Origin of the sequence: Pseudomonas tumuqii (assembly GCF_013184545.1) — a bacterium.
Lineage (GTDB): Bacteria > Pseudomonadota > Gammaproteobacteria > Pseudomonadales > Pseudomonadaceae > Aquipseudomonas > Aquipseudomonas tumuqii.
In genome coordinates this window covers 227588-283951 of record NZ_JAAOJA010000002.1, presented here as the reverse complement: position 1 = coordinate 283951, position 56364 = coordinate 227588, and the positions used below count along the sequence as shown (strand labels likewise).

At 64.2% G+C, this 56364-nt stretch carries 53 protein-coding genes and 4 tRNA genes (2 of these 57 only partly in view); 18 read left to right on the top strand and 39 right to left on the bottom strand.

Annotated elements, in window-relative coordinates; translation table 11 throughout:
- Window positions 1-262, bottom strand: partial view of a tRNA dihydrouridine synthase gene (locus G9C89_RS05220; RefSeq protein WP_172145690.1) — the beginning only. The gene continues 722 nt to the left of window position 1, outside the view; 262 of the gene's 984 nt are visible here — the first part of the coding sequence; it begins with the start codon at window positions 260-262; the stop codon falls past the left edge of the window.
- A gap of 150 nt (window positions 263-412) precedes the next feature.
- On the opposite strand from G9C89_RS05220, the gene G9C89_RS05215 reads away from it, so the two are divergent.
- A complete protein-coding gene (locus G9C89_RS05215) occupies window positions 413-802 on the top strand; it encodes a hypothetical protein (RefSeq protein WP_172145687.1) in 390 nt (129 codons plus the stop codon).
- A gap of 22 nt (window positions 803-824) precedes the next feature.
- Here the strand turns inward: G9C89_RS05215 and G9C89_RS05210 are convergent, their stop codons facing one another.
- Window positions 825-1274 carry an acyl-CoA thioesterase gene (locus G9C89_RS05210; protein ID WP_172145684.1) on the bottom strand — a complete coding sequence of 150 codons (450 nt, stop codon included), beginning with the start codon at window positions 1272-1274 and terminating at the stop codon, window positions 825-827.
- 375 nt (window positions 1275-1649) lie between these two features.
- Between G9C89_RS05210 and G9C89_RS05205 the strand changes: the two genes are divergently transcribed.
- The gene (locus G9C89_RS05205; RefSeq protein ID WP_256674111.1) at window positions 1650-3509 is read left to right on the top strand and encodes a sensor domain-containing diguanylate cyclase; all 1860 of its coding nucleotides are present in this window, start codon (window positions 1650-1652) and stop codon (window positions 3507-3509) included.
- Here G9C89_RS05205 and G9C89_RS05200 read toward each other — a convergent pair.
- The 8 genes from G9C89_RS05200 to G9C89_RS05165 all read right to left on the bottom strand — a co-directional run bounded on the left by G9C89_RS05200 (window position 3479) and on the right by G9C89_RS05165 (window position 8104).
- Window positions 3479-4318, bottom strand: coding sequence for an alpha/beta fold hydrolase (locus G9C89_RS05200; RefSeq protein WP_172145679.1), 840 nt, complete (start codon window positions 4316-4318; stop codon window positions 3479-3481). The two genes, G9C89_RS05205 and G9C89_RS05200, sit on opposite strands and share 31 nt — an antisense overlap.
- Window positions 4319-4342: 24 nt before the next feature.
- Window positions 4343-4882 (bottom strand): TetR/AcrR family transcriptional regulator, encoded by a 540-nt coding sequence (locus G9C89_RS05195; protein ID WP_172145676.1) that lies wholly within the window; start codon window positions 4880-4882, stop codon window positions 4343-4345.
- 171 nt (window positions 4883-5053) lie between these two features.
- Window positions 5054-5129 (bottom strand) — tRNA-Glu (locus tag G9C89_RS05190).
- Window positions 5130-5179: 50 nt separating this feature from the next.
- Window positions 5180-5255 (bottom strand) — tRNA-Ala (locus G9C89_RS05185).
- A gap of 52 nt (window positions 5256-5307) precedes the next feature.
- A tRNA-Glu gene (locus G9C89_RS05180) sits at window positions 5308-5383 on the bottom strand.
- A gap of 65 nt (window positions 5384-5448) precedes the next feature.
- Window positions 5449-5524: transfer RNA gene (locus tag G9C89_RS05175), tRNA-Ala, on the bottom strand.
- Window positions 5525-5669: 145 nt separating this feature from the next.
- Window positions 5670-7151, bottom strand: coding sequence for a glutamate--tRNA ligase (gene gltX, locus G9C89_RS05170; protein ID WP_172145673.1), 1482 nt, complete (start codon window positions 7149-7151; stop codon window positions 5670-5672).
- Window positions 7152-7183: 32 nt separating this feature from the next.
- Window positions 7184-8104: a LysR family transcriptional regulator gene (locus G9C89_RS05165; protein ID WP_172145670.1), complete on the bottom strand. Its 921-nt coding sequence runs from the start codon at window positions 8102-8104 to the stop codon at window positions 7184-7186.
- Between the two features lie 122 nt (window positions 8105-8226).
- Here G9C89_RS05165 and G9C89_RS05160 point away from each other — a divergent pair, with 122 nt between their 5' ends.
- A complete protein-coding gene (locus G9C89_RS05160; RefSeq protein ID WP_172145667.1) occupies window positions 8227-9276 on the top strand; it encodes an HlyD family secretion protein in 1050 nt (349 codons plus the stop codon).
- 49 nt (window positions 9277-9325) lie between these two features.
- Window positions 9326-10816 carry an MDR family MFS transporter gene (locus tag G9C89_RS05155; protein WP_172146390.1) on the top strand — a complete coding sequence of 497 codons (1491 nt, stop codon included), beginning with the start codon at window positions 9326-9328 and terminating at the stop codon, window positions 10814-10816.
- Between the two features lie 13 nt (window positions 10817-10829).
- Here the strand turns inward: G9C89_RS05155 and G9C89_RS05150 are convergent, their stop codons facing one another.
- The 5 genes from G9C89_RS05150 to G9C89_RS05130 all read right to left on the bottom strand — a co-directional run bounded on the left by G9C89_RS05150 (window position 10830) and on the right by G9C89_RS05130 (window position 15782).
- Complete coding sequence (locus tag G9C89_RS05150; protein WP_172145665.1) at window positions 10830-12707, bottom strand: MFS transporter; 1878 nt, start codon at window positions 12705-12707, stop codon at window positions 10830-10832.
- 327 nt (window positions 12708-13034) lie between these two features.
- Window positions 13035-13364: an AzlD domain-containing protein gene (locus tag G9C89_RS05145; RefSeq protein WP_172145663.1), complete on the bottom strand. Its 330-nt coding sequence runs from the start codon at window positions 13362-13364 to the stop codon at window positions 13035-13037.
- Window positions 13364-14086 (bottom strand): AzlC family ABC transporter permease, encoded by a 723-nt coding sequence (locus tag G9C89_RS05140; RefSeq protein ID WP_172145661.1) that lies wholly within the window; start codon window positions 14084-14086, stop codon window positions 13364-13366. Before G9C89_RS05140 ends, G9C89_RS05145 begins: the two co-directional genes overlap by 1 nt.
- A 283-nt stretch (window positions 14087-14369) precedes the next feature.
- On the bottom strand, window positions 14370-15209 hold the full coding sequence (locus G9C89_RS05135; RefSeq protein ID WP_172145659.1) for an AraC family transcriptional regulator: 840 nt from the start codon (window positions 15207-15209) through the stop codon (window positions 14370-14372).
- A 3-nt stretch (window positions 15210-15212) separates the two neighbouring features.
- Entirely contained in the window at window positions 15213-15782 is a 570-nt protein-coding gene (locus tag G9C89_RS05130; RefSeq protein ID WP_172145657.1) for a GNAT family N-acetyltransferase, read from the bottom strand.
- Window positions 15783-16017: 235 nt separating this feature from the next.
- Here G9C89_RS05130 and G9C89_RS05125 point away from each other — a divergent pair, with 235 nt between their 5' ends.
- A complete protein-coding gene (locus tag G9C89_RS05125) occupies window positions 16018-19494 on the top strand; it encodes a hybrid sensor histidine kinase/response regulator (protein ID WP_172145655.1) in 3477 nt (1158 codons plus the stop codon).
- 299 nt (window positions 19495-19793) lie between these two features.
- On the top strand, window positions 19794-21050 hold the full coding sequence (locus tag G9C89_RS05120) for an MgtC/SapB family protein (RefSeq protein WP_172145640.1): 1257 nt from the start codon (window positions 19794-19796) through the stop codon (window positions 21048-21050).
- 46 nt (window positions 21051-21096) lie between these two features.
- Here the strand turns inward: G9C89_RS05120 and rmuC are convergent, their stop codons facing one another.
- Together rmuC and G9C89_RS05110 are read right to left on the bottom strand one after the other, a co-directional pair.
- Window positions 21097-22458 carry a DNA recombination protein RmuC gene (gene rmuC, locus G9C89_RS05115; protein WP_172146388.1) on the bottom strand — a complete coding sequence of 454 codons (1362 nt, stop codon included), beginning with the start codon at window positions 22456-22458 and terminating at the stop codon, window positions 21097-21099.
- A gap of 195 nt (window positions 22459-22653) precedes the next feature.
- Complete coding sequence (locus tag G9C89_RS05110) at window positions 22654-23001, bottom strand: tetratricopeptide repeat protein (RefSeq protein ID WP_172145637.1); 348 nt, start codon at window positions 22999-23001, stop codon at window positions 22654-22656.
- Between the two features lie 847 nt (window positions 23002-23848).
- Between G9C89_RS05110 and G9C89_RS05105 the strand changes: the two genes are divergently transcribed.
- From G9C89_RS05105 to G9C89_RS05055, 12 genes are all read left to right on the top strand, one after another.
- Window positions 23849-26458, top strand: coding sequence for an intermembrane phospholipid transport protein YdbH family protein (locus tag G9C89_RS05105; RefSeq protein WP_172145634.1), 2610 nt, complete (start codon window positions 23849-23851; stop codon window positions 26456-26458).
- A 15-nt stretch (window positions 26459-26473) separates the two neighbouring features.
- Complete coding sequence (locus tag G9C89_RS05100; protein WP_079202625.1) at window positions 26474-26665, top strand: YnbE family lipoprotein; 192 nt, start codon at window positions 26474-26476, stop codon at window positions 26663-26665.
- 11 nt (window positions 26666-26676) lie between these two features.
- Window positions 26677-27021, top strand: a complete 345-nt coding sequence (locus tag G9C89_RS05095) for a YdbL family protein (RefSeq protein ID WP_172145631.1) — start codon at window positions 26677-26679, stop codon at window positions 27019-27021.
- A gap of 235 nt (window positions 27022-27256) precedes the next feature.
- Window positions 27257-27457 (top strand): hypothetical protein, encoded by a 201-nt coding sequence (locus G9C89_RS05090; protein WP_256674110.1) that lies wholly within the window; start codon window positions 27257-27259, stop codon window positions 27455-27457.
- Window positions 27458-27831: 374 nt separating this feature from the next.
- Window positions 27832-27987, top strand: coding sequence for a hypothetical protein (locus tag G9C89_RS25105; protein ID WP_256674109.1), 156 nt, complete (start codon window positions 27832-27834; stop codon window positions 27985-27987).
- Between the two features lie 759 nt (window positions 27988-28746).
- Window positions 28747-29934: an acetyl-CoA C-acyltransferase family protein gene (locus tag G9C89_RS05085; RefSeq protein ID WP_172145625.1), complete on the top strand. Its 1188-nt coding sequence runs from the start codon at window positions 28747-28749 to the stop codon at window positions 29932-29934.
- A gap of 42 nt (window positions 29935-29976) precedes the next feature.
- Window positions 29977-30828 carry a 3-hydroxybutyryl-CoA dehydrogenase gene (locus G9C89_RS05080; protein ID WP_172145622.1) on the top strand — a complete coding sequence of 284 codons (852 nt, stop codon included), beginning with the start codon at window positions 29977-29979 and terminating at the stop codon, window positions 30826-30828.
- A gap of 32 nt (window positions 30829-30860) precedes the next feature.
- A complete protein-coding gene (locus tag G9C89_RS05075; RefSeq protein ID WP_172145619.1) occupies window positions 30861-32027 on the top strand; it encodes an acyl-CoA dehydrogenase family protein in 1167 nt (388 codons plus the stop codon).
- On the top strand, window positions 32024-33037 hold the full coding sequence (locus G9C89_RS05070; RefSeq protein ID WP_172145616.1) for a phosphotransferase family protein: 1014 nt from the start codon (window positions 32024-32026) through the stop codon (window positions 33035-33037). The genes G9C89_RS05075 and G9C89_RS05070 overlap by 4 nt, the downstream gene beginning before the upstream one ends.
- The gene (locus G9C89_RS05065) at window positions 33037-33453 is read left to right on the top strand and encodes a DUF6285 domain-containing protein (RefSeq protein WP_172145613.1); all 417 of its coding nucleotides are present in this window, start codon (window positions 33037-33039) and stop codon (window positions 33451-33453) included. Before G9C89_RS05070 ends, G9C89_RS05065 begins: the two co-directional genes overlap by 1 nt.
- Window positions 33450-34151 carry a histidine phosphatase family protein gene (locus G9C89_RS05060; protein WP_172145595.1) on the top strand — a complete coding sequence of 234 codons (702 nt, stop codon included), beginning with the start codon at window positions 33450-33452 and terminating at the stop codon, window positions 34149-34151. The genes G9C89_RS05065 and G9C89_RS05060 overlap by 4 nt, the downstream gene beginning before the upstream one ends.
- A 54-nt stretch (window positions 34152-34205) precedes the next feature.
- Window positions 34206-34982 carry an enoyl-CoA hydratase/isomerase family protein gene (locus tag G9C89_RS05055; protein WP_172145592.1) on the top strand — a complete coding sequence of 259 codons (777 nt, stop codon included), beginning with the start codon at window positions 34206-34208 and terminating at the stop codon, window positions 34980-34982.
- Here G9C89_RS05055 and G9C89_RS05050 read toward each other — a convergent pair.
- The 22 genes from G9C89_RS05050 to G9C89_RS04945 all read right to left on the bottom strand — a co-directional run.
- On the bottom strand, window positions 34979-35878 hold the full coding sequence (locus tag G9C89_RS05050) for a DMT family transporter (RefSeq protein WP_172145589.1): 900 nt from the start codon (window positions 35876-35878) through the stop codon (window positions 34979-34981). The genes G9C89_RS05055 and G9C89_RS05050 overlap by 4 nt on opposite strands.
- Before the next feature lie 95 nt (window positions 35879-35973).
- Window positions 35974-36936 (bottom strand): PDR/VanB family oxidoreductase, encoded by a 963-nt coding sequence (locus tag G9C89_RS05045; RefSeq protein ID WP_172145586.1) that lies wholly within the window; start codon window positions 36934-36936, stop codon window positions 35974-35976.
- Between the two features lie 24 nt (window positions 36937-36960).
- Entirely contained in the window at window positions 36961-38595 is a 1635-nt protein-coding gene (locus G9C89_RS05040) for an AMP-binding protein (protein ID WP_172145583.1), read from the bottom strand.
- Window positions 38596-38607: 12 nt separating this feature from the next.
- Window positions 38608-39699, bottom strand: coding sequence for an acyl-CoA dehydrogenase family protein (locus G9C89_RS05035; protein ID WP_172145580.1), 1092 nt, complete (start codon window positions 39697-39699; stop codon window positions 38608-38610).
- Window positions 39696-40889 carry an acyl-CoA dehydrogenase family protein gene (locus tag G9C89_RS05030; RefSeq protein ID WP_172145577.1) on the bottom strand — a complete coding sequence of 398 codons (1194 nt, stop codon included), beginning with the start codon at window positions 40887-40889 and terminating at the stop codon, window positions 39696-39698. The genes G9C89_RS05035 and G9C89_RS05030 overlap by 4 nt, the downstream gene beginning before the upstream one ends.
- Window positions 40890-40933: 44 nt before the next feature.
- The gene (locus G9C89_RS05025) at window positions 40934-42328 is read right to left on the bottom strand and encodes an aromatic ring-hydroxylating oxygenase subunit alpha (RefSeq protein ID WP_172145575.1); all 1395 of its coding nucleotides are present in this window, start codon (window positions 42326-42328) and stop codon (window positions 40934-40936) included.
- Between the two features lie 42 nt (window positions 42329-42370).
- Window positions 42371-43519: a thiolase family protein gene (locus G9C89_RS05020; RefSeq protein ID WP_172145573.1), complete on the bottom strand. Its 1149-nt coding sequence runs from the start codon at window positions 43517-43519 to the stop codon at window positions 42371-42373.
- Window positions 43519-43977 carry a Zn-ribbon domain-containing OB-fold protein gene (locus G9C89_RS05015; RefSeq protein ID WP_172145571.1) on the bottom strand — a complete coding sequence of 153 codons (459 nt, stop codon included), beginning with the start codon at window positions 43975-43977 and terminating at the stop codon, window positions 43519-43521. The genes G9C89_RS05020 and G9C89_RS05015 overlap by 1 nt, the downstream gene beginning before the upstream one ends.
- A gap of 134 nt (window positions 43978-44111) precedes the next feature.
- Window positions 44112-44843 (bottom strand): TetR/AcrR family transcriptional regulator, encoded by a 732-nt coding sequence (locus G9C89_RS05010; protein WP_218575911.1) that lies wholly within the window; start codon window positions 44841-44843, stop codon window positions 44112-44114.
- A gap of 179 nt (window positions 44844-45022) precedes the next feature.
- Window positions 45023-45817, bottom strand: coding sequence for an SDR family NAD(P)-dependent oxidoreductase (locus G9C89_RS05005; RefSeq protein ID WP_172145569.1), 795 nt, complete (start codon window positions 45815-45817; stop codon window positions 45023-45025).
- Window positions 45818-45838: 21 nt separating this feature from the next.
- On the bottom strand, window positions 45839-46603 hold the full coding sequence (locus G9C89_RS05000; protein ID WP_172145567.1) for a 2-oxo acid dehydrogenase subunit E2: 765 nt from the start codon (window positions 46601-46603) through the stop codon (window positions 45839-45841).
- Window positions 46603-46833, bottom strand: coding sequence for a biotin/lipoyl-containing protein (locus G9C89_RS04995; RefSeq protein ID WP_172145565.1), 231 nt, complete (start codon window positions 46831-46833; stop codon window positions 46603-46605). The genes G9C89_RS05000 and G9C89_RS04995 overlap by 1 nt, the downstream gene beginning before the upstream one ends.
- A gap of 18 nt (window positions 46834-46851) precedes the next feature.
- Window positions 46852-47847: an alpha-ketoacid dehydrogenase subunit beta gene (locus tag G9C89_RS04990; RefSeq protein ID WP_218575910.1), complete on the bottom strand. Its 996-nt coding sequence runs from the start codon at window positions 47845-47847 to the stop codon at window positions 46852-46854.
- On the bottom strand, window positions 47844-48830 hold the full coding sequence (locus G9C89_RS04985; protein ID WP_172145563.1) for a thiamine pyrophosphate-dependent dehydrogenase E1 component subunit alpha: 987 nt from the start codon (window positions 48828-48830) through the stop codon (window positions 47844-47846). Before G9C89_RS04985 ends, G9C89_RS04990 begins: the two co-directional genes overlap by 4 nt.
- A gap of 332 nt (window positions 48831-49162) precedes the next feature.
- On the bottom strand, window positions 49163-49486 hold the full coding sequence (locus tag G9C89_RS04980) for a putative quinol monooxygenase (protein ID WP_172145560.1): 324 nt from the start codon (window positions 49484-49486) through the stop codon (window positions 49163-49165).
- A 9-nt stretch (window positions 49487-49495) separates the two neighbouring features.
- On the bottom strand, window positions 49496-50677 hold the full coding sequence (locus tag G9C89_RS04975; RefSeq protein WP_172145557.1) for an aromatic ring-hydroxylating oxygenase subunit alpha: 1182 nt from the start codon (window positions 50675-50677) through the stop codon (window positions 49496-49498).
- Between the two features lie 166 nt (window positions 50678-50843).
- Window positions 50844-51458, bottom strand: coding sequence for a glutathione S-transferase family protein (locus G9C89_RS04970; protein WP_172145554.1), 615 nt, complete (start codon window positions 51456-51458; stop codon window positions 50844-50846).
- A 25-nt stretch (window positions 51459-51483) separates the two neighbouring features.
- Window positions 51484-52242, bottom strand: coding sequence for an SDR family NAD(P)-dependent oxidoreductase (locus G9C89_RS04965; protein WP_172145552.1), 759 nt, complete (start codon window positions 52240-52242; stop codon window positions 51484-51486).
- A 50-nt stretch (window positions 52243-52292) separates the two neighbouring features.
- On the bottom strand, window positions 52293-53018 hold the full coding sequence (locus G9C89_RS04960) for a ThuA domain-containing protein (RefSeq protein WP_218575909.1): 726 nt from the start codon (window positions 53016-53018) through the stop codon (window positions 52293-52295).
- 66 nt (window positions 53019-53084) lie between these two features.
- Window positions 53085-53882 (bottom strand): SDR family NAD(P)-dependent oxidoreductase, encoded by a 798-nt coding sequence (locus tag G9C89_RS04955; protein WP_172145547.1) that lies wholly within the window; start codon window positions 53880-53882, stop codon window positions 53085-53087.
- Entirely contained in the window at window positions 53882-56344 is a 2463-nt protein-coding gene (locus G9C89_RS04950; RefSeq protein WP_172145545.1) for an efflux RND transporter permease subunit, read from the bottom strand. The genes G9C89_RS04955 and G9C89_RS04950 overlap by 1 nt, the downstream gene beginning before the upstream one ends.
- Window positions 56328-56364, bottom strand: the 3' end of a protein-coding gene (locus tag G9C89_RS04945) for a WD40/YVTN/BNR-like repeat-containing protein (RefSeq protein ID WP_218575908.1). 1127 nt of this gene lie beyond the right edge of the window; only the last 37 of its 1164 coding nucleotides appear in the window; its start codon lies beyond the right edge, outside the window; the stop codon is at window positions 56328-56330. The genes G9C89_RS04950 and G9C89_RS04945 overlap by 17 nt, the downstream gene beginning before the upstream one ends.

Sequence of the window (56364 nt, the reverse complement as noted above, 5' to 3'; positions counted from 1 at the left end):
CGAGGCCACAGGCAAAGGCGGCGTTATCCGCCAGGCACTGCGGATCGGAGCCGAGAAACTGCACGCGTAATGGCGTACCCGCCGCCGTTTGCGCAGCGCTGAACAGTTCCGGCGCCAGCTTCCGATAGGTCGAGACGGGCAGTACCCGCTCGGTGACCCGGATAAATTCGGTCACGCACCAGTCGATGCCGCCGACCCGGGTCAACACATCGCGGAGGATCTCATCGACCAATCCTTCCATCGGCGCAAGGGCGATCTGCATGGCAATATTCTCGGAAAAACGCCGCGTAGTGTACGCGGCGAACTGCCCTGGGTGAAATGCCCGCCAGGCCACGCGCAGAGCAACGAGATGGAACGCTGCCCCTCGCAGGGAGTCAACAATAGGGACATTCCAACGCCATGAAGGACAACTATGCGCATCCTGATACTGCTCGCCAGCCTGTACTTCGGCCTCGGCCTGAGCCAGGCAGAGCCACAGCAACCAGGCGAATCCGCGCAGCAACTTACGCCCAAACCAATGGCCCAACTGGTTATCGACCGCGACCGCAAGGTACCGAACACCTGCACGGTCGAGTTACTGATGGAGGAGAAGCCGGTGGCGCAGCTACCAGTCGGCGACTCGGCGAGCCTGGATGTGCCGGCCGGCACGCTCTACCTCAGGGCACGGCTGAAGCCGGCCGGCAGTTGCGATGCCACCGGCCTGGCCAGCGGCCAGTCGATTCTGCTCGAACCCGGGGAAACCCGCCGGTACCAGGTAATGTTCGACAACGATGCCCTGTTCCTGGCCCCGCAACTGCAATGAACGCGGGCAATGAACACGCCAGTCAAAGTTCCAGGGGAAAGGGCAACTGCAGGGCACGGCCATAGCCTTCGACGAATTCGACCGGCATGCGCTTGGGCTTGCCGCTGGACAGTTCGATACAGACGAAGGTGGTCTTGGCCCGCAACAGGGTGAGACCATCCGCTGGACGGACCAGCTGGAAGCGCCGATCCATCTTCAAGCGCTGGTCCGACTCGACGATCCAGGTGGCCATCTGCAACTCCTGGTCTTCATAGGCGCTGGCCAGGTAGTCGATCTCGTGGCGTAACACCGCCATGGCGCGGTCGAGCCGGCGGTATTCGGCCAGATCGAGCCCCAGGTATTGCGAGTGGCGCCAGGCACAGCGCTCCAGCCAGCTGACATAGACCGCGTTATTGGCATGACCGAGGCCGTCGATATCGTCGGCAACCACGCTGATGTCGATCACAAATGGATTCGCCAGGTCCCAACTCATCGCGGCTGCTCCCGATTGGTGCTTGACGCGCCCGCAAGCGCGGTCACACACCGCCGCCAGCCCCGCACAGGCACAAGACGCATCGGCGCTTGAGTGATCGTTACCATCGGGTTCATGGGCTTACTCCTGAATCTTGAAATGATGGACTGCCAGGTTGGCCAGCGCCCCATTCTAGGCACTAAAGGCGCGGCAACTCCATGCCGTACACGGCACTTTCCCTCGCGGCCCTGAACCAATCCGCAGCCTGCAATCCACTAAATACCTAAAGTATTTTGGTTAATCGGCCGAAGCCACTAGGCTATCGCCTGCCGGCCATCTGGATTGATGGCCCGCGCCGCTTCATTTCGACCGTCACTTAGCCGAGAGCCGTGCATTTTGCTTGCAGCCTTACGCCTGTTGCTGTTGTTGCTCCTGCCCACCCTGAGCCAGGCGGATGTCCTGTCCCTGCCCGCGACGGAACAAAGCGTACTGCCCGGCCCGTTCATGCAGGTCTGGCAAGACCCGCAGCAGCAGGCCGAGCTGGACGATGTACGCCGCCTGCCCGACTCGGCCTGGCAGCCGGTTGGCCGCCGCGATGCCAGCTTCGGCTACAGCGGCAGCGCCTACTGGCTGCGCCTGCAACTGCATAACCCCGAATCGCGCAGCATGGACTGGGTTTTGCTGATCGGTAACCCGCTGCTGGACTATCTGGATGCCTATGGCCTGGATGGCGAGCGGGTCTACCGCTCTGGTGATCAGCGGCCGTTCGCGGCGCGCTGGATCGAACACCGGCAACTGCTGCTACCGCTGCACCTGGCCGCCGGGGAAAGCCGCGAACTGATCCTGCGCATGCAGAGCGAAGGTTCGGCCAACCTCAGCGCCAGCCTGATGACCAGCGCAACCTTCAACCGCCATGAACAACTCATGCTGCTCCTGCAGGGCCTGTTCTTCGGCGCGCTGGCAGCGATGTTCGTCTACAACCTGTCGATCTTCGTCATCACCCGCGACCGCGACTACCTCTGGTACAGCCTGTTCGTCGCCAGTTTCGGCGGCTACCAGTTCATCCAGCTCGGTTTCGCCCTGCAATGGCTCTGGCCGCAATCGCTGGACTGGCACCAACTGAGTTTCCCGCTCAGCTCGGCAGTGGCCACCCTGTTCGGCATCCTGTTCGCCTATGGCGTGCTCGACCTCAGGCATGCATCGCCGCGCTACACACAGATCGTGCGCGTACTGCTGGGCTGCACCTGGCTGGCCATCGGCCTGTCCTTGTTCGCGCCCTATCAGGTCGCACTGCTCGGCGGTTTCGCCCTGGTCATCGTCTGCGCCGTACTCGCCTGCCTGTTCACCCTGCTGCGCTGGCGCGAGGGCTATAAACCCGCCCGGCTATTCGCCATCGGCTGGTTCGTACTGATCACCGCCAGTCTGTTCAGTATCCTCAGCGGCACTGGCTTGATCGCCAACTCGTTGCTGACCCTGCACGCGCAACAGATCGGCGGACTGATCGAGCTAGTGGTGTTCTCCATCGCCCTGGCAGTGCGCATCCGCCAGGCGCAGCACGCCCAACGCCTGGCCCAGGCGCAACTGCTCGCCCAGGAGCAACAACTGAGAGTGGAGCAGGCCAAGGGCCTGAGCCTGCAACGACAGCTCAACGAAAGCCTGGAGATCCGCGTCAAGGAACGCACGGCGGCACTGGAACAAGCCCTGCAGGCGCTGTCCGGCGCCAACCAGCAACTCTCCGAGCTGAATCGCCGGGACAGCCTGACCGGCCTGTTCAACCGCCAGACCCTCAACGAAGAATTGCATCGCAGCCTGGCCCAGGCCGTGCGCAGTCAGCGCCCCATGGCCATCCTGATGATGGACCTCGACCACTTCAAGCAGGTCAACGACCACTATGGCCACCTGGCCGGCGATGCCTGCCTGCACCACGCCGCCCAACGCCTGCAGCAACGCTTGCGCGCCGGCGATCTGCTCGCCCGCTTCGGCGGCGAAGAGTTCGTCGCCGTACTCAACGATACCGACCTGGCCGGCGCCCATGACCTGGCGGAACAGCTGCGCGCCGACCTGGCCCGCCACCCTTGCACCTATCAAGGCCAGACCATCGACCTGACCACCAGCATCGGGGTGTGCGCCGGGCTACCCGACAGTGCGGACAGCGAACAGCTGCTGCAACAGGCCGACCAGGCGCTCTATCGAGCCAAGGCGGCTGGCCGCAATCGGGTGGAAAGCTACGAGGCCAGCTCGCTTGACGAGGTCTGACGCAGCGCAGCCAATAGCTGCATGACCGCCTGCACCAGCTGCGGGTCAGACAAGAGCCGCTGGTGCCCACCCTGCTCGAGACGCAACAAGCGGCTGTCGAACCAGGCCTCATGGATCGCCTGCGCCTCGCTATAGGGCACAACCGGGTCATCGGCGGCGTGCACGATCAAACCCGGGAAATCCAGCTGGTAGCGCGCCACATCGAGATGCCCGGCCGGCATGCCAGCCTTTTCCTCGACCAGACGAACGAAATGCGCCCGCGCCTGAGCAGGCAAGCCCATATAGCGGGCGAAAAGCCGCAGCATGGTGAGAATCCGGCTCGGCGCCGCAATGCTGACCACGGCCTCGGCACGCAAGCCCATCTGCGTCGCCAGCAAGGCGCTGGCGCCGCCCATCGAGTGGCCGATCACGGCCTGCAGTGGCGGCAATTCACTGGCGGCCTCGAGCAGGGCGCGGGCGAACACCACCACATTCGCCTCCTGTCCCGGCGAACGTCCATGCGCCGGGGCGTCCAGGGCGACCACGCCATAACCGGCCTGCACCAGCGCCTTGATCAGCTCGGCGAACTGGGTCGGCCGGCCTTCCCAGCCATGCATCAGCAGTACCGTCGGACCGCAGCCCCAGCGCAACGCCGACAGCCCGAAACGCAGAGTGATGCGCTCGGCCTGAGTCAATAACGGCAGTTCCCAATCGCGTGGCGGCAAGCCGCGCGGCGTCATGAACTGGCGTCGCATCTTGCTTGCCACTGCCTGCGGCGCCACCCAACCGATGGTGGCGTTGAACCCACGAACCCAGCTCAAGTTGCTCATTGCCCTGCTCCTTAAACGTTTGCCTCAAACGATCGCCGACTTGGCGGCACGCAAAACGCGATCAGACAACTCGCCGGGGCCCAGTGCCCGCGCCAGCGCCAGCCCCCCAACCATCAAGGCGACATCGGCAAGCACCCGGGAAGCGTCCTCCGGGCTTGCCGACAACTGCGCCACCAGCAATTCCAGATGCTCGGCCAAGGCCGTGCGAAAGCCCTCGGGCAGGCGCGTCAGCTCGCCCAGGGAGCTCGGCAGCGGGCAGGCGTGCTCGCTGGCATCGCGGTGCTTGCGCGACAGGTAGAACGCCGCCAGCAACGCCCGACGTTCGTCGGCCGGCAGGTCGCCGTCCATCTGCTTGATCAACTCACGGCGCTGGCCGAGCAACTGCCTGAACGCCTCCAGCATCAGCGCATCCTTGCTCTCGAAGTGCGCATAGAAGCCGCCCACGGTCAGCCCGGCAGCGCCCATCACCTCACCGACACTCGGCTCGGCGGGACCACGCCGCACCAGCGCGGCACTTGCCGCGCAAAGAATGCGCTCACGGGTTTGGGCTTTCTTGTCGTTCATGCTCGCCTCCAAAATATTACGATTGAAATATTATGCTTGTAATAAATTTAAGCAAGCAGAAAACCTTACCGCTGGTCGGGGCGATTGATCGGGAAGGAAAGCCGAAGCAGAAAAACAAAAGGGCCATTCCGCAAAGAATGACCCTTAAAAGTCCCGCAGAGCGGGCAAAAATGGCGTCCCCTAGGGGACTCGAACCCCTGTTACCGCCGTGAAAGGGCGGTGTCCTAGGCCACTAGACGAAGGGGACGTAACCTTCGATGAACAAGGCCAGCTTTACGCTGGCCTTATCGTGGAAATTGGTGGAGATAAACGGGATCGAACCGTTGACCTCTTGCATGCCATGCAAGCGCTCTCCCAGCTGAGCTATACCCCCAGATTTATCGCCTCGCGGCTCACAGCACCCAACGGAGCTGCTTTTTAAATAGTGGCGTCCCCTAGGGGACTCGAACCCCTGTTACCGCCGTGAAAGGGCGGTGTCCTAGGCCACTAGACGAAGGGGACGCAAATACCCTTCAAAACTCAGCCAACTCGAGAGCTGACTGTGGCAAGCCTTTCGGCTTTGAGATTGGTGGAGCTAGACGGGATCGAACCGTCGACCTCTTGCATGCCATGCAAGCGCTCTCCCAGCTGAGCTATAGCCCCATCTCAAGGACGGGGCGCATGTTAAGAGCGCGCCCCGCTACTGTCAACAAAATTTTCACCTATAGCTGCTTTCTTTATGCTGACAGAACAACCACTTACCCTATCCCGATCAGCCACATGGGCGCTCAAGCGGGATAACAGGCGATCAGGCGATGGACGCCAGCTGTTTTTCCCACTCCTTGTTTTCCTTTTTCGACACGCCACCGAGCAGTTCGATAGCCTGACGCAGGCGGAAACGGGTGAGGTCAGGACCGAGTATCTGCATGGCATCGAGCACCGACACCGAGCTGGCCTGCCCGGTCACCGCCGCGAACATCAACGGCATGGCGTCACGCAGCTTCAGCTGCAGATGCTCGACCACCGCCTGAATACAGCCGGTGATCTTGTCTTTTTCCCACTGACGCAGCGCCTCCAGCTTCCACAGGATCAGCTGCATGACCTCGCGCACCTGATCGGCCGACAGCTTCTTGTGCTCGAACAGCTTGGGGTCGGGGCTGACGCCGCCGGCGAAGAAGAAGCTGGCCAGCGGTGCGATCTCGCTGAAGGTTTCCACCCGGCCCTGCACGTGCGGGGCGATCTGCATCAGGTAATCGGAGTTGAATGCCCATTTCTGCGCGCCCGCGGCGAACTCCTCGACGCTCAGCTCACGCATCCACTGACCGTTGAGCCAGGACAGCTTCTCCAGATCGAAGATCGGCCCGCCCAGCGACACGCGCTGGATGTCGAAATGCTCGACCATCTCGTCGAGGCTGAACTTCTCGCGCTCGTCCGGCATCGACCAGCCCATGCGGCCGAGGTAGTTGAGCATCGCCTGGGGCAGAAAGCCCATGCGTTCGTAGAAGGTGATCGAGGTCGGGTTCTTGCGCTTGGACAGCTTGCTCTTGTCCGGATTGCGCAGCAGCGGCATGTAGCACAGCTGCGGCTTGTCCCAGCCGAAGTAGTCGTAGAGCAGGATCAGTTTGGGCGCCGATGGCAGCCACTCTTCGCCGCGCAGCACATGGGTGATGCCCATCAAGTGATCGTCGACCACGTTGGCCAGGAAGTAGGTCGGCAGGCCATCGGTCTTCATCAGCACCTGCATGTCCATGCGATCCCAGGGGATCTCGACCTCGCCACGGAGCATGTCCGGCACCACGCAGACGCCTTCGGTCGGCACCTTCATGCGCACCACGTTGGGCTCACCGGCGGCCAGGCGACGCTGCACTTCATCGCCAGCCAGGTGCATGCAGTGGCCGTCATAGCGCGGCGTCTGCTTGGCCTCCATCTGTTCGGCACGGACTTTATCCAGGCGCTCGGCACTGCAGAAGCAGTGGAAGGCGTGGCCTTTTTCCACCAACTCGTCGCTGTACTTCTGGTAGATATGCCCGCGCTCGCTCTGCCGATACGGGCCGTGCGGACCGCCGACGTCCGGGCCTTCGCTCCACTCGATGCCCAGCCAACGCAATGCATCATAGATCTGCTGTTCCGACTCGCGGGTCGAACGCAACTGATCGGTATCTTCGATACGCAGAATGAATTCACCACCGTGCTGACGGGCAAAGCACAGGTTGAACAAGGCGATATAGGCGGTGCCTACGTGCGGATCGCCGGTGGGCGACGGCGCGATACGGGTGCGGACGGTGGTCATGGAAGGTCTCGAAGAATTGGAACGAAAGCCGATTAAGGCGGCGATGTTAACAGGCCTGCCGCCGTAGGCTCCAGCAGGCGCCCCTGTTCGACCGGCAGGCAGGCCATCAGGAAATCGAGGAAAGTTTTCACCTTCATCGCCTGGAAGCGCCGGGAGGGATAGACCGCGTACAACTCGCCGACCGGCAGGCGCGCCCCGGGCAACAGCTCGATCAGCCGCCCGCCCTGGATCGCGCGCTCGCAGATCATGCTCGGCAGCCCGGCAATCCCGGCGCCGGCTAGCGCCGCTTCACGGGCGAAGGTGATGTTGTTGCACGCCAACACCCGCTGGCAGGCGATGCTCTCGTCGAGCAGCGGCCAGTAACGCGACGAGTCGTGGGGCAGCAGGATCGCCCGGTGCGACGCCAAGTCGGCGGCCGTCCGTGGGGTGCCGTGCCGGGCCAGGTAATCCGGGCTGGCGCACAGCCGCCGCTCGCTCTCGAACAGCTTGCGGGCGATCAGCGTGGAATCCTGCGGTTGGCCGACCAAGATGACGATGTCCACGCCCTCCTCGACCGGATCGACGTTGCGCGAGGTCAACTCGACCTCCGCGGTGATCTGCGGATACTGGCGCATGAATTCGCCAAGTACCCGACCGAGGAACAGCTGGCCGAACTCGATCGGCGCGCTGATGCGCAGCAAGCCGGACGGTTCCAGTTGCAACTGCATCACCGCCTGCTCGGCCTCGGCGAAGTCGAGCATGATCTGCCGACAGCGCTCGTAGTAGGCCTGGCCGACTTCGGTCAGGCGCAACTTGCGCGTGGTGCGATTGAGCAGACGCACGCCGAGGCGCTCCTCGAGCAAGGCAATGCGCCGACTGACCGTGGACTTCTGCATGCCCAGCCCCAGTGCCGCATGCGTGAAGCTGTGGCACTCGACCACACGAGTGAAGATCAGGGCATCATCAAGACCCATTATTGTTCCCTATAAGCAACAAAGCTTATGAATTTTAACCGCTACAGACGCCAAAGGAACACTGTTAGATTCACCGATGCACTGTTGCCAACACCCTCTTGCCCGAACGTCGAGCGCCTGCCATGCCTGCCCAGCTGCAACGTCGTCTGTTTATCTTCCTAGCCGTACTCGGCCTCATCGCGGCGGCCTTCTCCGCCCACTGGCTGCTCGTCGGGCGCTATCTCGAAAGCACCGACAACGCCTATGTGCAGGGGGAAATCACCCGCGTCTCCAGCCAGCTTGGCGCGCGCATCGCCAAGGTGCTGGTGGATGACAACCAGCATGTGCAGCAGGGCGAGTTGTTGCTGACCCTGGAAAGCGCCGACGCCGAACTGGCACAGCAGCGCGCCCAGGCCATCCTCGCCACCCGCGAGGCCGAACTGCTGCAGGCACAGAGCAAACTGAGCCGGCAGGCCAGCCTGATTGCCGCCAGCCAGGCTGGCGTGACGACCAGCGAAGCAGTCCTGGGGCGTGCGCAAATCGACCTGTCACGCGCGCAAACCCTGCGCAAACCCGGCTATGTGTCTGAAGAACGGGTGACCACCCTGGCTGCCGACAGCCGCATCGCGCGTTCGCAGGTGAGCAAGGCTCAGGCGGACCTACAGGCCGAGCGTCAGCAGGTCAACAGCCTGCAAGCCGAGATCAAGCGCCTTGAAGCACAGATCGCCAGCGCCCGCGCCGACCTGGCCCAAGCCCAGCTGAACCTCTCGCGTACCGAGATCCACGCCCCCATCAGCGGTTTTATCGGCCAGCGCGCCGCCCGCAACGGCCAATACGTGCAAGCCGGTGCCTATTTGCTGTCGCTGGTCCCGGATCAGGACATCTGGGTCCAGGCCAACTTCAAGGAGACCCAGATCGGCCGCATGCAGCCTGGGCAAAGTGCCGAGCTGACCTTCGACAGCTTCCCCGACACCCCCATCGAGGCCCGGGTCGACAGCCTGTTCGCCGCCTCCGGCGCCCAGTTCAGCCTGCTGCCACCGGACAACGCCACCGGCAATTTCACCAAGGTGGTGCAGCGCTTCCCGATCAAACTGACCTTCGCCGCGGACAATCCGCTCAAGGGCCTGATTCGTCCGGGCATGTCGGTAGAGGTCAAGGTCGACATCCAGGCCGACCAACAGCATGGCGGCTGATGCGCTGATTCGCCCCAGCGGCGAACCCAGCCGGCGCGACTGGATCGCGGTGATGAGCGCCCTGCTCGGCGCCTTCATGGCGGTGCTGGACATCCAGATCACCAACTCCTCGCTCAAGGACATCCAGGGTGCGCTGTCGGCCACCCTGGAGGAAGGCTCGTGGATCTCCACCTCCTACCTGGTTGCCGAGATCATCATGATCCCGATGACCGCCTGGCTGGTCCAGCTCCTCTCCGCCCGGCGCCTGGCGGTGTGGGTGTCGACCGGGTTCCTGGCGGCCTCGCTGCTCTGCTCGATGGCCTGGAGCCTGGAGAGCATGATCGTGTTCCGCGCCCTGCAGGGTTTTACCGGCGGCGCACTGATTCCCCTGGCGTTCACCCTGATCCTGATCAAACTGCCCGAGCACCATCGCGCCAAGGGCATGGCCCTGTTCGCCCTGACAGCGACCTTCGCCCCCTCCATCGGGCCGACCCTGGGCGGCTGGCTGACGGAAAACTTCGGCTGGAAATACATCTTCTATATCAACGTGCTCCCCGGCCTGCTGATGATCGCCGGGCTGCTCTACGGTCTGGAAAAAAAAGCGCCGCACTGGGAACTGCTGAAAACCAGCGACTATGCCGGCATTCTCACCCTCGGCCTGGGTCTGGGCTGCCTGCAGGTGTTTCTCGAGGAAGGTCATCGCAAGGATTGGCTGGAATCCAGCCTGATCGCCGGACTCGGCAGCATCGCGGCGATCAGCCTGGTGCTGTTCATCATCCTGCAGGTGTCGAGGCCGAACCCGCTGATCAACCTCGGCGTGCTGCGCGAGCGCAACTTCGGCCTGTCGAGCATCTCCAGCGTCGGCCTGGGCATGGGCCTGTACGGCTCTATCTATGTGCTGCCGCTGTATCTGGCGCAGATCCAGGGCTACAACGCCCTGCAGATCGGCGAGGTGATTATGTGGATGGGCATTCCGCAGTTGTTCCTGATCCCCCTGGTGCCGCTGCTGATGAAGGCGGTGTCGCCGAAGCTGCTCTGCGCCCTGGGTTTCGGCCTGTTCGGCGCCGCCAGCTTCGCCTCCGGCGTACTCAACCCGGACTTCGCCGGCGAGCAGTTCAACCATATCCAGATCATCCGCGCCCTCGGCCAGCCGCTGGTCATGGTCACCATCTCGCTGATCGCCACCGCCTACGTGCTGCCGCAGGATGCCGGCTCGGCCTCGAGCCTGTTCAACATCCTGCGCAACCTCGGCGGCGCCATCGGCATCGCCCTGCTCGCCACCCTGCTCGACAGCCGCGCCAAGGTCTATTTCGACTACCTGCGCGAGGCCCTGGTGCCGAGCAACCCGCAGGTCGCCGAGCGCCTCGCGCTACTGACCGAGACACTCGGCAGCGAGCAGGCCGCCCTGGCCAAACTCAGCGAGATCACCCACCAGCAGGCGGCGATCATGGCCTACAACGACGCCTTCCACTGCATCGGCATCGCCCTCGCCATCAGCATGCTTGCCGTGCTGCTGACCAGGCGCTTGCCCGCGGGCACGACCGGCGGCGCCGCCCATTGAGGTTCGCCGCCGTTCAGCGCACCTCGCCCCGCAACGCCGCCACCTGGGCCTGCAACAATTGCCGGTCGACCTGCTCGGCGCCGAGCGGTGCGCCGGCCACCAGCTTGATCCGCGACCACAGACGGCGGAACAGGCGCTTGCGTGGATCGCGGCTGAAGAAGCTGCCCCACAGGCCTTGCAGCGCCATGGGAATCACCGGCACCGAGTTTTCCGCGAGGATGCGTTCGATACCGCTCTTGAACTCGTTGATCTCGCCATCGCCGGTCAACTTGCCCTCGGGGAAGATGCACACCAGCTCGCCAGCCCGCAGGTATTCGGCGATTTTCTTGAACGCCGCGTCATAGATCAGCAGATCCTCGTTGCGCCCGGCAATCGGCACGGTGCCGGCGGTGCGGAAGATGAAATTCAGCACCGGCAGGTTATAGATCTTGTAGTACATGACGAAGCGTACCGGCCGGCGCACCGCGCCGCCGACCAGCAGGGCATCGACGAAGGACACGTGGTTGCACACCAGCACCGCCGGGCCTTCCTCGGGGATGGCGTCCAGCCCCTGGTGCTCGACCCGGTACAGCGAGTGGCCCAGCAGCCAGATCAAAAAGCGCATGCTGAACTCGGGCACCAGCTTGAAGATGTAGCTGTTGACCGCGACGTTCATCAGCGCGATGACCAGAAACAGCTGCGGAATCGACAGCTCGGCGACGCTGAGGAAGAGGATCGAGGCGATCGCCGAGACCACCATGAACAGCGCGTTGAGGATGTTGTTCGCCGCAATCACCCGCGCCCGCTCGTGTTCCGCGGTGCGCGACTGGATCAGGGCGTACAGCGGCACTATGTAGAAGCCACCGAACAGGCCGATGCCGAGGATCGAGGACAGGATCCACCAGGCCTGGCCATGGCCGAGCACGGCCAGCCAATCGTGGGCCTGCGCGCCCTGCGGGAAACCGCCGGAGTGCCACCAGAGCAGCATGCCGAACAGGGTCAGGCCGATCGAGCCGAAGGGCACCAGGCCGATCTCCACCTTGTGCCCGCTCATCCGCTCGCAGAGCATCGAGCCCAGCGCGATGCCCACCGAGAACACCGTGAGAATCAGGGTCACCACGCTCTCGTCGCCGTACAGCCACTGCTTGGCATAGGCCGGGATCTGCGTCAGGTAGACCGCACCGAGAAACCAGAACCAGGAGCTGCCGACCAGCGAGCGCGAGACCGCGGGCCGCTGCTCGACCAGGCCCAGGCGCATGATGCGCCAGGACTGGCGCAGGATGTTCCAGTCCAGCACCAGCTCCGGCAGCGCCGCATGGGCACGGGGAATGCCGCGGCTGGCCAGGTAGCCGAGCACTGCCACCACCACCACGGTGCCGGCGACCAGGCTGGCATAGCCGCTGCTGGCCATCATGATGCCGGCGCCGATGGTGCCGGCGAGAATCGCCAGGAAGGTGCCCATCTCCACTAGGGCGTTGCCGCCGACCAATTCCTCTTCACGCAGGTGCTGCGGCAGGATCGAATACTTGACTGGCCCGAACAGCGCCGACTGGCTGCCCATGCAGAACAGCACGACGAGCATCAGCGGCAGATGATTCAGCAGCACCCCGGCGGCACCGGCGAGCATGATCAGGATCTCGGCGAACTTGATCGTGCGGATCAGGCTGTCCTTGGCGAACTTCTCGCCGAACTGCCCACCGAGCGCGGAAAACAGGAAGAACGGCAGGATGAACAGCAGCGCGCAGAGATTGACCAGCAGGCTGCTGTCCGCGCCGGAGCTGAGCTTGTAGAGGATGGCGAGGATCAGCGACTGCTTGAAGATGTTGTCGTTGAAGGCGCCGAGCAGCTGGGTGAGGAAGAACGGCAGGAAGCGCCTTGTACCGAGCAGGGTGAATTGTGAATGTGGGGTCATCGTCCATGTACCTGGCATTAGGGCCGTGCGGGGCCGGGAAAACCGCGAGCACCGCGGCGCCCGTCCAGCATTGGACTGCAACAAGCCCCGGCAAAGCCACAGGGAACGGTGATTTTTGCCACTTCTTAGCGTGAAAGTCGCGCAGCGACACCCTCCTTAATGCCCTTCTCCCTCCGGGAGGCGGCTCCCGCTCTCGAAAATGCTCCCGGCATTTTTCCTACCTCCCCCATCCATGGGGTCGCCGGCGGGAGTACCGCATTCGCCACATCCCTGTGGGTCAAGGTGGCGCGCGGCGCCGGATGAGGGCTGCGGGCAAAAACGCCGATCTCAGAGTGGCAACTGGCCCAGCGCCCAGCGCAACAGGAAGAACACCAGCAAACCGCCGCCGATGGTCGCCAACAGGTGACGGGTGACGGCGGCGATGGCAATAGTCGCCAGCCCCGCCCACAGGTAGGCATTGTCCAGACTCAGCGCCCAGTGCTGGCCATCCGGCAGCAGCATGCCCGGCAACACGATGGCGGTGAGCACCGCGGTCGGCACGAAATGCAGACCCTGGCGCACCAGCGGCGGGAAGCGCAGGTCGGGAAAGGCGAACAGGCTGTAGCGAATCGAAAAGGTGATCGCCAGCATGCCGAGGATCAATAGCCAGTTGTCCATCAGGCCAGCTCCTCCATGTCCACGTCCACGTCCGCTTCGTTACGCCGCTCCAGCAGCACGCCGACGACGATCCCGCTCAACGCCGCGGCCAGCAAACCGAGCTTGTACGGCCAGGCATGGCAGGCCAGCGCCACCGCGCCGGCCACCAGCGCTGCCGCTACTTGCGGACGAGTGCGCAACATGGGCACGACGATACCGATAAAGGTCGCCAGCATGGCGAAGTCCAGGCCCCAGGCAGCGAGGTTCGGCACGCGCTGACCGAACAGCACACCGACCAGGGTACACAGCTGCCAGTTCAGGTACATGGCCAGCGCCGCCCCGAGGAAATACCAGTGTTTGTAGGGCGAACTGTCCGCATCGGTGTAGCGATTGAGCACCACCGCGTAGGCCTCGTCGGTCAGCCAGAACGCCAGCGGCATGCGCCAGCGCTTGGGCAGATGACGCACGAAGGGTTGCAGGCTGGCGCTGTACAGGGCATGACGCAGGTTGACCACCAGGGTAGTGAGCAGCAGCACGGCCAGGCCGGCACCGGCGCCGAGCAGGCTGATGGCGATGAACTGCGCCGAGCCGGCAAATACCAGCAGCGACATGCCGAGGGTCTGCCAGGCGCTCAGGCCGGCGGCGCCGGCCAGGCTGCCGAAGATGATGCCGAAGGGCATGGCGCCGAGCAGCATCGGCAGCATGTCGCGGGCGCCCTGGGCGAATTCGTGTTGACGGGACATGGATCCTCCTTGGGCTGCCGAGGTTACCCGGCAGCGCGAGGACGGTCTTGAACGATCTTGCGCAGTGGCTCGTGCGGGCCAGGCAATGTCGCAAAAGCCTCCTGCACGACGCTGCACTGCTGTGGGAGGGGCTTTAGCCGCGAACCCAGGCGACTCGATCTGCGAAGCAACCCAGGCGGTGTTGCGGACACTGCGGTTGGCGGTCGAGACCGCTCCCACAATGGACCGCAGTTAACGTGGAAGCGACTTCAGTACCCATCACCAATGGTGCGCACGGCGCACCCTACCCAGGCCGGCCGCTGCAGGCCTTGCGGTAGGCGCCCGGGCCGACGCCATAGGTCTGCTTGAATTGTCGGCTCAGGTGGCTCTGGTCGGCGAAGCCCAGTTGCATGGCCACGCTCAGCGGCGTGCAGCCGTTTTTCAGCAGGCCGCGCGCCTGCTCCAGGCGGCGCTGCAGCAGCCAGGCGTGGGGCGGCAGGCCGGTGGCGCGGCGAAACACCCGGGCAAAATGAAAAGGCGAGAGGTTGACCGCCTGGGCCAGCGCTTCCAGCGACGGCGGTTCGGCGAGCTGGCTGCACAGCAATTCCTTGGCCCGCGCCACGGCCCGGGGTTCGTGCCCCGGCGTGCGGCCAGCCGGAACGCGCGCATGACGCTGGAACAGCGCCAGGATCGCCTCGCGCCAGGCGGTCTGCTGCTGCAAGGCACTGGCCCGGCTGTCCAGCAACCGGTGCAACTCGGCGAACATGCGGTGCAACTGCGGGTCATGCAATACGCTGTCGGCAAACGACGGCCGGCCACCCGTGTCCAGTCCCAGCTCGGCCAACATCCCGCCAACCTGGCGGTTATCCGGGTAGAAACCGCGGTAGCGCCAACCCTGCTCATGGGCCTTGGAGCCGGTGTGCAGTTCATCCGGGTTGATCAGCACCATGCTGCCAGCCGGCGCCAGGTGGTCGCTGCCACGATGGCGGAACGACTGCGCGCCCCGCTCGATCACGGTGAAGACGAAACCCTCATGCACATGCGGGGTGAAGCGCTGCTCGATGTAGTGGGCGTGCAGCAGCTCGACCCCGTGCAACTCGCGCGAGGTCCAGAAACGTGTGCGCTCAACCTCGGTCGGTGCCATCGATCAACCGCTGAAACGCGCCTCCAGCTGTTGCTTGAGCGCCGGCCACTGCTGATCGGTGATGCTGTACAGCACGCTGTCGTCCAGCCGCCCGTCGGCCAGCCGGCGGTGATTGCGCAGCACGCCCTCGCGCTGCGCGCCGAGCTTTTCGATCGCGCGCTGCGAACGCAGGTTGCTGGCGGCGGTTTTCAACTGCACCCGGACCATGCGCCAGTTCTCGAAGGCGTGGCGCAGCATCAGGTATTTGACCATGGCGTTCAGGCCGGTGCCATGCTGACTGTGATCGAGCCAGGTCCAGCCGATCTCGGCGGCGGGCAGCGCCGGCATGAAGTCGCCGAACCGGGTGGTGCCAACCAGCTGCTCACCGAGGCGAATGACGAACGGCAAGGCCTTGCCTTCACGCTGGTCGATCAGGCCCTGGCGGTACCAGTCCAAGCGCTGGGTGCCACTCATGTGGATCAGCTCCTGGCGATTGGCTTCGGCCAGGGCCACCAGCGCCGGAATATCGGCATCGAGCATCGGTTCGATACGCAGCGCACCGCGCTGCAGGGTAATCAATTGCGGCTTGAACATGGGCTCCCTCCTCTGACTAGGCGCAAGCGCGCCACGCTAACAGGGCACAGGCCCGACCACAATTACCAAGAGGTGGCAGCCGGCTGGCCTGCGACCTTGGTCGCGCCTGACGGCACGGCACTTTGCTGCGACACTGCTGAGCATTCATTTGAAGTATTGTCTCGTTTTGAGGGGGCTGCGGTCAGCACCTGATTAAGACCGGACAAGTCCCATATAGTTTGCTGTCGGAGTCACCATGTCGTTGTCCAGCGGGCTGATCGCTGCGGTCGCCCTGACCTATATGGCCATTCTCTTCGCCATCGCCTTCTATGGCGACCGCCGCCGCGCGCCCTTGCCGCCGCGTATGCGCGCCTGGGTCTACAGCCTGTCGCTGGCGGTCTACTGCACCAGCTGGACCTTCTTCGGCGCAGTCGGCCAGGCGGCCGAGCAGCTCTGGTCATTCCTGCCGATCTACCTGGGGCCGATCATCCTCATGCTGTTCGCCCCCTGGGTGCTGCAGAAGATGGTGATGATCAGCAAAGAGGAGAACATCACCTCGATCGCCGACTTCATCGCCGCGCGCTACGGAAAATCCCAGGCGTTGGCGATAGTCGTGGCGCTGATCTGCCTGGTCGGCGTGTTGCCCTACATCGCCCTGCAACTCAAGGGCATCGTGCTCGGCGTCAACCTGCTGGTCGGCGCGGGTGCCGACTCCGTGGGCACCCGCGCCCAGGACACCGCGCTGATCGTATCGCTGGTCCTGGCGCTGTTCACCATCCTGTTCGGCACGCGCAACCTCGACGTCACCGAACACCACCGCGGCATGGTGTTGGCGATCGCCTTCGAGTCGCTGGTCAAGCTGCTGGCCTTCCTCGCCGTCGGCGCCTTCGTCACCTACGGCCTGTACAACGGTTTCGGCGATCTGTTCGAGCAGGCGCGCAACACCCCCGAACTCGACGCGTTTTGGGCCGAGGCGGTGAACTGGCCGGCGATGATGACGCTGACCGGCATGTCGATGATCGCCATCATCTGCCTGCCGCGGCAGTTCCATGTCGCCGTGGTGGAAAATATCGAGCCCAGGGACTTGCTCCTGGCGCGCTGGGTGTTCCCCGCTTACCTGGTGCTCGCCGCGCTGTTCGTCGTGCCCATCGCCCTGGCCGGGCAGATGCTGCTGCCGGCCGGGGTGACGCCAGACTCCTTCGTCATCAGCCTGCCGCTGGCCCAGGCGCACCCGGCCCTGGCCGTGCTGGCCTTTATCGGCGGCGCCTCGGCCGCCACCGGCATGGTCATCGTCGCCGCGGTGGCGCTGTCGACCATGATCTCCAACGACATGCTGCTGCCCTGGCTGTTGCGTCGGAAGAACACCGAACGCCCGTTCGAGGCTTTCCGCTACTGGATGCTCACGGCGCGGCGGGTGAGCATCGTGCTGATCCTGCTGCTGGCCTACGTGTGCTACCGCCTGCTCGGTTCCAACGCCAGCCTGGCGACCATTGGCCAGGTCTCGTTCGCCGCCATCGGCCAGTTGGCCCCGGCCATGTTCGGCGCCCTGGTATGGAAGCAGGCCAACCGCCGCGGCGTGTTCGCCGGGATGATCTTCGGCGCGCTGATCTGGTTCTACACCCTGGTCATGCCCCTGGTGGCCCGCAGCCTCGGCTGGTCGCTGGACAGCTTGCCCGGCCTGCAAGGCCTGCTCTATGCGCCGATCGGTTTCCAGGTCGACGCCCTGACCCGCGGCGTGCTGCTGTCGCTGACCGGCAATTTCCTGCTGTTCGCCTGGGTCTCCTACTTCTCCCGCACGCGGGTTTCCGAGCACTGGCAGGCCGGCCGTTTCATCAGCCACGATTTCGGCACCAAGCCGAGCAACCGCAGCCTGCTGGCGGTCCAGGTCAACGACTTGCTGATACTCGCCAGCCGCTTCGTCGGCGAGGAGCGCGCGCAACAGAGCTTCATGCGCTGCGCCTACCGCCAGGGTCAGCGCTTCAACCCCAACCTGCCGGCCAACAGCGAGTGGATCGCCCACACCGAACGCCTGCTCGCCGGCGTGCTGGGCGCCTCCTCGACCCGCGCCGTGGTCAAGGCAGCCATCGAAGGCCGCGAGATGCAGGTCGAGGATGTGGTGCGCATCGTCGACGAAGCCAGCGAGGTGCTGCAGTTCAACCGCGCCCTGCTGCAAGGCGCGATCGAGAACATCACCCAGGGCATCAGCGTGGTCGACCAGTCGCTGCGCCTGGTCGCCTGGAACCATCGCTATATCGAGCTGTTCGACTACCCGGACGGGCTGATCTACGTCGGCCGACCGATTGCCGAGATCATCCGTTTCAACGCCGAACGCGGCATGCTCGGCAGCGGCGACGTCGAGGAAAGCATCGCCAGGCGCCTGCACTGGATGCGCCAGGGCACCGCGCACACTTATGAGCGCACCTTCCCCAATGGCCGGGTGATCGAACTGATCGGCAACCCCATGCCCGGCGGCGGCTTCGTCATGAGCTTCACCGATATCACCGAGTTCCGCGAGGCCGAGCGTGCGCTCAAGGACGCCAACGAAGGCCTGGAACAGCGGGTCGTCGAACGCACCCATGAGCTGTCGCAACTGAATCAGGCGCTGACCGAGGCCAAGGGTGTGGCCGAGGCGGCCAACCAGTCGAAAACCCGCTTCCTCGCCGCGGTCAGCCACGACCTGATGCAGCCGCTGAACGCCGCGCGGCTGTTCTCCGCCGCACTCTCCCACCAGGAGGAAGCGCTCCCGCGCGAGGCCAAGGAACTGGTGCGCCACCTGGACAGTTCGCTGCGTTCGGCCGAAGACCTGATCAGCGACCTGCTGGACATCTCGCGCCTGGAAAATGGCCGCATCACCCCGGAGCGCAATGCCTTCGTCCTCAACAGCCTGTTCGATACCCTGGGCGCCGAGTTCAGGGTACTGGCCGCCGAGTGCGGCATCGACTTCCGCCTGCGCGGCAGCCACCTGCGCGTGGACAGTGACAGCAAGCTGCTGCGCCGGGTGCTGCAGAACTTCCTCACCAACGCCTTCCGCTACGCCAAGGGCCGCGTGCTGCTGGGCGTGCGCCGCGAAGGCGGGCAGCTGCGCCTGGAGGTGTGGGATCGCGGCCCGGGCATCCCGGAAGACAAGCGCAAGGTCATCTTTGAGGAGTTCAAGCGCCTGGACAGCCACCAGACCCGCGCCGAAAAAGGCCTCGGCCTCGGCCTGGCGATCGCCGATGGCCTCTGTCGGGTGCTCGAGCACAAGCTGGAGGTGCGCTCCTGGCCGGGCAAGGGCAGCGTGTTCAGCGTCAGCGTGCCGCTGGCGCGCACCCCGGTGGCCAAACCCAAGCCAGCCAGCGCCGAACTCAATGGCCAGTTGCTGACCGGCAGCCAGGTACTGTGCATCGACAACGAAGACAGCATCCTCACCGGCATGCACAGCCTGCTGTCACGCTGGGGCTGCCAGGTATGGACCGCGCGCAATCGCCTGGAATGCGAACACCTGCTCAGCGAGGACGTGCGCCCGCACCTGGCGCTGGTCGACTACCACCTCGACGAAGGCGAGACCGGCACCGAGCTGATGGCCTGGCTGCGCACCCGTCTGGGCGAGCCGGTACCTGGCGTGGTGATCAGCGCCGACGGCCGCCCCGAACTGATCGCCCAGGTCCATGCCGCCGGCCTCGACTTCCTGGCCAAGCCGGTCAAGCCGGCCGCCCTGCGCGCCCTGCTCAGCCGCCACCTGACGCTGCGCTGAGCCCGGCCTACCCCGGACCTGACGCCCTGCAATGCCGAACAGAACGGTAGCCCGGATGCAATCCGGGGAGGGCCGGGCTTCGCCTTCCCGGATTGCATCCGGGCTACATGCTGTGCATGAATGTCGCGGCTAAAGCCCCTCCCACAAGCGCTGACACGACAAGAGTGGGAACGGCTGGGCGGCACTCCGCTTCAGCCGCGATTGCCAGTCGCCGCGACACTCACCCACTGACCTGCCGCAATACGTCGCCCCGGCTACTGACTAGACTGCCAAGATCAAACCTCGCTCAAGGACGCCGCATGCCCGAGGCTCTCGACACCCTACTGAACTTCGCCAGCGCGCTGGCGGTTGGCCTGCTGATCGGCGCCGAACGCGGCTGGCAGGAGCGCAACACCGAGGACGGCCACCTGGCTGCCGGTATCCGCACCTATGGCTTGAGCGGCTTGCTTGGCGGTTTCGCCATGCTGCTCGGCGAACACTTCGGCGTGGTCGCCTGGGCAGTCGTCTTCGTCGGCTTCGCCGCCCTGGTACTGGCCTCCTACTTCGGCGACCTGATGCAGTTAGGCGACCGCGGCCTGACCAGCGAAGTGGCGATGCTGATCACCTTCATCCTCGGCAGCCTGGCAGTAGCCGGACATCCTCCCCTGGCCGCCGCCGGGGCCGTGGCGGTGGCACTGCTACTGAGCCTCAAACGCACCCTGCACGGCGCCCTGCGCCGACTCAGCGAGGCGGAACTGTCGGGAGTGCTGAAACTGCTGTTCATCTCCCTGGTGCTGCTGCCAGCCCTGCCCAACCAGGGCTACGGCCCCTGGCAGGCGTTCAACCCCTATGTCACCTGGTGGATGGTGGTGCTGATCGCCAGCCTCGGCTTCGCCGCCTATGTGGCCATTCGCCTGGTCGGCACCCGCCATGGCTTGCTGCTCACTGCACTGCTGGGCGGCATCGTCTCCTCCACCGCGATGACCGTCACCCTCGCCCGCCTGAACCATGAGCGCAACCTGCACGCCATGCTGGCCTGCGGCCTGCTGGCAACCTCGGCATTGATGTTTCCCCGCGTGCTGCTGGAAGTCGGCCTGATCAATGCCCCATTGCTGCCGCGCCTGCTCTGGCCGTTGGGCGTGGCGGCCCTGGTCTATGCCGGGGGCGCGCTGGCCTATTTTCGCCTGGCCGGCAGCATGGCCGAGGAAAGCGCCGAACCGCCGCTGAAGAACCCCTTCGAGCTGAGCTCGGCGCTACGCTTCGCCGCGCTGCTGGTGCTGATCCTGTTTCTCGCGGAGGGTGCGCGGCGCTGGCTTGGCGATGTTGGCGTGTACCTGGTGGCGCTGGTCTCCGGACTGGCCGACGTGGACCCCATCACCCTGACCCTGGCACGCAGCGCCAAAGCCGAGCTGGCTCCCCAGGTCGCGGTGCAGGGCATCTTCCTCGCGGTCCTGAGTAACAGCCTGATCAAGGGCTTGCTGATCGCCCTGATCGGCGGCCGGCAACTGGCCCTGCGCACCCTGCCGGTGATGGCCGCGGGCCTGCTGGCGGGTGCGGCAGTACTGCTGCTGGTTTGAGAGCGAGCGAGTTTCCTACGCAAGCACGGCGTGGCGGCGTTGCGCCCTACTCCGCCGCCTCATTCAGCACCGCCACGCCGGCCGCCTGCTCGAGCAACTCGGGCGGCAGGCTCTTGCTCGCGCGGGCGCCGAGCAGTTTGAGATTCTCCACCCGGCTGATGATATTGCCGCGGCCGTCGCACAGCTTGTTGCGCGCCGCGGCATAGGCCTTGTCCAGCTGCTGCAGGCGCGCGCCGACTTCGTCCAGGTCCTGGATGAAGGCGACGAACTTGTCGTACAGCGCCCCGGCGCGTTCGGCGATTTCGCGGGCATTCTGGCCTTGCCGCTCCTGACGCCAGAGGCTGTCGATCACCCGCAGGGTCGCCAACAGGGTGGTCGGGCTGACGATCACGATGTGCTGCTCGAAAGCCTCCTGGAACAAGCCGGCATCGGCCTGCAATGCCGCGGCGAAGGCCGCCTCGATCGGCACGAACAACAGCACGAAATCCAGACTGTGCAGCCCTTCCAAGCGTTGGTAATCCTTCAGCGACAAGCCCTTCAAATGACCACGCAGTGACAGCACATGCTGTTTCAGGGCCTGTTGCCGGGTTGGCTCGTCTTCGCCGGCAATGTATTGCTGGTAGGCCGTCAGGCTGACCTTGGCATCCACCACCACCTGCCTGTCGCCGGGCAGCTGGATCAGCACATCGGGCTGGAAACGCTGGCCGTCAGGGCTCTTCAGGCTGACCTGGGTCTGGTATTCGCGGCCCTTCTCCAGCCCGGCATGTTCCAACACCCGCTCGAGCACCAGCTCACCCCAGTTGCCCTGGGTCTTCTGGCCTTGCAGGGCACGGGTCAGGTTGGTCGCTTCATCGCCCAGACGCTGATTGAGCTGTTGCAGACGCTCAAGCTCCTTGCCCAGGGAGAAGCGCTCGCGGGCTTCCTGCTGGTAGCTCTCCTCGACGCGTTTTTCGAAGGACTGGATGCGTTCCTTGAGCGGATCGAGCAACTGGCCCAGGCGCTGCTGACTGGTCTCGGCAAAGCGCTGTTCGCGCTCGTCGAAGATCTTCCCGGCCAACTCGGCGAACTGCGCCCGCAACTCGTCGCGCGAGCCTTGCAGGTCGTCCAGGCGCTGCTGGTGACTGCCCTGCTGCTCACGCAACTCGGCACTCAAGGCCGCCCGCTCGGCGCTCAGGCGCCGCAGTTCGGCTTCCTGCTGTTCACGTTGCTGCTGCCAGGCCAGGGCGGCCTCGCGGGCGATCTGCCGCTCATGCTGGAGCAGTTCGGTCTCGCGCCGCTTGGCCGCCAACTCGGCTTGCTGGTCGGCCTTGATCTCGCTGATCTCGGCGATCTCCTGGCGGCATTCATCGAGCTGCGCACTCAAGCCGGCCTGGGCCAACTGGGCGCTGCCCAGACGCTCCTGCAGCAGGCTGGCTTCGAGTTGCGCACTGCTCGCACGTCGCTGCAGCGACCAGGCCAGCGCCAGCAACGGCACGCCAGCGACGGCCAAACCGAGCAGCAGCGCAGGTAGCTGGGAAGGTAAATCGATTGGCATAAGCGGCTCCGCGCAAGATTGCCGGGCAGTATACCCAGCCCGGCCCCACGCAGAACGCTCAGACGCCGATCAGAGGCTGCTCAGCAGCTGCCGGGCTTCGAGCGAACCCTGGGCGGCCGCCAGCTCCAGCCAGTGCCGCGCCTGCAGCGTTTCATTGCTGCGCGGCTGGCTGTACAGCCGACCCAGCTCCAGCTGGGCACAGCGATCGCCGGAACGCGCGGCCTGGCGCAGCAATTCGACGCCAATACGCCGGTCGCGGGTATTGCCGCAGTCGCGGCAAAGCAATTGCCCCAGCCGGCTCTGGGCCAGCACCACGCCCTGGCGCGCCGGCTGCTTGAGCAACTGCCCGGCGAAGCGCTTGACGCTTGGCGTATGACCGAAGCGCGGGCTGTCCAGCAGCCAGAGCGCAACACGCATCGGCAAGCGAGGGCTAACTGGGGATGTTGCAGCGGATAAACGAAGCAATGCGCGTGACATAAGCAGCAGCGGTAGCGGGAAAGGCGGGCACTCTACTCCTTTTTTCGCCGAGGTAAAGCCCGGATAAACGCACTCGAGTGGGGGCGAAGGCCAACGCCTGGGACAATCCACAGAAGCTGTGGATAACTCAGTGGATAACATGGGCGCAAGACGCCTGATCGCCTATGCCATGGGGCCTGGGGTCAAACTGATGATTTTTTCACCAGCACAAAAAATTCATATTTTTCATTGACTTAAAAAATCCTTATGCAGAATCAAGGATTTACGTGAATCACAAATTCAGCCTTGACAAGGCGCATCGTAATTGTGCAAAAGTTTTTCTGCCGCACCGCCAAAGCGCCCTGTTTAGGAGCATTTTCCGGCCAGGACGCACGCCTCAGGCGGTCTTGCACTCATAAGCAACGCCACATCCTGTGGCACCCATCGTCCAGCGTCTTGCGCCCGGAAAAATATTCACCGCCACTGCCCCTCGACAACAACGCCTGAGCGCAACGCTTTAGCTATTTACCAAGTACTTTCACGCATATGGCAGCTAAAAACCGGCTATCGCCGGCAATAGGCTCAACCCCTGCACAATGACCTGCCAGCCTCGCCCTGGCGCGGTAACGCTGGCCAGCGCAGCGAACTGCGACCGATAGTCGCGCAACGCCACCAACAGCAATAGCCATGGGCTGCTGCATGGCCGATGGCGAGTGCGCCAGTTATTCCCGACGCGCTGCAGTTGATTGGCAGCCCCAGGCTCATGGGTTAACGTCCAGGCAGCCCTTACCCCAATGGAAATGTACTCATGATCAGCCGGCGCTCCGGGCTGCGAATCATCAGCGTGCTCATACTGCTGGTGCTGCTTGGCGGTTATAGCTACTTCAGCTGGCTGCGCGTGCTCGAGCGCCATGCAATTGAGCAACTCGACTGGCAGGGAGCAAGCCTGTCGCGCACCGGCATCGGCCTGGCTCGCCTCGACCTGGCGCAGCGCGACAGCGCCGGCAGCACCCAAGTCACGGCGCAAGATCTGCACCTGGGCTGGCAGCAATTCAGCCTGACGCCGCCCTTCTGGCAGCATATTCGCCTCGCGCGTCTCGCCGTGGCCTGGCAACCCGCCACACAGAACGACCAGCAGGATCCTGCGGCCACTGCGCCCGACCTGCAGCAACTGGCAGGGGCGCTGGCCTGGCTGCCGCTCAGCCTGCGCATCGAGCAGTTCACGGCCGAACTGCCCTGCGCCAGCGGGCGCTGCACGCTGCAAGGCGACCTGCAACTGAACCAGGCGCAAGATGCCCCGCAGGCCCTGGAACTGCTGCTCAACCTGCAACACCGCGAGCAACAGCTGGCATGGCGTGCACAATTGCAGGGCGATGCCCAGGCGGCGGATCTGCAACTGACCCTGGCCGTCGACGGACAACGCCAACTGAGCCTGCACAGCAGCCTGCGCAACAACCCTGCCGGACCGGTATGGAGCGGCCAGTTGAGTGCCCCCGACCTCAGCCAGGCCGTGGCCTTGCAAGACTGGCTCAGCCAGTGGACGCTGGCTCCCGACGCTCGACTGCCCGAAGCCCCGAGCGCCGCGCAACTCTCGGCGACCTGGCAGCTACAGCTGGCCTCCGGCAACCTGAGCCTGGAACAACTGCGCAGCGCCAGTGGCCAAGTCGACGCCAGCGCCAGCCTGCCTGAGCCCTGGCCGATCCCGGGGGCGGGCCAGGTGCAAGGCACCTTCGGCATCGCCGTCCGCAGTGTCGGCGGCCAATGGTTCGCCGAACACCTGACCGCCGACCTGCAGCTGGATCGAGTGCCCGCCGAGTGGCTGAGTGCGCTGCCAGCCACCTTGCACCCCGACTCGCTGCACCTGCGGATCCAGCCCACCAGCCCACTCGCAGAGCTGCCCGGCAACCTGGCCGAGCGCTCGCTGCCACTGGCGATCAGCCTGACCAGCAGCGGCGCCAGCCAGATCGACCTGCAGGCCGAGCTGGCCCTGGCCAACGCAGCGCCCTGGGCCGCACAGCTGGGCAAGGCGCAGCTCAAGCTCAGCAGCCCGGGCTTGGCGATCGACGACTGGCAATTGCGCAACCTGAAAGCAACGCTGCACTTCAACGGCTACCTGGACAGCGAGCAACTGCGCCTCAACCTGAGCCAAGGCTCGCAACTCGAACTGGGCCAACTGGGCGCTGCAGAGCTGCGTCTGACCCGGGTCAGGGCCACCACCCAGAACCTGCAACTGCATGCGCAGCACCAGGTCGGCAGCCTGCAGGCGTGGCGCCTGCAAGGCCCCGTCACGCTGAGCAGCCAGCGCCTCGAGTACCCAGCCCTCAAGCCGCAGGGCTGGCGCTGGCAAGGCACGCTAGCGGCCACCGAGCAACGGCTCGAGTTCAACGGCCAAGTGGCGGCAGATGCCGATCTGCAGCTGGCCGTGCAACTGCAACACGACAGCAGTCAGGGCCTGCAACTGCAAGCGCTGCTGACTGAAGTATTTCTGCGCGCCGGCAACCCCCTGAGCAAAACCCTGGCTGACTGGCCGGCGCTGCTCGACCTGAGCAACGGCCGCCTGAGCGGTAACGCCAGCCTCAGCCTCGTCCCGGGCCGCGACTTGCCCGACCTGCAGCTCGAACTCAGTGGCAAGGGCCTGGCCGGCATCTATGACCGTAGCGAAATCAGCGGCCTGGATGGGCGCCTGCAACTGCACCTCGATCAGCGCCAGCTCCGGCTCGAGCTGAGCGAGCTGCAGCTGGAGCAGCTCAACCCGGGCATGCCCATCGGCCCGGCGCAGCTGCGCGGCACCTACCAGGCAGCACGCGCCCAACCGGACCAGGGCCTGCTCGAGCTGCAACAGGCCCAGGCCGCGGTCATGGGTGGCATGCTCCGGCTCGACCCTGGCCAGTGGGACCTGCGGCAGGGCACGCTGGTGTTTCCCTTGCGCCTGCAAGGCCTCGACCTCAATCAGTTCTTCACCCTCTACCCGGCCGAGGGCCTGGCGGGCAGCGGCCTCATCGACGGCCAACTGCCGCTGAGCATCGGTCCCGCCGGCATCGAGATAGAACAGGGACAACTGCACGCGCGCGCCCCGGGCGGGCACCTGGAATTTCATTCGGAGCGGATCAGGGCACTGGGTCGCAGCAACCCGGCCATGCAACTGGTGACGCAATCTCTGGAAGACTTTCAGTTCACGACACTGACCAGCCAGGTCAACTATGATCGGCAAGGCAAGTTGCTCCTGGCCGTGCGCCTGGAAGGCCGCAACCCGGCAATCGAACGGGGCCGGCCGATCCACTTCAACATCAATCTGGAGGAAGATATCCCGACCCTGTTGGCCAGCTTGCAATTGACCGATAAGGTGAACGAGATCATCAAGCAGCGGGTGCAGCAGCGTATGCTGGAGCGCAATGCAGCATCCCCGAAGGAGCCTTAATCAAGGAGAAGCGCCATGCGCTTGCGTAGTTGTTTCGCGGCCCTGCTGATGGGCCTGCTGAGCGTAGCCTGTACCCCGACGGTACAGCTGGCGATGCCCAACGAGCCGATCAATATCAACCTCAACGTGAAGATCGAGCACGAAATCTACATCAAGGTGGATAAGGCGCTGGACGGCATGTTCAGCGAGTCCAGCGGACTGTTCTAAGGAGCCACACCATGAGCCTGTCAAAACGTATCGCCAGCCTGTTCCTGCTGCTCAGCCTGAGCCTGCCGGTGCTGGCCCTGAACCTCAACGAAGCCATGTCCGCCCTCGGCGACGCCAAGGCCAGCGGCCAACTCGGCGAGATGCCCAACGGCTACCTCGGCGTGGTCAAACCCGGCCCCGAGGTAGACGAAATCGCCCGCCTGATCAACCAGGCCCGCCGCGCCGAATACCAGAAACTGGCGACCCAGAACGGTATCCAGCTCAGCGACGTGGAAGCCATCGCCGGCAAGAAAGCCATCGACAAGACCCCGCCCGGCCAGTACATCCAATGGCAAGGGCAGTGGCGGCGCAAATAAGCCGACAGGCCATCTCCCACGCTACAGACAAAACCCTTGAAGCCCGCGCTTCAGGGGTTTTTTTCACTCTGGCGGGGTCTGCGCAGTCGTCGTCGGCGGCGCATGGCATCCAGCCCGGCGACTCCTGGTCAACCGCGCGAAGGTTCGATAGCGCACAGACCCCCGACCCGGGTCGAGAACAGACTCTGAAGAAACCGGAGCAGCATCAGCTGCAGCAGGACAGGCAATGAGCGGCATGACCGAATCGCCCCAAGTGCAACGCATCAATGCACAGTGCAACCGCCCCGAGTGCTACCTGCACAAACCCAGCGGCGTACGCTACTCGGCCGCTTCTGAGGCGGGCGACAGCTACGCGCTCGATCCCATCTACGGCCAGTCGAAGCACGCCACCACGCAGGACTTGGCCGATGCCGAGATCTGGGAGCGGGTTTCATGAGCAGCCAATAGGGCGCGGTCATGGCAGCCGCCACGCCGACGCGCCACACGACTCGCAGAGGCGGCGTGCCCATCCATGTATCGGGATATTGAGCGCCGCGCTTGGCCGCGCGCGACTGAACGAACGATCATGCGAATTGTCCGACATCACGTATAGTTGCGCCTGAATCATCCAGCCAGCTCCATTACGCCCGCATGTCCCGAGTGACTTGCGGCGTATCCCATCAGAAATTCAACCTTGATTGGGCTCGCTTTAGCACGAGGCGTTCAACTGCGGACGACCACTGCAGGCGTGGGACTGCTGAAAATCCTGGTGACGGCTGTCATGGCGGCCACCTCAGCCCACTCCGGGCATTGCATGAAAGGAATTGCTAAATGTTAGTACGCATCATGGCTGTTGTTCTTGCGGGCCTGCTGATCTCAGGCTGTAGCCTGCGCTTGCCCGGCATCGGCATCGATATTGGCGGCAACGGTGGCAGTGGCGGCCCACCCCATTGCCCACCGGGCCAAGCCAAGAAGGGTAACTGCTGAGATTCGAGTGAATCGCCTGCAGCACCCGTGACCCGAGGAAAACCGGCATTTGCCGGTTTTCCTGCTTTAGCGCTTCGCATACCGGGCTGCAGTACCCATGGATTTCCGCCAAGGAGCGGCGCGCTTTTTGTCCTAATTTTGTCCTAGCCGGATGTTTCATTGACGCACCGGACTAGATCATGGGAACTGCGGCCAGCCCCTGAAACCCGGCGGTAGCGAGCAGCCGTAGGGCGTGTACTGGCAACCGGGGGGAGAAATGGCCTTTGCATAGGCGTAGCGCGCCGGCTCTGCCATTAGCAGAGCCGAGAACAGTGCGATAGCAGCCAGTGTGAAAAAACCTGCAGCAATTATTTTTATTTTCATTGTTTTTTCTCAAGAGAAAGACTCTTTCATCCCAAGCCCTTGCGATACAGCACTCGGGTTTTCGCTTCAGCCAATCCTTTTCCGCCTTGGTGCTGATGGGTCCCCGTGGGCGCTCTATTGCAACCACGCGCCTCCATTCTGTCGACTCAGCTTGCCAAGTAGATCTGCGGGACTCACACGTACAGGAGTTTTCTGTACGCCGCACCGCCGTCACTCTTTGACCAAATTGACTCTATGCGAGGATTCGCCAAGGCGCAATCATTTACAAACGAACAAAAATGTTTTTTAATTTAACAAGCATCTGAGGCCTCTCCTACACGGCCTTAATCGGCACCTTGGAACCAACACTCTCACGCAATCGGGACCACTCGCACTGGCCCTGCTGAAGGACTTGTCATGGCTCAGCGTCAAATTTTCGTACTCAGTGCCGCACGTACCCCAATCGGCGCCTTCGGCGGAACCCTGAAAGACACGCCCCTCGCCACCCTGGCTACCACAGTCTGCTCGGCGGCCCTGACCCGCTCCGGTGTCGACCCTGGCGAAGTCGGTCACGTGGTGATGGGCAACGTGATCCCGACGGAACCTCGCGATGCCTACCTGAGCCGAGTAGCCGCCATGGATTCGGGGATACCGCAAGAAACCCCCGCCTTCAATGTCAACCGCCTGTGCGGTTCGGGACTGCAGGCGATCATCTCCGCGGCCCAAGCGATTCTGCTGGGCGATACCGATATCGCCATCGGTGCCGGCGCCGAGAACATGAGCCGCGGCCCGTTCCTGCTGCCGAGCATGCGCTGGGGCGCACGCCTGGGTGACAACCAGGTGATCGACTACATGAACGGCATCCTGCATGACCCCTGGCAGCGCATCCACATGGGCGTCACCGCGGAAAACGTCGCCAGCCGCTACGGTATCAGCCGCGAGATGCAGGATGCCCTCGCCCTGGAGAGCCAGCGCCGCGCCGCCAAGGCCTCGGCCAAAGGCTACTTCAAGGAACAGATCGTTCCGGTCGAGATCAAGACCCGTCGCGGCGCCATCAGCTTCGATTGCGATGAGCACATCCGCCCTGAACTGACCCTGGAGCAGCTGGCCGGGATGAAGGCCGTATTCCTCAAGGAAAACGGCACCGTCACCCCTGGCAACGCCTCTGGCCTCAACGATGGCGCCGCTGCCGTGGTGCTGGCCGAGGAGCATCGCGCACGTACCCTGGGCCTTGAACCGCTGGCCCGGCTGGTCGGTTATGCCCACGCAGGGGTCGACCCGGCCTATATGGGCATGGGCCCAGTGCCGGCGGTGCGCCTGGTGCTGCAGCGCTGCGGTTTGAGCATGCAGCAGATGGATGTGATCGAGGCCAACGAGGCCTTCGCCGCCCAGGCGTGCGCCGTTACCCAGGAGCTGGGCATGGACCCGCTGAAGGTCAATCCGAATGGCTCGGGAATTTCCCTCGGTCATCCGGTCGGTGCCACCGGCGCGATCATCACCACCAAGGCGATCTACGAACTGCACCGCAGCCAGGGCCGCTATGCCCTGGTGACCATGTGCATCGGTGGCGGCCAGGGTATCGCCGCCATTTTCGAACGCCTTTGAACCAGCGGGTGCACCCGCCAGCAGAACACCGGGAGTAACGAGATGCAGATAAATACCGTTGGCGTGGTCGGCGCCGGCACCATGGGCAATGGCATCGCCCAGGCCTGCGCCATGGCCGGCCTCGAAGTTATCATGCTGGACGTCAGCGATTCGGCGCTGCTGCGTGGCCAACAGAGCATCGAGAGTAGTCTGGACAAACTGCTGCGCAAGGGCAGCCTCGACGAGGCGGGCAAGTGTGACGCGCTCGGCCGCCTGCGCTGCAGCACCGACAAACACACCCTGATCGACGCCGACCTGGTGATCGAGGCGGCCACCGAGTCCGAGTCGCTGAAGCTGCAGATCCTCAAGGACATCGACGCCAGCGTCGGCCCGCACTGCCTGATCGCCAGCAACACCTCGTCGATTTCCATCACCAAGCTGGCCGCCGCCAGCGGACGCCCGGATCGTTTCATCGGCATGCACTTCTTCAACCCGGTGCCGGTCATGGCCCTGGTCGAACTGATCCGCGGCCTGCAGACCAGCGATAGCACCCAGGCCGCCGCCGAAGCCTTGGTTGCGCGCCTCCACAAGACCGCGATCAGCGCCAGGAACAGCCCCGGCTTCGCCGTCAACCGCATCCTCGTGCCCATGCTCAACGAGGCGGTCTTCGTTCTCCAGGAAGGCCTGGCCAGTGCCGAGCACATCGACGAAGGCATGCGCCTGGGCTGCAACCACCCCATCGGCCCGCTGGCGCTGGCCGACCTGATCGGCCTGGACACCCTGCTGGCGGTAATGGAGGTGTTCTACCGCAGCTTCAACGACTGCAAATACCGCCCGGCCCCGCTGCTGCGGGAAATGGTCGAGGCCGGCTATCTGGGCCGCAAGAGTGGCCGCGGTTTCTACCGCTACGCCTGATATTCGACGCACTGCCACGCGAGAGCTGCCCCATGGACTTTACGATTGCCACCGAACTGACCGACCTGCAGATGCGGGTGCGCGACTTTATCGCCACCCGGGTCATCCCCTTCGAGAAGGATCCACGCTGCGGCGCCCACGGCCCCAGCGAAGCGCTGCGCCGCGAGTTGATCGCTGCCGCCGCCAGCGCCGGCCTGCTTTCGGCTCACGTGTCAGCGGAGTACGGCGGCCTTGGCCTCGATCACCGCAGCAAGGCGGTATTCTTCGAGGAGGCAGGCTACTCCACCCTCGGCCCGGTCGCCCTGAACATCGCCGCCCCCGACGAAGGCAATATGCACCTGCTGGAAGCGGTCGCCACCCACGCGCAGAAAGAACGCTGGCTGCGTCCACTGGCCGCCGGACAGATCCGCTCCTGCTTCTGCATGACCGAGCCGGACCCCGGCGCCGGTTCCGATCCGTCGATGCTGCAGACCCTGGCGGTACGCGATGGCGACGACTTCGTGATCAATGGCCGCAAGTGGTTCATCACCGGGGCCGAAGGCGCGACCCTGGCGATCATCATGGCCAAGCTGGAAGACGGTCGCGCCACCATGTTCCTCGCCGACATGGCCACCCCGGGCATCCGCATCGAACGCAGCATGGATTCGCTGGACTCCTGCTTCCCCGGTGGCCACTGCGTGGTGGCATTCGAGGGCCTGCGAGTGCCGTCCAGCGCCATCCTCGGCGAACTGGGCGAGGGCTTCAAATACGCCCAGGTGCGCCTCTCCCCGGCGCGCCTGACCCACTGCATGCGCTGGCTCGGCCAGGCGCGTCGCTGCCATGATATCGCCGCCCGCTATGCCACCCGGCGCATGGCCTTCGGCAAGGAACTAGGGCGCCACGAAGGCGTCGGTTTCATGCTCGCCGACAACGAGATGGACATGCACAGCGCGCGCCTGGCCATCCTTCACACCGCCTGGGTACTCGACCAGGGCAGCCTGGCCCTGAGCGAGTCGAGCATGACCAAGGTGCTGGCCTCGGAGGCCGCCTGGCGCGTCGCCGATCGCAGCGTGCAGGTCCTCGGCGGCCAGGGCGTGACCGGTGAAACCATAGTCGCGCGGATCTTTGCCGACATGCGCGCCTTCCGCATCTACGACGGTCCCTCGGAAGTGCACCGCTGGAGCCTGGCCAAACGCATCTTCAAGAAATTCAGCCTATGAGCGACTCACTGCGTAGCGCGCTCGAGGTCTACATCGCCCAGCGGGCCGAGGCCGAGGCGGTCACATTCAGCGAGTTCCGTCTGCTCTCCGGCGGTGCCATCCAGGAGAACTGGCTGGCCATCGCCAACGTCAGCAGCGGGGCCTTCGCCGGCACCCTGGAGTTGGTCATCCGCATCGACTCGCCGTCAGGGGTGTCGGCCAGCCATGGCCGCGTCCAGGAGTTCGCCCTGCTCAAAGCGGCATTCGCCGCCGGGGTCACCGTGCCCGAACCGCTGTGGCTGTGCAGTGCCGCGCAGGTCATCGGCCGGCCGTTCTTCGTCATGCGCAAGGTCGGCGGCCTGGCCGCCGGCCATGCAGTGGTCAAGGACACTAGCCTGGGCGGCGATCGCGCCGCCCTGACCTTCCGCCTCGGCGTCGAGCTGGCGCGGATCCACTCGATTCGCCCACCGCGCGCCGATCTCGACTTTTTGCCCAGCTATGACCAGGCCCCGGCGCTGCAGGCGATCGAGCGCTACCGCGCCTTCCTCGATCGACATCACAGCGCGCACCCTGCACTCGAATGGGGGCTGCGCTGGCTGGAGCGCCACGCACCGCCACGGGGCGACATCGTCCTTGCCCACCGCGATTTTCGCACCGGCAACTACATGGTCGATGCGCACGGCCTCACCGCCATACTCGACTGGGAGTTCGCCGGCTGGAGCGACCCGCTGGAAGACATCGGCTGGTTCTGTGCCAAATGCTGGCGCTTCGGCGCGCCGCAACTGGAGGCCGGCGGTATCGGCGCGCGCAGCGACTTCTATCGCGGCTACCAGAGCGTCAGCGGCCGGGCCATCGATGCCGAGCAGGTGCGCTACTGGGAGGTCATGGCCCATCTCAACTGGGCGATCATCGCCATCCAGCAGGCGCAGCGGCACCTCTGCGGCGAAGAAAGCTCGTTGCTGCTGGCACTGACCGGTCACAGCGTGCCGGAGCTGGAATACGAAATCCTGTGCATGACGGAGGCGACCTGATGCGTGACCAACCCCGCGGCGAAGATTTGCTGGCCAGTGCCGAAGCCCTGCTGCGCGATGAACTGTTGCCTGCCCTGCCCGCCGACAAACGCCAGGCCGGCCTGATGATCGCCCGGGCGCTGGGCATCGCCGCCCGCCAACTGCAAAACGGCGAAGCACCGGAACGACAAGAGCTGGCCAGTCTGGCACGCCTGCTGGCGCCAACCAGCGAAACCAGCGAAACCAGCGAAACCAGCGAAACGGCAGCGTTGCGCCAACAACTGCAACGGGCCAATCGACAGTTCGGCCAACTGATCCGCAGTGGCGCCGCCGATGCCGGCGAAAGCCGTACTCAGGTGGTTCGGCACTTGCTGCACATCGCCCGACAACGGGTAGCGGAGAGCAATCCGCGCTATCTGGCGGACAGCAGCCGATGACAGTCAGGGCCGCCCCGCGACCACGGCGACGCATCTACCTGCTGCGGCATGCCGAGGTCAGCTATTTCGATGCGCAGGGCCAGCCGCCCGATCCACGCCAGGTACCACTCACCGCAAGGGGTCGGCAACAGGCCGCCGCGGCCAGCGCCTTGCTCGCCGAGATCCGCTTCGATCTGGCCGTCTGTTCCGGCCTGCCGCGCACCGAGGAAACCGCTCGGCACATTCTCCACGGCCGCGACCTGCCCCTGCACGCCGAGCCACGGCTGCAGGAAATTCGCGGCGGACGCCTGCGCGAGATCCCGCGCCAGGACCGCGAGCGCAGCATCGCCTACGCCTATGACGGCGCCGAGCAACCCGGCGCGCGCTTCATCGGCGGCGAACTCTGGAGCGACTTCGCCATGCGGGTCAACCAGGCCTGGGACCAACTGATCGCCCGGGATGACTGGCAGCATCTGCTGATCGTCGCCCACGATGCGGTCAACCGGGTGCTGCTCGGACAGATCATCGGCGGCGGCCTCGGCGGGCTGAAGGGCTTCGAACAGGATCCGGCCTGCATCAACATCATCGAGGCGGACATCCACGCGGCCATTATCGAGCGGGCCTTCATCCGCACCCTCAACCTCACCGCCTACGACCTGATCCGCCCCGGCCAGCAGCTCACCGTGATGGAGAAAGTCTGGCGCGACTACCGCTCGTGATGAACGCCACAGCAGGCGCGCGAGCATGCAACCCCTCCCAACTGGAAACCGCGCATGAGCAGTCAACCGATCAGCCTGCAGCCGGGTGTCATCACCCATATCCGCTTCAACCGCCCCGAGGCCCTGAACGCCATCGACAGTGCCATGGCCCGGGCCTTTCTCGACGCCTGCCGGGCGACCGTGGCCGATCCGGGCGTGCGGGTCATCGTGCTCAGCGGCGAGGGCCGTGCCTTCATGGCCGGTGGCGATATCGCCCAGTTCAAGTCCGCGCCGCAGTCGATTGCCGACGAGCTGATCCAGCCGCTGAACGAGGCCATGCTGCTGCTCGCCAATTGCCCTGCCCCGGTGATCGCCAGCGTGCGCGGTGCCGCCGCCGGTGCCGGCATGAGCATAGTGCTGGCCTGCGACTTAGCCCTGGCCGCGGCCAACAGCCGCTTCAATTTCGCCTACCTGAGCCTGGGCGCCAGCTGCGACCTCGGTGCCAGCTGGCACCTGCCGCGCCTGGTCGGCCTGCGCCGCGCCCTGCACATCGCCCTGCTGGGCGAGCCGCTGGATGCCGAGCATGCCTGCCGGTTGGGCATCGTCAACCAGGTGGTCGCCGTCGAGGAACTGGAGAGCGCGACCCAGGCCCTGGCCGAACGCCTCGCGCAATCCTCGCCGGTGGCCCAGGGGCATCTCAAGCGCCTGCTGCGTCAGGCTTTCGACAACACACAGGGCGAGCAGCTGGAGGCGGAAAAGGCCGCCTTTGCCGCCTGCGCCCAGGGCGAAGACTTTCAGGAAGCCGTAAATGCCTTCCTGCAAAAGCGCCCGGCGCAGTTCAAGGGCCGCTAGCCGCCACAGCGGCCAACCGCTGGCCTGCTGCCGCGTTGGTGCAGCAGCAGGCCAGAGCAGATGACCGCAGCGCCCAACCAGACCTGGGACCGCAACTGTTCATCGTTGAACAGCCGGCCGATCAGCAGGGCCAGCACCGGTGTGAGCACCAGAATCAGTGCCACCTGGGCCGAAGACAGGTAGCGCACGATGTAGCAGTACAGGGCAAAACCGAGCACCGAGCCGAACAGCCCCAGGTAGACGATTGACAGGCCACCGCGTAGCGACAGTGTCGACGGCAGGCTGCCCCCGGCCAGCCACCAGCTGAGCAGGAACAGCGGCGCCGCCACCAGCAGTGCACCGGTGGCGGTGGCCAGCGGCGGGCTGTCATCGGCGATCCACTTCAGCCCGACCAGGCTGGCGGCATGGCTCAGCACGGCAAACAACAGCACGACGATGACGGCCAGCCCGCCGCCCGCAGTCGTCAGGCGCTGGTCGGCAAAAATCAGCGCCAGCCCGGCCACCCCCAGCAGCATGCCGACCACACTGCTCAGCCCCAGTCCGCGCTCGCGCAGCCAGAGCGCGGCCAGCAGGCTGGTGACCAGCGGCGACAGGCCGAAGATCACCGACATCAGTCCCGAGTCGATGCGCGGCGCCGCCCAGTAGACGCAGAACATACTGACGAACAGCCCGCCACCGGCACACAGGTAGGACAGCAACGCACGCCGATGCAATGGCAGGCGCAAGCGCCACAGGGCGTGCAGCAACAGGGCAAAGAGCATGCCCAAGACCATGCGCGCCATGGCGGCAAAGGCGAAGCCGGTGTCCACTGCGCCCCAGCGGATCGCCAGTGGCGTGGTCGCCCAGATCAGCACGACGATGACATAGGCCAGGTTGACCGAGCGGCTGCGCGTCATGCCTGGCCTCGCCGGCCGGCCGCCTCGATGCAGCAGCCCAACGCACGTGTGCCGATCACGCGGTTTTCCTCGGCGACAGTGGTACCCATTGCCGGTCAAATATCCAGCACCAGGCGCGGCGTCAGCGCGCGCGAGCAGCAGGGCGTGAACCAGTTTTCCTCGCCGCGCTCCTTGTCGCTCAACACCTGGTCGCGGTGATCGGCCTTGCCTTCCAGCACACGGGTGATGCAGGAGCCGCAGATGCCTTGCTGGCAAGACACCGGGATCTCCACCCCATCGGCTTTCAGCACCGCGACTATCGACTCGTCCCCACCGACCCGATAGACCTTGCCGCTGCTGGCCACCTGCACCTCGAAGCTGTTGTCGGCGGAGGTGTCCACCTGCTTGGCGGCGAAGTACTCGAAGTGGATGCGTTCGCTGCTCCAGCCCTGAGCCTTGGCGGTGCTGGTGACATAGTCGATGAAGCCCCCCGGACCGCAGACGTAGAGGTGCGTGTCCGCACCCTCCGCGGCGAGCAGCGCCGGCAGATTCAACGCCTGCTCGGCCGGGCCGTCGTCGAAGTGCAACTGCGCCCGCTCGGCGAAGGCCGACGCGCGGATGCGCGAGAGAAAGGCCATGCGCTCGGCCGAACGCGAGGCATAGTGCAGGGTGAAATCGGCGCCGCTGCTGGCCAGCCGTTCGGTCATGCACAGAATCGGCGTGACGCCGATGCCTCCGGCCAGCAGCAGCGTACGCTTGGCCGGCACCAGCGGGAAATGGTTGCGCGGCGGGCTGATGCGTATGCTCTGACCTTCTTGCAGCTGGTCGTGCACGGCTATCGAACCGCCGCGTGAATTGGGATCGCGCAACACGCCGATCACGTAGCGATGCTGCTCGGTCGGGTCGTTGCACAGCGAATACTGACGCACCAGCCCCGGGCGGATTTCCACGTCGATATGCGAGCCTGCGCTGAACATCGGCAGGCTGTGCCCGGCGAGCGGCTCCAATTCGAGAGTGACGATATCCAGCGCCTCGGCCGCCTTGCGGGCGATGCGTACATCAAGATAGGTAGATTCCATCACTGGCTGCTCCCCTAGGGTTTATCAGGAAAGCGCCGCGAGGCGCTGACGAATATCGGCACGCAGCCGATCCTTGCGAATCTTGCCCGAGGCCGTACGCGGGAAATCCTCGACCACCACCAGGTACTCGGGGAATTTCTGTCGCGCCACGCCGGCCCTCGCCACCTGTTCGAGCAGGCCGTCCAGACTCAACTGCTGGCCGGCGCGCAGGATCACGTAGGCACACAGGGTTTCGCCGAGGCGCTCATGGGGCATGGCCACCACCGCCGCCTCGTCGATCGATGGATGCAGATGAAGAATGTCCTCGACTTCCTTGGCGCTGATTTTCTCGCCGCCGCGGTTGATCAGATCCTTTTTGCGCCCGGTGATGAGGATGGCGTTGTCGGCGGTGATCCGGCCCAGGTCGCCGGTGGCGAAAAATCCCTCGGCATCGAAGGCCTCGGCGCTCTGCTCGGGATCGGCATAGCCAAGAAACATGGCCGGGCCACGCACGCAGATTTCACCTTCCTGGCCGGCGGCCACCTCGCGCCCGGCCTCATCGAGCAGGCGTACTTGGTAGTCGAGGATCTCACCGTCGGTGTTGGCCGCCTGTTGCAGTTGGCCGGCGCCGACGAAGCCGAGGGTCACCAGCGGCGCCTCGCTGGAGCCGAACACACGAAACGCCCGGCAGTTGGCAAACACCTCGGCGGCCTTGTGAATCAGCGCCGGCGGCACTTCGGCGCCGCCGCAGGCGAAACGCTTGAGGCTGGGCAGACGCCTTTTCTGCTGCTCGGCCTGGGCGATCAGTTCATGCAGGAAGGGCGTGGCGCCGAGACTGACGGTGACCTGTTCGCGGTCGATGATGTCGAGCGCTTCCAGGGCATTCCAGCGCTCCATGAACACCGTGCGCGCCTCCAGGTAGAACGGCAATTCGAGGGCGCTGAGCCCGGTCACATGGGTCACCGGCGAGGCCATCAGCAGCACCTGCGGCGAGCCGTCCGACCAGTGTTCGAAGGCGCGTTTGAGGCGGGTCGGGCCGGTGTTGTGCGAGTGCAGCACGGCCTTCGGCCGACCGGTGGTGCCCGAGGTATAAAGGATCAGTTTGAGAGCATCGGCGTCCACCGCCGGCGTATCGGTCAGCGGCTGGCCTTCGCCGAGCAGCGCCTCATAGGCGTCGACCGAATGATCCTCGGCACGCACCGTTATCTGCAGGCGCAGCGCCGGCAGCTCCGGCGCCAGACGCTGGAGCATGGCGGCGAAGTCGAAGCCGCGGTAACTGCCCGGGAAGAACATCGCCTTGGCGCCACAATCGGCCAGCATGAAGGCCACTTCGGCATCGCGATAGATCGGCACGATCGGCGCGATGACCAGACCCAGCAGGCTGGCGGCCAGATCGATCACCACCGTCTCGCGCCAGCTCGGCAGTTGGAAGGCGATCACATCGCCGGCCTGCAGGCCACGCCGTTGCAAGGCGCCGGCGAGCAGACGGGCATCGCCCAGCAGGTCATCGACCCGGCACGCCTGGCCATCGAACACGTGGGTAATCCGCTCCGGCTCGCGGGCGACCATGGCCTGCGCCGACTCGGCGATGCTGCGCCCCATCCACTCACTGCTGTGGGCATAACGCTGCACGCTGGCGTCGTCGAGACGCAGCTGCCAGCCACTGATGTCTTTACGCATACGCGGCCTCCTTCAGGCGTCTGCCAGCGACAGCTCGACGAAGCGCAGAAACTGCTCGTCGCGGTTGCCGAACAATGCCGCATTGACCATCAGCCGGCGGAAATAGTGGCTGACCTCCAGCTCCTCGGTGATGCCCACGCCACCGTGCAGCTGGATCGCCTCGTTGCCGATGTGTCTGGCGGCCTGGCTGATGTAGGCGCGCGCGCCACTCAGGGTGCGCGCCCGTTCGGCGGCAGGCAGGCACATGGCCTGCTGGGCGGCGAGGGTCAGTGCACGGATTTCCTCGGTCAGCAGGTAGAGTTCGGCCATGCGATGCTGCAGGGCCTGGTTGCCCGCCAGCGGCTTGCCGAACTGCTGGCGCACCTTGAGGTAGTCGTTGGTGATGCGCAGCAGGCTGGTTGCCACACCCAGTGCCTCGGCACAGAGCGCCACGCTGGCCTCATCACACACCTCGGCCAGGGCCTGTTCGGCACTCGGTGCACCGGCTTGGGGTTGCAACAGCGACGCCGGGGCCGCGGCGAACTGCAGATTGGCCGCGCCGCGGCCGTCGACCAGGCGGAAGGCCTGACGGCTGACCCCGGCGGCGCTGGCCTCGACCAGGCAGAAACGCAACTGGCCCTCGGCATCGCGCGCCGGCACCAGCAACTGCTCGGCAATGTCGCCATGCAGCACGGCCTGCTGGCTGCCGCTGAGCCGCCCCTCGGCGTAACGGCACAGCTCATGGCTGACGCCATGGCTGAGCACCAGTTTCAGGCGGCCCTCGGCGAGGGCCGGCAACAGCTCGGCCTGCTGCGCCGCGCTGCCCTGCTTGAGCAACAGTCCGCTGGCCACCACCACGCAGGCCAGCAGCGGCTCGAGCAGCAGCCGGCTGCCGACCACTTCCATCAGCGCGCCAACGGCCACGGCATCGCCTGCCAGGCCGTCGAGTTCTTCCGGCAGGCGCAGCGACAGCCAGCCGAATTCGGCGAAATCCTGCCAGGTCTGCGCACTGAAGGCGCCCGGCAGTTGCAGCAGCGGCGCGCGCTGGAGAAAGCTGTAGCGATCGGCGCTGTAGCGTTCCAGGCTGTCGCGCAGCATGGCGATTGTGTCGAGATCGGTCGTCATAAGCCCAGCACCACCTTGGCCACGATATTGCGCTGAATTTCCGACGAGCCACCGAAGATGGTCGCGGCGCGATTGTAGAAGTGCTCCTTGAGAATCCCGCCGCTGTCGTCCGGACCGAGCGGCGGCAACGTGGCGCTGTGCAACGCCGCGCTGTCGAAGGCGATGCCGGCCGGGCCGAGTGCCTCGACCAGCGCCTGTGCCACGTCCTGGTACAGCTCGGTGCCGCGGATCTTGATCAGCGACGCCTCGCCACCGTTGTCGCTGCCGTCGACCATGGCCTGCACCGCCTGATAGGCGACTTCCTGCAAGGCCATGAAACGCAGCTCGAAGCCGCCGATGCGCTGGCGCAGCAGTGGCTGCTCGATCGGCCGTTGGCCAGATGCATCGGCCTCGCGGGCGAGGCGCTTGAGACGGTCGAGTACGTGCCACGCCTGGCCGATGATGGCGCCGGCGGTACGCTCGTTCTGCAGCAGGAACTTGGCGTACTGCCAGCCCTTGCCCTCCTCGCCCACCAGGTTTTCCGCAGGCACGCGGACGTTATCCAGCCACACCTCGTTGACGTGCACATAGCCATCCATGGTGTGGATCGGCTTGACCGTCACGCCGGGGCTGCGCATGTCGATCAGCAGGAAGGAAATACCGCTCTGCGGCTTGCCCTCGTTACCGGTGCGCACCAGGCAGAACAGCCAATCGGCCCACTGCGCGTAGGTGGTCCAGACCTTCTGCCCGGTGACCAGGTAATGATCACCGTCGCGTACCGCCTGGGTACGCAAGCCGGCCAGGTCGGAACCGGCACCGGGTTCGGAATACCCCTGGGCCCAGAACGCCTCGGTACTGAGAATGCCCGGTAGGAAACGCTGTTTTTGCACCTCGCTGCCGAAGCTGTAGATCACCGGACCGACATACTTGACGCCGAACGGGATGATCCACGGGCAGCCCTGGCGGGCCAGTTCGTCCTCGAAGACGAAACGCTCCAGCGCCGACCATTCCTGGCCGCCATAGGCCTTTGGCCAATGCCCGGCGACCCAGCCCTTGGCCTGCAACAGACGCATCCATTGCACGTAGTCGGCCTTGTCCAGCACCTGATGACGGTGGGCCTTGTCCAGCAGCGCCTCGGGCATTTCCTGCCTGCAGAACTGGCGGACCTGTTCGCGCAGGCGTTGCGCCCGCTCGCGTACATTCTTGTTCATGGCGAATCTCTGTTCAGGCCGGGACAGCACCCCGGCCGTACCGTTTACTTGGCCAACCCGAGGTAATTATCGAGGGTCAGATGGTGGTGACGGATGCGACTTTCCTGGTAGCTGGCCAGGCTGACGGCGCCCTTCTTCGAGGTCTTCAAGCCTTTGGTCATGGCGTCCAGGTTGCCCATGTCCTGATCGAACACCGGGCCCAGCGCGCCCAGCTCGGCGGCCTTGGAGAAGTCCTGATCGTCGGGCAGGCGATTGAGCTTGGCCCCCTCCGGGCATGGCGTGCCCTCGGGATAGCGGCCCAGCAACCAGACATCGAACAGGCAGGCCTCGTGGTTGTCGCCATCGGGGATGGCGCGATAGACGATGTTGCCGAAATAGCCGGCCCAGACCTGGGTGTTGGGAAACACCGAGTAGAGAATCGCGTCGAGCAACTCGGCATGGGTGGCGTGGCTCAAGTCCACGCCGGAAGCCTGGGCGTAGATGCCCCGGTTCAGCTCGCCGATGTACTCGCGAGTGGTCATGCCCTCGGGCAACACATGCTTGCTGCTGTCGGAGTCGGCCATGCGCCCGGACTCTTCGAGGATGTCATGCAGGATCAACGCCTCCTCGACATCCCTGAGATTGGAGCTGGTCACCGCCATGGGCGTGATGCTGCGGCTGATGTGGTCGCCGTACATGTCGTACTGGCTGTCCACGTCGCCGGTGAAGGTCATGATTTGCGGATGGGTGGCGCGGGTGTGCATGGACTCCATGAAGGCTTCCTGGGCCACCTTCCAGTTGCAGGCCATGCGCCGCTGCACGTGCGCGATGGACACGGAACGGCCGAGGTTGTAGTCCTTGAAGTGCTCCGGCAATACATCCAGATGTTCGGCCAACGCCGGCGCGTCCAGGTCCTGGTTGATGAAGACGAAACCGCCCCAGGTATCCACCTTCACCTCCGGCAGCTTCAGCTGACAGGGCTCGAGATGCTTGAAGTCCCAGCTGGTGGGCATGCTCTTGAACTCGCCCTGCAGGTCCCAGGTGAAGCCGTGGTAGGGACACTTGAGCTGGTTGACCGCGCCGCCGCCCATGCGCAGGGCGCGGCCGCGGTGCAGGCAGGAATTGTAGAAACCGCGAATGGCGCCATCCTGGCCGCGCATGACGATGATCGACGTGTTGACGATGTCGTAGACCATATGGTCGCCCGGCTTCTGGATCTCCTCCTCGCGGCAGACCATCTGCCAGGCGTTGGGCCAGAGCTTCTGCGCTTCCAGCTCGTGGAACCAGCGCGCGCTGTAACGCTCGACTGAAAGGTCGTCATCGCTGAACTGTTGGGGATTCGGCTTGAGGAACGCCGGCACGGGCACGCTTTCCTGCTCGAGCAACTGCTGAAACAAATTGGGATCGCCCACCTCTTCCGGTGGCAGCAGAGTGAATTTCGCGTACGTGGGATTGTTCATGCTAGCGCCCTCTTATTCTTGTTGAGCCCGTGTGCCAAGCGCCTATGGCGCTTCGAGAATGGTCACCGCGCTGACGCCCGGTGCACCGTAAACGTGGGTGTAGCCAAGGCGTGGCGCACCGGGCACCTGGCGGGCACCGGCCTGCCGACGCAGCTGGGTGCAGACCTCGATGACCTGCCGCAAACCGGATGCGCCGACCGGTTCGCCATTGGCCAGGCAACCGCCATCGGTATTGACCGGCAGACGACCGGCGATATCGGTGGCGCCGCTGCGCAGCAACAGGCCCTGTTCGCCGTGTTCGCAGAAGCCGTTCTCGGCCAGGTGGATGAGCTCCGAACCGCTGTCGGTGTCCTGCAGCTGGATCACATCGATATCTTCCGGGCCGACACCAGCACTCTCATAAGCGGCGCGGGAGGCGGTCACAGTCGGCGCCGGCGCCTGGCGCGCGGCCAGGCCCGGGCTGAACACCTCGAACGAGCCGTGGTGGCGGGTACGCATGACGGCGGCGCGGACGATGATCGGCGTGTCGCTGTACTTGTGCGCCTGGCTGGCGCGGCACAGCACCAGGGCTGCGCCACCCTCGGCGGGGTTACAGAACATGTACTTGCGCAGCGGCAGATTGACCGCCATCGACTCGGCGATCTCCTCGAAGCTGAGCTCACGACGGCGCCAGGCGTGCGGGGTCAGCGCGCCATTGCGAAAGGCACGCTGGGCCACATGTACCAGCGACTCCTCGGCAATGCCGTGCTCATGCAGATAGCGCTGGGTCTTCAGGGCGAAAAACTGGGTGGTCAGCATCAACCCGGTCTCGCCGTACCAGTCCTCCAGGCCCCAGTCGGCCGGCTGCGGATTGAAGGCGCCGCGCGGGTGCTTGTCGAAGCCGACGGCGAGACCGATCTCGGCCATGCCGGAGCGGATCGCCGACACCACGCTGGCCAGCGCACTGCCGCCGGTGGCGCAACCGTTGGCCACGTTGACGAAAGGAATGCCGGTAAGGCCCAGGTGATTGGCCAGGGCATCGGCATTGCCGGCATCCTGGCTGCCGCCATAGGCCACTCCGACCTGCTCCCATTTCACCCCCGCGTCGCGCAGCGCCTCGCGCACGGCGAAGGCCCCCTGCGCCTGCCCGGACAAACCATCGGTGCGGCCGAAGGAATGCATACCGATGCCGATGATCGCGATGTCTTCCATTACAGGTCTCCCTCGATCTCGATCGTCGGGGCGAAGGCGAAGGTCTGCAGCGGCTGCCCATCCACCCGCTGGCCATAACGCACCAGACACAGGGCCATCGGCATGCCGATCGCCAGTTCAGCCGGATCGGCCGTGGTCAGGCGGCTCTCGACCTTGACCCCGCTGGGCATCTGCACATAACCGACCCCATAAGGCTGAAAAGCCTCCTCAGTCTCACCGCTGTTGTAGGGCGACTTGGGCATAAAGGCCTGAACCGTCCACGACCACAGCCGCCCCTGGTTGCCGATATCGCAAGGCGCCAGATCGCTGCCGCAGCAGGCGGTACAGCTGTCGGTCGCGGGGAAATACATCTCGCCGCATTGGCTGCATTTACTACCGAGCAGGCCGAGCCCAGAGGTGCCCTGCGTGAGCAAGTGCGCCACGGGCAAATGAGGGAGCAGGCTAGTGTTGTTGTTCATCGTCGGAGCTCATTTAAAACCATCACATTTGTTTTTTATACACCTAAAAGAAAGGCGCTACAAGCGCCTTTCCTCTGCCTCGCGGGTGTACGTGCGATTCAGGGGTCGTATCCATATCGGGTGTTCGCGACCTCTCAGGTTTCCACCTTGCTGCCGAGAATGTTGTAGGCCTCACGGAATTCGTTCATGGCGGTCTTTGCCAGCAATTCGTGCAGGCGATCCAGACGATCCCCGCGCAGATAGGGCGAAGGATTCAGCGCCACGCCCTGCAAGGCGTGCATGATCAGGTCACGCAAGACCTCGCCGGTTTCGCGCAGCTCGACCTCCGCCCACACTGGAAAGCGCGTCACCATGCTCGCCGAGATGCGCTCGTCGAGGGACTGCTCCAGCGGCGCCATCACCCCATGCAGTTCGGGATCGGTGCGCGCCCCGCGCATCAATTCATGAAAAGCCAGGAAGGACGGCAGCATGAAATAGTCCTGCAGCACCTTGAGGGTCTGCAGCATGCTGGCCTGGGTCGGAAAACTGCCGGCCGAGAGCGTCACATCCTTGATCGCCGCATCGTATTCCAGCACCCGGATATCGGTGATGTGCGCCGCGGCCGCCGCGAATACATCGGCACGCGACTTGAAGTGATGGGTCATGGCACCACGCGATACGCCCGCCTGCTTGGCAATCTTTTCGGTGGTGGTCTGGGTGTAGCCGATATCCACCAGGCAATGCATGGTGGCGTCGAGAATATGCAGGCGCATCAGCTGACTCTTCTCCGCCTGCCAACCACCATTCTCGGACTTCACCCGCCGTGCCGGCCGCACGGGCCGACGCAGGTCGTTCACTCGTTCTTCACCGGTCATCTGTCCGTCCATTGGTTTCACCTTTCAGAAGCCCTCCAAAGCGCGGGCCGTGTACAGATTTTCAGGTAGATTGCCGGCATCGTACAAAAAAAACAAACAGTTCTTTAATTAATCGAAATGTCCAGCGCCGCTCCCGGATCGGGCAAAAATTGCCGCCGCCGCGGGCGTTTGCGCCCGCTGCAACGGGCGGCTCAGGACAAGCGGATCGAATGGCCACTGTCCACCGTCACCACCGAACCACTCATGTAGGACGATGCCTCGCTCGCCAGCAGCAGCAACGGCCCATCCAGCTCTTCATGACGACCCAGACGCTTGGGCGGCAGGCCGGCGATTTCCTTCATGCCGGCCTCGGACTCATAGAAGGGATTGGTCATCTCGCTGGGAAAAAAGCCCGGCGCGATGGCATTGACCCGAATCGAGTGCGGCATCAGATCCAGCGCCATGTACTGCGTCATGTGAATCAAGGCGGCCTTGGTGGTGCCGTAATTGAGGAAGCAGTACCTGGCCAGGTGGCCGAGAATCGAGGCGATATTGATGATCGTGCCCGGCTGCCCCGCGGCTATCAGGCGCCTGGCCATTTCCTGAGCGACGAAGAATGGCCCGGACAGGTTGGCGTCCAGCAAGGAGTTCCACTGCGCGGGGGTCATCTCCTCGAAAGGCGCGGGATTCGACAGACCGGCGTTATTGATCAGCACATCGACAGTGCCGAATTCACGCTCGCTCGTATCGTATGCCAGCTTGATCGACTCGCGATCGGTGACGTCCATCACGCAGGCCATGGCCTGCCCGCCCTTCTCTCGAATAGCCGCGGCGACCGCCTCGACCCGCTCCAGCCGGCGCGCCACGCAGACCACCTTGGCCCCCGCCTCCGCCAGTACGGCAGCGAAATGCGCTCCGAGCCCCGAGCCCGCCCCAGTCACCAGCGCGACACGGCCCTGCAGGGAAAAGCGCGACTGCACACCTGGATTATTGTTGTTTGTACTCATGCTTTCACTCCTGACTACGACTCACATCAAGTGCGCGGGATCGGCAAGCTGCGCCGCGAGGTAACGGCAGAAACGCGCGGCGTCGGCCCCGTTGATCACCCGGTGGTCATAGCTCAACGACAGCGGCAGCAAGTGCCGGACCTGGACCTGCCCCTCGACCATCACCAGCCGCTCGAACTCGCTGGTTATGCCCAGGATCGCCACTTCCGGCGCGTTGATGATCGGCGTGAACCCCGTCCCGCCAATCGACCCCAGCGAGCTGATGGTCATGCAGCCACCGGACATCTCGCCAATCGGCAAACCCTTATCACGAGCTCGCGCAGCCTTGTCGGTCAACTCGTCGGCCAGCTCGGCGATCGACTTCTGGTCGGCATCGCCGATCACCGGCACCAGCAGGCCCTGCGGGGTTTCCACCGCAACGCCGATATGAAAGTACTGTTTGAGCACCAGCTGCTTGCCGCTCGGCGCCAGAGACGCGTTGAACTGCGGAAAGGCCTTGAGCGCATTGACCAGCGCCTTGATCAGAAACGGCAGCGGCGTCAGCTTGCGACCCAACTCGGCGGCCAACAGCTTGCGGTGCTGGTGCAAGGCATCGATGACAACCTCGTCGTGGTGGGTCACGTGCGGGATCTGCGCCCAATTGCGGCCGAGGAAGGCCCCGGCATAGAGCTGATTGCGCGACAGATCCACCGTCTCGACCGCGCCGAACCGGCTGAAGTCGATCGTCGGCATGGGTGGCAGATTGGCCGGCCAGGCCAGCACCGGCGGCTTGCTCTGGGCCGTCATCAGACCAGCTCCCCGATCACGGTGCCGACCTCGTAGGTTTCCCCGGCTTCCTCGAGGATGCGCAACACCCCGTCGGCGGGTGCCTCGATTTCCTGCAGCGACTTTTCGCTCTCGATGCAGTACAGCGGGTCGCCTTTCTTCACGGCGGCGCCATCGGCCACCATCCACTCGACCAGCGCGGCTTCGTTAACGGAAAAACCCAGTTTCGGAAGAATGATTTGCGTCGTCATGATCTGAACCCGTCCTGTCTATTTGAGCGCTTCGAGAATGGCCGCGGTAATCCGCTCTTTGGTTGGAATGAAGGCGTCTTCCAACGCCTTGGAGAACGGCACCGGCGAGCGCGCCGCACCGACCCGGCCGACCGGCGCCTTCAATTCGTGGAACAGCTCTGCATGCAGGCGCGTGGCAATCTCGGCGCCCACGCCGAAGTCGACCTGGGCCTCGTGAGCGATCACCGCGCGGCCGGTCTTGCGCACCGAATCGAGCAGGGTCGGCATATCCAGCGGGGCGATGGTGCGCAGGTCGATCACCTCCACCGAGATACCTTGTTGTTCCAGCTCCTTGGCCACGGCCTGCACTTCGACCATGGTGCGGCTGTAGCTGATGACGCTGACGTCGCTGCCTTCGCGCACGATCTTGGCCTTACCCAGCGGCACCCGCTCGCCCGGCACCGGTGCCTCGCCCTGGGCGAAGTACAGTGGCAGGCTCTCGATGAACAGGCAGGGATCGTCGTCGAAGATGCACGACAGCAGCAGGCCGTAGGCATCGGCCGGATTGGACGGCGCCACTACCTTCATTCCGGCGGTATGGGCGAACCAGGCCTCCAGGTAATCGGCATGCTGACCGCCGGTGCCGAAACCGGCGCCGGTCGCGGTGCGGATGGTCAGCGGCACATGGGTCTGGCCACCGGTCATGAAGCGCAGCTTGGCGGCATGGTTGACCACCTGATCCATGGCCACGGTGATGAAGTTCATCAGCATGATCTCGGCCACCGGGCGCATGCCGCCCAGTGCAGCGCCGACGGCAGCACCCATGATCGCCTGCTCGGCGATCGGCGTGGACCGCACCCGCTCGGTGCCGAAACTGTTGGACAACCCGGCGGTGCACTTGAACACCCCGCCGCCCTGCGGGTCGGCGACATCCTCACCGAGCACCACCACCGACGTATCGACTTCCATTGCGTGGTGCAGGGCCATGACAATGGCCTGGGACATGTTCATGCGCTTGGCTTTGACGGCAGTCATGCGCGCTTCTCCTCGGCATAGACGTCCCGGCTCAGCTCGGACACGTCTGGATAGGGACTGGCCAGACCGAATTCGACGGCCTCTTCGAAATCGTCGGCATTGGTTTTTTCAAGGGTGCTGAGTTGCGCGTCGCTGGCATGGCCGTGCTCGATCAGCCAGGCGCGATAGGCCGGCATCGGATCGGCGGCAATTGCAGCAGCCATTTCGGCCTTGTCGATGTAATGGCTGTCATCGCCCAGCAGGTGACCACGGAAGCGGAAGGTCTTGGCTTCCAGCAGGGTTGGCCCCAGCCCGGCGCGAGCGCGCTCGATGGCCTCGCGGGCAGCCCCCCACATCTCCTGCGCGTCGTTGCCGTTGCACTGGATGCCGTGCATGCCGTAGCCGATGGCGCGGTCGACGATGGCGCGAGCACCGGTGCCGTATTCGTACTTGGTGTGCTCGGCATAGCCGTTGTTCTGGCAGACGAATACCACTGGCAGCTTCCACACCGAAGCCAGGTTCAACGCCTCGTGAAAGGCACCGATATTGGTCGCGCCGTCGCCGAAGTTGCACACCGTGACCTGGCCGCTCCGCTTCAGCTGCGCAGCCCAGGCCAGGCCGTTGGCGATCGGCAGGCCGGAGCCGACCACACCGGTGGTCACCGGCAGGCCGGAGGCCAGGTGGGTGATGTGCATCGGCCCGCCCTTGCCCTTGCAGGTACCGGTGGCACGCCCCATGAACTCGGCGACGAAGGGCCGCAATGGAATGCCCTTGGCCAGCTGGTCGTGGATGCCGCGGTAGGTGGTGATCACGTAGTCGTCGGCGCGCAGGTTGACCGAGATGGCCGCCGGGATGATCTCCTGGCCGCGGGTCGAGTAGTACGGCGAGGCGATCTGCCCGGCCTTGATCAGCTCGATAAAGCGGTCGTCGGCGGTCTTGATCAGGTTGGCCCTGCGGTAGATATCCAGCAGCACCGCGGAATCCGGAGATTTGGCCTCAGCCATGGTGACCTCACATGTTCGTGACTTGTTGTGGTGAAAAACCAGGCCCGCAGGCCAGCCATGGGGACAATCTAGAACAAACCCAGACAAAAACCAACAGGTAAGTTTGTTTTTAATAAAATAAGCACTCGACCCGCCATACCGCCCGCGCTCGAGGTGCGCCAGGTATGGCGATAGCCTTGCGAAAGCCCTTAATTGAGACGTATCGGATTGCCAGAGACGCGCATCAACCCACCGTGATACGCCGGGGGTCAAATCACCTCCGGGGGCAGTAGGCTGAATGGGAACGGGATGCACAGCCCTGGCCTGGTGAACGCGTAGCCACCAGGCCTCGATCAGTCGAGGTGCGAATGCTCGACGGTGCCGACGGCAGACACTGTGTACTTACGCACATCCACACTGGGCAGACCGATATCCGCGACCTGCTTCAAGAAGGCGCGGATGTGCGGCGACTTCAAGTGTTCGTCGAGGGCGGCGTCGGAGTCCCATTCCTCACTGATCCACAACACGTTGGGGATCTGGATATCGCGGGCAAAGGCATAGACGCGGCAGCCGGCCTCGGCCCGTGTCCGCTCGATTATGTCTGCGACAGCCGCCAGGTAGTCGTCGATGCGGCCGGCTTCTATTTCCAGCCGCGCACTGATTGCAATGAGGCTCATAGCGGTTCCTTACTCTTGTTGTAATGGCCCGAGAGGCAGCTGTGGGTTCAGGTAGTGATCGATCCAGCGATGGAACTCCTGATTGCCCACCTCGTTGCGGCCAAAGGTGACGTGCTCGTGGGCACCGCTGGCCAGCCCCTGCTGGATCTTCAAGCCGAGGCTGTAGTCCTCGGTGTCCACCACCTGTTTGAGCCAGTCCATCATGGTCTCGTTGGCTTGGCGCTGCTCCTCGTTCTGCGGCGCCTGGCGGTGGATGAAATGCAGCACGGTACGGTTCTCCCCCACTGTCGGCCCGGGGATCAGCTGGGCAACCTGGGTGATTTCCGGTGCGACGAAAATCGACACGTTGGGGAACAGCGTGCGAACGAAGTCGTAGCCGTTGTTTTCATGTCGATGCAGCTGTTGCGGGTCGACCGCGCCCAGCTTGGCTTGCATGTCCTTCTGCGCAAAGCCGATCAGCTGATGCGGGCCGTAGAAATGGAACGCCATCATGTTGGAAAAGGTGCGCTGGTGAATCGTCTCCGGATGCGCCGAGGCGAAGTGATAGCCCTCCAGATAACCGTCGTAGGCCACCTTCCAGTTGGCACCGTAAATTTCACGGTTGCCGCAGTAGTGCCAGTCGGCGAATCCCAGTTGCTCGATGTCCTCGATCATGCCGCCGAGGAAACCGGCGAAATCCACCTCCAGCCCCGGGGTCAGCACGACGAAGATCAGCCCGGCGCGTTCGTAGACCGGCAGTTGGGTCAAGCCCATGGCGGCCTTGTCGACATCACCGTAGGTGTCCTGTGCGGCGATGCGGTTCAGGCTGCCGTCGTTGCCATAGACCCAGGCATGGTAAGGACAGGCGAACTTGTCGCACTTGCCGCTGCCTTCGGCCAGTTTCATCGCGCGGTGCGCGCAGACGTTGAGCATCGCGCGGACGCTGCCGTCCTTCAGGCGAGTGAGCAGCAGCGGCGTGCCCATCAGGTCGAAGGCTTTGTAATTCCCCGGCTGGGCGATTTCGCCCGACAGCCCGGCGAGGATCGGCAGGCGCTTGAAGATTGCCTCCATCTCACGGTCGAACTGCTGCGGGTCGGTATAGCTCGCCGAGGGAATGCGCAGGTTAGCGTCGACCTGGTCGGTACTGCGGGTCTTGATGTGATCGAGCAAACGCGCGGCGATCCGGTTATGGATTTCTTGTTGTTGTTCCATGGTTTCTCCTCCGGTCGAAGATATTTCGGCAACCCGACCTAAACACTATAGAAACAGATTTGTCTGTTTTTCAAAAGCTTTAACAATCACTAGCTGATATCCCCGATATCTGCCAGCACCTGCCGCCCTCGCACAGACATCGCTGAGCTGCCAATGCATGAGACTGTCAGCTCAGGGCGCTGGCACGCGCGCCCATGGCGGCCTGCCAGCGAGCTAAATTGACGCACCGCTCGCTGTCGAGCCCCTGCCCCACCTGAGCGCCGAACTGCAGAAAGCAGAACAGCAGCAAATCGGCCACGCTCAAGCGCTCGCCACAAACAAAGGCTTGTGCGCCTAGCTGCTCGTCGAGCCAGTACAGCCCCTCGACAGCGGCCAGCTTGAGCTGATCGGCTGCCTGCGGATAACAAGGCACGCGGTTTTTGAACAGTTCGAAGCCCTCGGCGGCGCGGAACCCAGCAGTCATCGGCTGGACCACCGACTGCTCGACCCGGCGCCACCACATACGCGTTTGGGCTCGCTGCGAGGCTGTCGCACCGATCAGCGGGATGCTGGGAAAAACCTCCTCCAGGTATTCGCAGATCGCCGCGGTCTCGCTGATCACCTGGCCGTCATCGAGTTCGAGAACCGGCGTGGTGCCGGTCGGGTTGAGCGCGAGAAAGCCCGCTTGGCGATTTTCGCCGCCGACGATGTCGACCTCGACCGGCGACAACTGGATGCCCTTCTCCGCAGCGAACATGCGTACCAAGCGCGGATTGGGCCCGATCGAACTGTAAAGTTTCATCCACCCTACTCCCTCGGTCACCGGCTCAGAATTGCACGCGCTTGGTGTAACCGCCATCGATGACCAGGTTGCTGCCGGTGATGTACGACGCCATCGGGCTGGACAGGAAGACCATCGAGCGCGCCACGTCCTCGACCTTGCCGAAGCGCCCCAGGGGCATTTCCGCCAGGGTCTTGGTGTACAACTCGGGCATCGCTTCCTTGATCGCCGTCCAATTGCCGCCTGGGTACTCGACCGGGCCGGGGCAGATCATATTGACGCGGATGTTCTTCGCCGCCCACAGCTGCGACAGCTGCTTACCGTAGGTGATGATCGCCGCCTTGATGGCATTGAACGCCTGCGGGTAGATGAAGGTTTCCACCGCCGCGGTGCTCGACATCAGGATCACCGAGCCTGCATCGCTGGCGCTCAGCGCCTCTTCAAGCGTCTGGCAGCCGGTCACCGCGCCCATCATGTCGAGGCGGAAACTCATATCCCAATCCATGGTGCCCTGGGCGCCCGAGGAACTGGCGTTGTGGATGAAGATGTCGCAGCCGCCCAGACGCGCCACCGCCGAATTCAGCCAGGCCTCGTAGGCCGCGCCGTCGTTCATGTCGAAGGCATCGCCGTAGACCGCGCCGCCATACACCTGCAGCGCCTTCACCGTGTCCGCGACGCGCTGGGCATCGCGGGAGAAAAAGGCGATGTCGCAGCCTTCTTGCGCATAAAGCTCCAGCGCGGCCCGGCCGATGCCGCGACTACCGCCGTTGATGATGACTTTTTTCCCGCGAAGTCCGAGATCCATTGAGCTAGCTCCTCATCGTAATTTGATCGACCGACGCACGCCGGACAGGGTTAATTCGCGGGCTGATCGAGGCGTGCCGCCCAGTTCAGGCCGCGACGCAGCAATTCATGGAACGTTGGGTGGTCCCAGGCGCAGCGATCGACCTGCGGCCAGAAATCCATCAGCGGGCGCAAGTCGTAATGGCCGCGACAATGGCCGAGGGTCAGGTAGAGCACGGCGCCCTTGCCCAGGGGCCGCAGATAGAGCACCGGATGGCGCTGGGCCGGCCACTGGTCACGGACGAAACCGGGGGTTTCGCCCTCGAACGCGGTATCCAGCAGCACCTCGACCTCGGCCGTCATGTCCATCAGGTAGCGCTCGTCGGTCACCTCGAAAGGCTCGATGCCGCGTACCAGCGGGTGCTCGGGCTTGGCCACGTCGACACAGAACGGGCCGATCGGTGGATGCGCGGCGAATTGCGAGCCGAGCGTTGTCATCAAATGCGGCGCCCAGGCGGGGGTATCCACCAGGCCGTTGTCGAGAAAGCGCAGAATCGAGTTGGTGCCATGCAGCGCATACCAGCGCCCGCCCTGCTCCAACCATTGGCGCAGGGCGATCTGCTGCTCCAGGCTGGGGATGACCTCGCAGGTGTAGGTCAGCAGAAAGTCAGCGGCACGAATGGCCTCCAGATCCCTGTAGTCCTCGAACACGCGCACGCGGATGCGCTGGTTTTCGCCGAGCAGCTTGAGCAGTTCCAGACGAGCGAAATCGATATCGTGGTAGTTTCCGGCCGCCACAAGAACACAATCAATTCTGCCTGTTTGTTTAATTTCCATGTCGACACCCTGTTCCATGACTAATCCTCAGGCGCTGGCTGTTGCAGCCAGCGCCTTTGCCACCGCGGCCCCTAGATCGGCACGGGTCGGATTACCGCGCAGCAGCAGACCACCATTGATCTGCAGGTTTTCACCGGTCATGAAACATTCATCACTGGCCAGCCATACGGCGGCCGCGGCGATATCGGCCTTGGTGCCGATACGGCCCAGCGGATAGCGCCCGACGAAACACTCACGCACCCCCGGTGTGGCCAGCGCCTCTACCGTCATCGGTGTTTCGGTCAACCCCGGCGAAATCGAATTGGCGCGGATACCGCGGCTGCCGAACTCGTTGGCCACGCACCTCAGCACATGATCGATGCCGGCCTTGGTGCCGATGTAGGCGGCGTAGTTCTCGATCACTGCCTGGGTAGTGGCCGAGCCGATCTGGATGATCGAGCCACCGTCGCGCATGACCTCGATCACGGCCTGGAAGAACAGGAAAGGCCCCTTGAACTGCAAGCTGGTGATCTTTTCCAGGTCGTCCTCAGTGGTTTCCAGAAAGCCCTTGCTCAGCCCCCAGCCCACGCTATTCACCGCAATATCGAGCGCACCGCCCCAGGCCAGAACATGGGCGGTCAAGGCCGCCAATTCGCTTTTGCAGGTGATGTCGCACGGAAAGTACGCGCCCTCGACCTCCTCGGCGAGACGCGATATTTGCGCCACATTACGCCCCGCCAGCACCACCCTCGCCCCCTCGGCGGCAAAGCGGCGGGCGATCTCCTGGCCCATGTTGTCGCGGCCGGCACCGATGATCAGTGCGACCTTGCCTCGAAGTCTGCTCATCAGACAGCGCCCTCTGCGACTGCATTGGCGTTGGGCTGTTTGCGGGTCAAGTGCTGAGCGCGCGCGGATTCGCCCTGGAGCAGGAAGTGGGAAAGTGCCGGCACCAGAATCAGCGCGCCAAGCATGTTCCAGGCGAACATGAAGGTCAGCAGGATGCCCATGTCGGCCTGGAACTTGATCGGCGACCAGGCCCAGGTGATCACGCCGGCGGCCAGGGTCACGCCGACCAGCGCCACCACCTTGCCAGTGGTCGCCAGCGCCTTTTTGTAAGCCTCAGCCACCGGCATGCCGGTACGCTGGAAGGCCAACTGGATGCTCAGCAGATAGATCGCGTAGTCGATGCCGATCCCCACCCCGAGCGCCACCACCGGCAGGGTGGCGACCTTGATGCCGATGCCCAGGTGTACCATCAGCGCTTCGGCGAGAATCGAGGTGAGAATCAGCGGCACCAGGGCCACGATCACCGCACGCCAGCTGCGGAAGGTGATCAGGCACAGCAATGCCACGGCCGCATAGACGTAGAACAACATCTGCCGGTTGGCGCCCTTGACCACGATGTTGGTCGCCGCGTCCACGCCCGAGTTACCGGCAGCCAGCAGGAACTTGCGGTCCTCGGTGTCATGCTCTGCGGCGAACTCACTGGCCACCTTGACCACGCGATCGAGCGTTTCAGCCTTGTGGTCGGCCAGGTAAGCCACCACCGGCGTCAGCGTGCAGCGGGTATTCAGGTACTCGGAGTTCCAGGACACCGCATTGCCGATTTGCGCATCGATGATGCCCTGGTTGTCGCTGATCGTGGACCATTTCGGATTGCCCTCGAACATGCCGGCGGTATAACCGCGTACCGTGTCCGCCAGCGAGGCGGTGCGCTGCACGCCGGGGATTTGCGCCAGCTGCCAACCCAGGCGATCGACCTCCGTCAGCGTTTCATAAGTGCGGCAGCCATCGTTACCGGTTTTCACCATCACCGCGAACACGTCGCTGGAAATGCTGTAGTGCGAGGTGATGAAGGCATTGTCCAGGTTATAGCGGGAGTCCGGGCGCAGCTCCGGCGCACCGGCATCCAGATCGCCGACCTGCAGCTGCAGCGAGGTCATGAAACCCCAGGCGCCCAGTGCCAAGCCGACCAGCAAGGCACCCAGGGCCCAGCGTCGCTCGGTAAAGCGCTCGAGGGTCGACCATACATGGCCGAAACCGGAAGCCTGTTGGGAATCGGCCTGCTCCACCGCCAGACTGCGTTGCGCCGCCTTGGGCGTAACGCCGATATAGGACAGCAGCACCGGGATCAGAATCAGGTTGGTGAAGATCAACACCCCGACGCCGATACTGGCGGTCAGGGCCAGCTCGCGGATCACCGGGATGTCGATGATCATCAACACGGCAAAGCCCACCACGTCCGCCAACAGCGCGGTCACGCCGGCCAGGAACAGGCGGCGGAAGGTATAGCGAGCGGCGACCAGACGGTGGGTGCCGCGGCCGATGTCCTGCATGATGCCGTTCATTTTCTGCGCGCCATGGCTGACGCCGATGGCAAATACCAGAAACGGCACCAGCATGGAGAATGGATCGAGGTTGTAACCGAACAGGGCGATCAGACCCAATTGCCAGACCACCGCCACGATCGAACAGCACAGCACCAGCACGGTACTGCGGATGCAGCGGGTATAGGCATAGATGATGGCGGCGGCGATCAGCACGGCAGCGAGGAAGAACAGCGCGACCTTTTCCAGCCCGGCGATCAGGTCGCCGATCATCTTGGCGAAGCCGATCACATAGATGTTGACCTTGGCCTGCTCGCCCTCGCCATAGCGCTGGCGGATCGTCTCGATCGACTGCGACAGCGCCTGGTAATTCACCGCCTTGCCTTCGGCATCCCTGGCCATCAGCGGCACGACTATCATGCTCGAGCGATAGTCATGCGCCACCAGGCTGCCAACCGCATCGGCACGCCCGATGTTGAGGCGCAAATCTTCGATCGAACGCGCCGAGCCGTCGTAATCGTTGGGCAATACCGGCCCACCGGTGAAGCCCTCCTCGGTGACCTCGGTCCAGCGCACCACCGGAGTGAAGATCGACTTCATCCAGGGCCGATCGACTCCCTGCAGGATGAAGATCTCATCATTGATCTTGGCCAATTCGGCCAGGTACTCGGCATTGAAAATATCGCCGTCCCTGGCCTCCACCACGATACGTACCGAATCGGCCAGACCCCGCAACTCGCTGCGGTTGTCGAGAAAATTCCTGATGTACTCCTGCCCGTGCGGCAGCATTTTTTCGTAGCTGGCGGCGATCTTCAGATCGCGCAGTTGCAGCCCGAGAAACAGGGTCAACAGCACGCAACTGGCGATTATCAGCACGCGGCTATTAAAGATCAGCTGCTCGAGCAAACTGCCGGAGCGGCCATCGAAGTCCTTGAGGTCTTCGATCACAGCCATTTTCGTGGCGTCAGTGACGGTAGCCATAGCCAGCTCCAAGCAAGGTG

Excerpts from the sequence above, each read along its gene's own strand:
- G9C89_RS05215 (WP_172145687.1), top strand. The coding sequence starts at position 413 with ATGCGCATCCTGATACTGCTCGCCAGCCTGTACTTCGGCCTCGGCCTG.
- G9C89_RS05210 (WP_172145684.1), bottom strand. The coding sequence starts at position 1,274 with ATGAGTTGGGACCTGGCGAATCCATTTGTGATCGACATCAGCGTGGTT.
- G9C89_RS05200 (WP_172145679.1), bottom strand. The coding sequence starts at position 4,318 with ATGAGCAACTTGAGCTGGGTTCGTGGGTTCAACGCCACCATCGGTTGG.
- G9C89_RS05195 (WP_172145676.1), bottom strand. The coding sequence starts at position 4,882 with ATGAACGACAAGAAAGCCCAAACCCGTGAGCGCATTCTTTGCGCGGCA.
- gltX (WP_172145673.1), bottom strand. The coding sequence starts at position 7,151 with ATGACCACCGTCCGCACCCGTATCGCGCCGTCGCCCACCGGCGATCCG.
- G9C89_RS05165 (WP_172145670.1), bottom strand. The coding sequence starts at position 8,104 with ATGGGTCTTGATGATGCCCTGATCTTCACTCGTGTGGTCGAGTGCCAC.
- G9C89_RS05160 (WP_172145667.1), top strand. The coding sequence starts at position 8,227 with ATGCCTGCCCAGCTGCAACGTCGTCTGTTTATCTTCCTAGCCGTACTC.
- G9C89_RS05150 (WP_172145665.1), bottom strand. The coding sequence starts at position 12,707 with ATGACCCCACATTCACAATTCACCCTGCTCGGTACAAGGCGCTTCCTG.
- G9C89_RS05145 (WP_172145663.1), bottom strand. The coding sequence starts at position 13,364 with ATGGACAACTGGCTATTGATCCTCGGCATGCTGGCGATCACCTTTTCG.
- G9C89_RS05140 (WP_172145661.1), bottom strand. The coding sequence starts at position 14,086 with ATGTCCCGTCAACACGAATTCGCCCAGGGCGCCCGCGACATGCTGCCG.
- G9C89_RS05135 (WP_172145659.1), bottom strand. The coding sequence starts at position 15,209 with ATGGCACCGACCGAGGTTGAGCGCACACGTTTCTGGACCTCGCGCGAG.
- G9C89_RS05130 (WP_172145657.1), bottom strand. The coding sequence starts at position 15,782 with ATGTTCAAGCCGCAATTGATTACCCTGCAGCGCGGTGCGCTGCGTATC.
- G9C89_RS05125 (WP_172145655.1), top strand. The coding sequence starts at position 16,018 with ATGTCGTTGTCCAGCGGGCTGATCGCTGCGGTCGCCCTGACCTATATG.
- G9C89_RS05120 (WP_172145640.1), top strand. The coding sequence starts at position 19,794 with ATGCCCGAGGCTCTCGACACCCTACTGAACTTCGCCAGCGCGCTGGCG.
- G9C89_RS05110 (WP_172145637.1), bottom strand. The coding sequence starts at position 23,001 with ATGCGTGTTGCGCTCTGGCTGCTGGACAGCCCGCGCTTCGGTCATACG.
- G9C89_RS05105 (WP_172145634.1), top strand. The coding sequence starts at position 23,849 with ATGATCAGCCGGCGCTCCGGGCTGCGAATCATCAGCGTGCTCATACTG.
- G9C89_RS05100 (WP_079202625.1), top strand. The coding sequence starts at position 26,474 with ATGCGCTTGCGTAGTTGTTTCGCGGCCCTGCTGATGGGCCTGCTGAGC.
- G9C89_RS05095 (WP_172145631.1), top strand. The coding sequence starts at position 26,677 with ATGAGCCTGTCAAAACGTATCGCCAGCCTGTTCCTGCTGCTCAGCCTG.
- G9C89_RS05090 (WP_256674110.1), top strand. The coding sequence starts at position 27,257 with ATGACCGAATCGCCCCAAGTGCAACGCATCAATGCACAGTGCAACCGC.
- G9C89_RS25105 (WP_256674109.1), top strand. The coding sequence starts at position 27,832 with ATGTTAGTACGCATCATGGCTGTTGTTCTTGCGGGCCTGCTGATCTCA.
- G9C89_RS05085 (WP_172145625.1), top strand. The coding sequence starts at position 28,747 with ATGGCTCAGCGTCAAATTTTCGTACTCAGTGCCGCACGTACCCCAATC.
- G9C89_RS05080 (WP_172145622.1), top strand. The coding sequence starts at position 29,977 with ATGCAGATAAATACCGTTGGCGTGGTCGGCGCCGGCACCATGGGCAAT.
- G9C89_RS05075 (WP_172145619.1), top strand. The coding sequence starts at position 30,861 with ATGGACTTTACGATTGCCACCGAACTGACCGACCTGCAGATGCGGGTG.
- G9C89_RS05070 (WP_172145616.1), top strand. The coding sequence starts at position 32,024 with ATGAGCGACTCACTGCGTAGCGCGCTCGAGGTCTACATCGCCCAGCGG.
- G9C89_RS05065 (WP_172145613.1), top strand. The coding sequence starts at position 33,037 with ATGCGTGACCAACCCCGCGGCGAAGATTTGCTGGCCAGTGCCGAAGCC.
- G9C89_RS05060 (WP_172145595.1), top strand. The coding sequence starts at position 33,450 with ATGACAGTCAGGGCCGCCCCGCGACCACGGCGACGCATCTACCTGCTG.
- G9C89_RS05055 (WP_172145592.1), top strand. The coding sequence starts at position 34,206 with ATGAGCAGTCAACCGATCAGCCTGCAGCCGGGTGTCATCACCCATATC.
- G9C89_RS05050 (WP_172145589.1), bottom strand. The coding sequence starts at position 35,878 with ATGACGCGCAGCCGCTCGGTCAACCTGGCCTATGTCATCGTCGTGCTG.
- G9C89_RS05045 (WP_172145586.1), bottom strand. The coding sequence starts at position 36,936 with ATGGAATCTACCTATCTTGATGTACGCATCGCCCGCAAGGCGGCCGAG.
- G9C89_RS05040 (WP_172145583.1), bottom strand. The coding sequence starts at position 38,595 with ATGCGTAAAGACATCAGTGGCTGGCAGCTGCGTCTCGACGACGCCAGC.
- G9C89_RS05035 (WP_172145580.1), bottom strand. The coding sequence starts at position 39,699 with ATGACGACCGATCTCGACACAATCGCCATGCTGCGCGACAGCCTGGAA.
- G9C89_RS05030 (WP_172145577.1), bottom strand. The coding sequence starts at position 40,889 with ATGAACAAGAATGTACGCGAGCGGGCGCAACGCCTGCGCGAACAGGTC.
- G9C89_RS05025 (WP_172145575.1), bottom strand. The coding sequence starts at position 42,328 with ATGAACAATCCCACGTACGCGAAATTCACTCTGCTGCCACCGGAAGAG.
- G9C89_RS05020 (WP_172145573.1), bottom strand. The coding sequence starts at position 43,519 with ATGGAAGACATCGCGATCATCGGCATCGGTATGCATTCCTTCGGCCGC.
- G9C89_RS05015 (WP_172145571.1), bottom strand. The coding sequence starts at position 43,977 with ATGAACAACAACACTAGCCTGCTCCCTCATTTGCCCGTGGCGCACTTG.
- G9C89_RS05010 (WP_218575911.1), bottom strand. The coding sequence starts at position 44,843 with ATGGACGGACAGATGACCGGTGAAGAACGAGTGAACGACCTGCGTCGG.
- G9C89_RS05005 (WP_172145569.1), bottom strand. The coding sequence starts at position 45,817 with ATGAGTACAAACAACAATAATCCAGGTGTGCAGTCGCGCTTTTCCCTG.
- G9C89_RS05000 (WP_172145567.1), bottom strand. The coding sequence starts at position 46,603 with ATGACGGCCCAGAGCAAGCCGCCGGTGCTGGCCTGGCCGGCCAATCTG.
- G9C89_RS04995 (WP_172145565.1), bottom strand. The coding sequence starts at position 46,833 with ATGACGACGCAAATCATTCTTCCGAAACTGGGTTTTTCCGTTAACGAA.
- G9C89_RS04990 (WP_218575910.1), bottom strand. The coding sequence starts at position 47,847 with ATGACTGCCGTCAAAGCCAAGCGCATGAACATGTCCCAGGCCATTGTC.
- G9C89_RS04985 (WP_172145563.1), bottom strand. The coding sequence starts at position 48,830 with ATGGCTGAGGCCAAATCTCCGGATTCCGCGGTGCTGCTGGATATCTAC.
- G9C89_RS04980 (WP_172145560.1), bottom strand. The coding sequence starts at position 49,486 with ATGAGCCTCATTGCAATCAGTGCGCGGCTGGAAATAGAAGCCGGCCGC.
- G9C89_RS04975 (WP_172145557.1), bottom strand. The coding sequence starts at position 50,677 with ATGGAACAACAACAAGAAATCCATAACCGGATCGCCGCGCGTTTGCTC.
- G9C89_RS04970 (WP_172145554.1), bottom strand. The coding sequence starts at position 51,458 with ATGAAACTTTACAGTTCGATCGGGCCCAATCCGCGCTTGGTACGCATG.
- G9C89_RS04965 (WP_172145552.1), bottom strand. The coding sequence starts at position 52,242 with ATGGATCTCGGACTTCGCGGGAAAAAAGTCATCATCAACGGCGGTAGT.
- G9C89_RS04955 (WP_172145547.1), bottom strand. The coding sequence starts at position 53,882 with ATGAGCAGACTTCGAGGCAAGGTCGCACTGATCATCGGTGCCGGCCGC.
- G9C89_RS04950 (WP_172145545.1), bottom strand. The coding sequence starts at position 56,344 with ATGGCTACCGTCACTGACGCCACGAAAATGGCTGTGATCGAAGACCTC.